The 56,533-nt window shown below is 73.1% G+C and carries 51 protein-coding genes (1 of these 51 only partly in view); 32 read left to right on the forward strand and 19 right to left on the reverse strand.

Annotation, left to right across the window (positions count from 1 at the left end; all coding sequences use genetic code 11):
* Positions 1-227: 227 nt before the first annotated feature.
* The 4 genes from QFZ82_RS35565 to QFZ82_RS35580 all read left to right on the forward strand — a co-directional run bounded on the left by QFZ82_RS35565 (position 228) and on the right by QFZ82_RS35580 (position 4,884).
* Positions 228-662 (forward strand): hypothetical protein, encoded by a 435-nt coding sequence (locus tag QFZ82_RS35565; protein ID WP_307717046.1) that lies wholly within the window; start codon positions 228-230, stop codon positions 660-662.
* A gap of 260 nt (positions 663-922) precedes the next feature.
* A complete protein-coding gene (locus QFZ82_RS35570; RefSeq protein WP_373429367.1) occupies positions 923-3,025 on the forward strand; it encodes a SpoIIE family protein phosphatase in 2,103 nt (700 codons plus the stop codon).
* A gap of 166 nt (positions 3,026-3,191) precedes the next feature.
* A complete protein-coding gene (locus QFZ82_RS35575) occupies positions 3,192-3,662 on the forward strand; it encodes a cation:proton antiporter regulatory subunit (protein ID WP_177147929.1) in 471 nt (156 codons plus the stop codon).
* A gap of 4 nt (positions 3,663-3,666) precedes the next feature.
* The gene (locus QFZ82_RS35580; protein ID WP_307717047.1) at positions 3,667-4,884 is read left to right on the forward strand and encodes a cation:proton antiporter; all 1,218 of its coding nucleotides are present in this window, start codon (positions 3,667-3,669) and stop codon (positions 4,882-4,884) included.
* Between the two features lie 84 nt (positions 4,885-4,968).
* Here QFZ82_RS35580 and QFZ82_RS35585 read toward each other — a convergent pair whose 3' ends face one another.
* Together QFZ82_RS35585 and QFZ82_RS35590 are read right to left on the reverse strand one after the other, a co-directional pair.
* On the reverse strand, positions 4,969-5,700 hold the full coding sequence (locus QFZ82_RS35585) for a 2OG-Fe(II) oxygenase (RefSeq protein WP_307717048.1): 732 nt from the start codon (positions 5,698-5,700) through the stop codon (positions 4,969-4,971).
* A 97-nt stretch (positions 5,701-5,797) separates the two neighbouring features.
* Complete coding sequence (locus QFZ82_RS35590; RefSeq protein ID WP_307717049.1) at positions 5,798-6,703, reverse strand: LysR family transcriptional regulator; 906 nt, start codon at positions 6,701-6,703, stop codon at positions 5,798-5,800.
* A gap of 325 nt (positions 6,704-7,028) precedes the next feature.
* Between QFZ82_RS35590 and QFZ82_RS35595 the strand changes: the two genes are divergently transcribed.
* Entirely contained in the window at positions 7,029-7,535 is a 507-nt protein-coding gene (locus tag QFZ82_RS35595; RefSeq protein ID WP_307717050.1) for a type 1 glutamine amidotransferase domain-containing protein, read from the forward strand.
* A 6-nt stretch (positions 7,536-7,541) separates the two neighbouring features.
* Here QFZ82_RS35595 and QFZ82_RS35600 read toward each other — a convergent pair whose 3' ends face one another.
* A complete protein-coding gene (locus QFZ82_RS35600; RefSeq protein WP_307717051.1) occupies positions 7,542-7,931 on the reverse strand; it encodes a VOC family protein in 390 nt (129 codons plus the stop codon).
* Here QFZ82_RS35600 and QFZ82_RS35605 point away from each other — a divergent pair.
* The 3 genes from QFZ82_RS35605 to QFZ82_RS35615 all read left to right on the forward strand — a co-directional run bounded on the left by QFZ82_RS35605 (position 7,930) and on the right by QFZ82_RS35615 (position 10,215).
* Positions 7,930-8,091, forward strand: a complete 162-nt coding sequence (locus QFZ82_RS35605; RefSeq protein WP_307717052.1) for a hypothetical protein — start codon at positions 7,930-7,932, stop codon at positions 8,089-8,091. The two genes, QFZ82_RS35600 and QFZ82_RS35605, sit on opposite strands and share 2 nt — an antisense overlap.
* A gap of 537 nt (positions 8,092-8,628) precedes the next feature.
* On the forward strand, positions 8,629-9,474 hold the full coding sequence (locus QFZ82_RS35610; protein ID WP_307717053.1) for a VOC family protein: 846 nt from the start codon (positions 8,629-8,631) through the stop codon (positions 9,472-9,474).
* A 60-nt stretch (positions 9,475-9,534) separates the two neighbouring features.
* A complete protein-coding gene (locus QFZ82_RS35615; RefSeq protein ID WP_307717054.1) occupies positions 9,535-10,215 on the forward strand; it encodes an HAD family hydrolase in 681 nt (226 codons plus the stop codon).
* A gap of 77 nt (positions 10,216-10,292) precedes the next feature.
* On the opposite strand, the gene QFZ82_RS35620 is transcribed toward QFZ82_RS35615, so the two are convergent.
* Entirely contained in the window at positions 10,293-11,330 is a 1,038-nt protein-coding gene (locus QFZ82_RS35620; protein ID WP_307717055.1) for an NAD-dependent epimerase/dehydratase family protein, read from the reverse strand.
* Between the two features lie 176 nt (positions 11,331-11,506).
* On the opposite strand from QFZ82_RS35620, the gene QFZ82_RS35625 reads away from it, so the two are divergent.
* The 5 genes from QFZ82_RS35625 (at position 11,507) to QFZ82_RS35645 (ending at position 15,123) form a co-directional block, all read left to right on the forward strand.
* Positions 11,507-12,193, forward strand: a complete 687-nt coding sequence (locus tag QFZ82_RS35625; protein WP_307717056.1) for a HemK2/MTQ2 family protein methyltransferase — start codon at positions 11,507-11,509, stop codon at positions 12,191-12,193.
* On the forward strand, positions 12,177-12,377 hold the full coding sequence (locus QFZ82_RS35630) for a CDGSH iron-sulfur domain-containing protein (protein WP_307717057.1): 201 nt from the start codon (positions 12,177-12,179) through the stop codon (positions 12,375-12,377). The genes QFZ82_RS35625 and QFZ82_RS35630 overlap by 17 nt, the downstream gene beginning before the upstream one ends.
* Positions 12,378-12,382: 5 nt before the next feature.
* A complete protein-coding gene (locus tag QFZ82_RS35635) occupies positions 12,383-13,402 on the forward strand; it encodes an iron-containing redox enzyme family protein (protein ID WP_307717058.1) in 1,020 nt (339 codons plus the stop codon).
* Positions 13,403-13,561: 159 nt separating this feature from the next.
* Positions 13,562-13,813: a DUF5133 domain-containing protein gene (locus QFZ82_RS35640; protein WP_307717059.1), complete on the forward strand. Its 252-nt coding sequence runs from the start codon at positions 13,562-13,564 to the stop codon at positions 13,811-13,813.
* A 71-nt stretch (positions 13,814-13,884) separates the two neighbouring features.
* Positions 13,885-15,123, forward strand: coding sequence for an aromatic acid exporter family protein (locus tag QFZ82_RS35645; protein WP_307717060.1), 1,239 nt, complete (start codon positions 13,885-13,887; stop codon positions 15,121-15,123).
* Between the two features lie 232 nt (positions 15,124-15,355).
* Here the strand turns inward: QFZ82_RS35645 and QFZ82_RS35650 are convergent, their stop codons facing one another.
* From QFZ82_RS35650 to QFZ82_RS35670, 5 genes are all read right to left on the reverse strand, one after another.
* The gene (locus QFZ82_RS35650; RefSeq protein ID WP_307717061.1) at positions 15,356-16,621 is read right to left on the reverse strand and encodes a cytochrome P450; all 1,266 of its coding nucleotides are present in this window, start codon (positions 16,619-16,621) and stop codon (positions 15,356-15,358) included.
* Positions 16,622-16,676: 55 nt separating this feature from the next.
* Positions 16,677-17,465, reverse strand: coding sequence for an RNA polymerase sigma factor SigF (locus tag QFZ82_RS35655; protein WP_307717062.1), 789 nt, complete (start codon positions 17,463-17,465; stop codon positions 16,677-16,679).
* 196 nt (positions 17,466-17,661) lie between these two features.
* Positions 17,662-18,402: a metallophosphoesterase gene (locus QFZ82_RS35660; protein WP_307717063.1), complete on the reverse strand. Its 741-nt coding sequence runs from the start codon at positions 18,400-18,402 to the stop codon at positions 17,662-17,664.
* A complete protein-coding gene (locus QFZ82_RS35665) occupies positions 18,399-18,653 on the reverse strand; it encodes a BON domain-containing protein (RefSeq protein ID WP_307717064.1) in 255 nt (84 codons plus the stop codon). The genes QFZ82_RS35660 and QFZ82_RS35665 overlap by 4 nt, the downstream gene beginning before the upstream one ends.
* A complete protein-coding gene (locus QFZ82_RS35670) occupies positions 18,650-19,348 on the reverse strand; it encodes a nucleotidyltransferase family protein (RefSeq protein ID WP_373429368.1) in 699 nt (232 codons plus the stop codon). Before QFZ82_RS35670 ends, QFZ82_RS35665 begins: the two co-directional genes overlap by 4 nt.
* A gap of 259 nt (positions 19,349-19,607) precedes the next feature.
* Between QFZ82_RS35670 and QFZ82_RS35675 the strand changes: the two genes are divergently transcribed.
* Positions 19,608-20,006, forward strand: coding sequence for an STAS domain-containing protein (locus QFZ82_RS35675; protein ID WP_373429369.1), 399 nt, complete (start codon positions 19,608-19,610; stop codon positions 20,004-20,006).
* A gap of 11 nt (positions 20,007-20,017) precedes the next feature.
* Positions 20,018-20,509, forward strand: coding sequence for an ATP-binding protein (locus tag QFZ82_RS35680; protein ID WP_307717066.1), 492 nt, complete (start codon positions 20,018-20,020; stop codon positions 20,507-20,509).
* Between the two features lie 24 nt (positions 20,510-20,533).
* Here the strand turns inward: QFZ82_RS35680 and QFZ82_RS35685 are convergent, their stop codons facing one another.
* Positions 20,534-21,409 carry a SigB/SigF/SigG family RNA polymerase sigma factor gene (locus QFZ82_RS35685; protein WP_307717067.1) on the reverse strand — a complete coding sequence of 292 codons (876 nt, stop codon included), beginning with the start codon at positions 21,407-21,409 and terminating at the stop codon, positions 20,534-20,536.
* 128 nt (positions 21,410-21,537) lie between these two features.
* Here QFZ82_RS35685 and QFZ82_RS35690 point away from each other — a divergent pair, with 128 nt between their 5' ends.
* On the forward strand, positions 21,538-21,963 hold the full coding sequence (locus QFZ82_RS35690) for an ATP-binding protein (RefSeq protein WP_307717068.1): 426 nt from the start codon (positions 21,538-21,540) through the stop codon (positions 21,961-21,963).
* Positions 21,964-22,106: 143 nt separating this feature from the next.
* Positions 22,107-25,058, forward strand: coding sequence for a HAMP domain-containing protein (locus QFZ82_RS35695; protein ID WP_307717069.1), 2,952 nt, complete (start codon positions 22,107-22,109; stop codon positions 25,056-25,058).
* A gap of 141 nt (positions 25,059-25,199) precedes the next feature.
* On the opposite strand, the gene QFZ82_RS35700 is transcribed toward QFZ82_RS35695, so the two are convergent.
* A complete protein-coding gene (locus QFZ82_RS35700) occupies positions 25,200-27,479 on the reverse strand; it encodes a PP2C family protein-serine/threonine phosphatase (RefSeq protein WP_307717070.1) in 2,280 nt (759 codons plus the stop codon).
* A gap of 289 nt (positions 27,480-27,768) precedes the next feature.
* On the opposite strand from QFZ82_RS35700, the gene QFZ82_RS35705 reads away from it, so the two are divergent.
* Positions 27,769-28,092 carry a plasmid stabilization protein gene (locus QFZ82_RS35705; RefSeq protein WP_177147957.1) on the forward strand — a complete coding sequence of 108 codons (324 nt, stop codon included), beginning with the start codon at positions 27,769-27,771 and terminating at the stop codon, positions 28,090-28,092.
* 103 nt (positions 28,093-28,195) lie between these two features.
* Here the strand turns inward: QFZ82_RS35705 and QFZ82_RS35710 are convergent, their stop codons facing one another.
* Positions 28,196-28,900: an endonuclease gene (locus QFZ82_RS35710; protein ID WP_307717071.1), complete on the reverse strand. Its 705-nt coding sequence runs from the start codon at positions 28,898-28,900 to the stop codon at positions 28,196-28,198.
* A 266-nt stretch (positions 28,901-29,166) separates the two neighbouring features.
* Between QFZ82_RS35710 and QFZ82_RS35715 the strand changes: the two genes are divergently transcribed.
* Positions 29,167-29,409, forward strand: a complete 243-nt coding sequence (locus QFZ82_RS35715) for a DUF6158 family protein (protein ID WP_307717072.1) — start codon at positions 29,167-29,169, stop codon at positions 29,407-29,409.
* 70 nt (positions 29,410-29,479) lie between these two features.
* Here QFZ82_RS35715 and QFZ82_RS35720 read toward each other — a convergent pair whose 3' ends face one another.
* The 4 genes from QFZ82_RS35720 to QFZ82_RS35735 form a co-directional block, all read right to left on the reverse strand.
* A complete protein-coding gene (locus QFZ82_RS35720) occupies positions 29,480-30,037 on the reverse strand; it encodes a type 1 glutamine amidotransferase domain-containing protein (RefSeq protein ID WP_307717073.1) in 558 nt (185 codons plus the stop codon).
* 196 nt (positions 30,038-30,233) lie between these two features.
* Entirely contained in the window at positions 30,234-31,223 is a 990-nt protein-coding gene (meaB, locus tag QFZ82_RS35725; RefSeq protein ID WP_307717074.1) for a methylmalonyl Co-A mutase-associated GTPase MeaB, read from the reverse strand.
* 4 nt (positions 31,224-31,227) lie between these two features.
* Positions 31,228-33,432: a methylmalonyl-CoA mutase gene (gene scpA / locus QFZ82_RS35730; RefSeq protein ID WP_307717075.1), complete on the reverse strand. Its 2,205-nt coding sequence runs from the start codon at positions 33,430-33,432 to the stop codon at positions 31,228-31,230.
* Positions 33,432-35,315, reverse strand: coding sequence for a methylmalonyl-CoA mutase family protein (locus QFZ82_RS35735; RefSeq protein WP_307717076.1), 1,884 nt, complete (start codon positions 35,313-35,315; stop codon positions 33,432-33,434). The genes scpA and QFZ82_RS35735 overlap by 1 nt, the downstream gene beginning before the upstream one ends.
* Positions 35,316-35,512: 197 nt before the next feature.
* Here QFZ82_RS35735 and QFZ82_RS35740 point away from each other — a divergent pair, with 197 nt between their 5' ends.
* The 6 genes from QFZ82_RS35740 (at position 35,513) to QFZ82_RS35765 (ending at position 43,917) form a co-directional block, all read left to right on the forward strand.
* Positions 35,513-35,740, forward strand: a complete 228-nt coding sequence (locus QFZ82_RS35740) for a hypothetical protein (RefSeq protein ID WP_307717077.1) — start codon at positions 35,513-35,515, stop codon at positions 35,738-35,740.
* Positions 35,741-35,866: 126 nt separating this feature from the next.
* Positions 35,867-37,726 carry a transketolase gene (locus QFZ82_RS35745; RefSeq protein WP_307717078.1) on the forward strand — a complete coding sequence of 620 codons (1,860 nt, stop codon included), beginning with the start codon at positions 35,867-35,869 and terminating at the stop codon, positions 37,724-37,726.
* Positions 37,723-38,628, forward strand: a complete 906-nt coding sequence (ligD, locus tag QFZ82_RS35750) for a non-homologous end-joining DNA ligase (RefSeq protein WP_307717079.1) — start codon at positions 37,723-37,725, stop codon at positions 38,626-38,628. Before QFZ82_RS35745 ends, ligD begins: the two co-directional genes overlap by 4 nt.
* Before the next feature lie 88 nt (positions 38,629-38,716).
* Positions 38,717-39,211: a DUF6328 family protein gene (locus QFZ82_RS35755; RefSeq protein ID WP_307717080.1), complete on the forward strand. Its 495-nt coding sequence runs from the start codon at positions 38,717-38,719 to the stop codon at positions 39,209-39,211.
* 116 nt (positions 39,212-39,327) lie between these two features.
* Positions 39,328-39,939, forward strand: a complete 612-nt coding sequence (locus tag QFZ82_RS35760) for an LAETG motif-containing sortase-dependent surface protein (RefSeq protein ID WP_373429370.1) — start codon at positions 39,328-39,330, stop codon at positions 39,937-39,939.
* Between the two features lie 513 nt (positions 39,940-40,452).
* On the forward strand, positions 40,453-43,917 hold the full coding sequence (locus QFZ82_RS35765) for a phosphodiester glycosidase family protein (protein ID WP_307717081.1): 3,465 nt from the start codon (positions 40,453-40,455) through the stop codon (positions 43,915-43,917).
* A gap of 207 nt (positions 43,918-44,124) precedes the next feature.
* On the opposite strand, the gene QFZ82_RS35770 is transcribed toward QFZ82_RS35765, so the two are convergent.
* Positions 44,125-45,177 carry an enoyl-CoA hydratase/isomerase family protein gene (locus tag QFZ82_RS35770; protein ID WP_307717082.1) on the reverse strand — a complete coding sequence of 351 codons (1,053 nt, stop codon included), beginning with the start codon at positions 45,175-45,177 and terminating at the stop codon, positions 44,125-44,127.
* Between the two features lie 178 nt (positions 45,178-45,355).
* Here QFZ82_RS35770 and QFZ82_RS35775 point away from each other — a divergent pair, with 178 nt between their 5' ends.
* Entirely contained in the window at positions 45,356-46,549 is a 1,194-nt protein-coding gene (locus QFZ82_RS35775) for a serine hydrolase domain-containing protein (protein WP_307717083.1), read from the forward strand.
* Positions 46,550-46,639: 90 nt separating this feature from the next.
* Positions 46,640-47,818, forward strand: coding sequence for an acyl-CoA dehydrogenase family protein (locus tag QFZ82_RS35780; protein ID WP_307717084.1), 1,179 nt, complete (start codon positions 46,640-46,642; stop codon positions 47,816-47,818).
* 54 nt (positions 47,819-47,872) lie between these two features.
* Here QFZ82_RS35780 and QFZ82_RS35785 read toward each other — a convergent pair whose 3' ends face one another.
* Positions 47,873-48,283 carry a nuclear transport factor 2 family protein gene (locus QFZ82_RS35785; RefSeq protein WP_307717085.1) on the reverse strand — a complete coding sequence of 137 codons (411 nt, stop codon included), beginning with the start codon at positions 48,281-48,283 and terminating at the stop codon, positions 47,873-47,875.
* A gap of 124 nt (positions 48,284-48,407) precedes the next feature.
* Between QFZ82_RS35785 and QFZ82_RS35790 the strand changes: the two genes are divergently transcribed.
* The 3 genes from QFZ82_RS35790 (at position 48,408) to QFZ82_RS35805 (ending at position 53,039) form a co-directional block, all read left to right on the forward strand.
* Entirely contained in the window at positions 48,408-48,980 is a 573-nt protein-coding gene (locus QFZ82_RS35790) for a PadR family transcriptional regulator (RefSeq protein WP_307717086.1), read from the forward strand.
* Between the two features lie 189 nt (positions 48,981-49,169).
* Positions 49,170-51,434 (forward strand): serine/threonine-protein kinase, encoded by a 2,265-nt coding sequence (locus tag QFZ82_RS35800; protein WP_307717087.1) that lies wholly within the window; start codon positions 49,170-49,172, stop codon positions 51,432-51,434.
* A gap of 72 nt (positions 51,435-51,506) precedes the next feature.
* Complete coding sequence (locus tag QFZ82_RS35805) at positions 51,507-53,039, forward strand: NAD(P)/FAD-dependent oxidoreductase (protein WP_307717088.1); 1,533 nt, start codon at positions 51,507-51,509, stop codon at positions 53,037-53,039.
* A gap of 117 nt (positions 53,040-53,156) precedes the next feature.
* Here the strand turns inward: QFZ82_RS35805 and QFZ82_RS35810 are convergent, their stop codons facing one another.
* On the reverse strand, positions 53,157-54,977 hold the full coding sequence (locus QFZ82_RS35810; protein ID WP_307717089.1) for a serine hydrolase: 1,821 nt from the start codon (positions 54,975-54,977) through the stop codon (positions 53,157-53,159).
* 149 nt (positions 54,978-55,126) lie between these two features.
* Here QFZ82_RS35810 and QFZ82_RS35815 point away from each other — a divergent pair, with 149 nt between their 5' ends.
* Both QFZ82_RS35815 and QFZ82_RS35820 read left to right on the forward strand, forming a co-directional pair.
* Positions 55,127-56,236 (forward strand): nitronate monooxygenase family protein, encoded by a 1,110-nt coding sequence (locus tag QFZ82_RS35815; RefSeq protein ID WP_307717090.1) that lies wholly within the window; start codon positions 55,127-55,129, stop codon positions 56,234-56,236.
* On the forward strand, positions 56,233-56,533 hold the 5' end (the start) of the coding sequence (locus QFZ82_RS35820; RefSeq protein WP_307717091.1) for an acyl-CoA synthetase. Its footprint extends 1,322 nt past the window's final position; 301 of the gene's 1,623 nt are visible here — the first part of the coding sequence; the start codon lies at positions 56,233-56,235; its stop codon lies off the right edge, out of view. The genes QFZ82_RS35815 and QFZ82_RS35820 overlap by 4 nt, the downstream gene beginning before the upstream one ends.

Below are 56,533 nucleotides of genomic sequence, written 5' to 3' on the forward strand. Positions count from 1 at the left end.
CCGGGTCCGTCCCTCATAGGGCCTCCTTGGAGCCGGTGGCCGCACCGGTCGAAGCCCGCCCCGCCCCCGGCACGCCCGGTGCGGTGGGGGAGCCGCGTGAGGCCCGGCCGTCGCGGGCCCGCCGCCGTCACCCGTCCGGATTCCTCCGCATGGCGCAGGGGACGGCGCCGCCGGACGCTCGAAACCCCGCACGCGTCCGCGTACGGGACCCAGCGCGAGGAGTGATCATGAGCCAGCAAACGCGCCCGGTCGGCGCCACACCGCCCGTACCGGACCCAGCCGACGGCTGGGTGACCGGCGGAGTCGTCTTCGCCGGCGTCCTGATGCTGTGCGGCGGCGTCCTGGCCGTGTTCCAGGGCCTCGCGGGGGTCATCGAGGACGACTGGTACCTCACGGTCGGTGACTACGCGTACCGGATCAGTCTCACCGGCTGGGGCTGGATCCATCTCGTCGTCGGGCTCCTCGTCGCGGTCACCGGCGCCGGGGTGCTGAAGGGCGCCGAGTGGGCCCGGCTCACCGGCATCGTGCTCGCCTCGTTGAGCCTGGTCACGCAGTTCCTCTTCCTGCCGTACGCCCCGATCTGGTCGGTGATCATGATCGCGCTGGACGTGTTCGTGATCTGGGCGCTCGCCGCGTACCGGAGCAGCGGCCGGGTGCTGTGACGGGCGATCTCCGCAGGTCCGGCAACTCGCGGTCGTCCGGGACGAGTTCGCCGTTCCGTCCCGCCCACCCGGCCCGGGGGCGGGACGGGTGGGCGGCGCACGCGCCGGGCGCGGACCGGGCGCGGTCCGCCGCGACAGATCGGTCCGAAGGGCTGCGGTGCACGCCGGTGGGGAGGGAATATGGGAGGTATCCCGTCATCCGGTGTGAGGTCGTGAGCGAACGGCCGTGCCTGTGCATCGTGACAGGGGAAGGAGCGATTGTGGGCAGCGCTGACGTGTTCCGTGCCGGCCTCGCAGCAGACCGCCGTACGGACGCCGCGCTGTCGCCGCCGGGCGGGCTCATGGACGTGCTCGCGGTCGCCGCCGTCGTCCTCGACTCACAGGGCCGCATCGTGCTGTGGAGCCCGCAGGCGGAGCAGCTCCTCGGCTACACCCCGCAGGAGGCACTGGGGCAGTATGCCGCGCAGCTGCTGGTCGCCGACGAGCACTTCGACCTGGTGCTGAGCCTGTTCCAGCAGGTCATGGAGAGCGGCCAGGGCTGGGAGGGCGTCTTCCGGGTACGGCACAAGGACGGCTCCACACGGCTGCTGGAATGGCGCAACATGCGCTTGCAGGACGACCTCGGCGGCTACTACGCGCTGGGGCTCGCCACCGACCAGCCGACGCTGCGCCGCGTCGAGCGCGACCTGGCGCTGTCTGTGCGCCTGGTGGACCAGTCCCCGATCGGGCTCGCCGTGCTCGGCAGCGACCTGCGGTACGTGGCGGTGAACCCCGCCCTGGAACGGATCGGGGGGCGGCCCGCCGACGACCTCATCGGCCGCAGCATCCCGGAGACGCTGCCGTTCGGCGACGCGGAGAGCCTGGAGGCCGCCATGCGCGAGGTCCTCGCCTCCGGTGCGCCGCTGCTGGACCGGCATGTGCTCGGCCGGGTCCCCTCGGACCCCGTCGGTGAGCGTGCCTGGTCGGTGTCCCTGTACCGGCTGGAGGACCCCGGCGGGCGCGTGCTCGGGATCGCTCTCTCCGTCGTCGACGTCACCGACCGGCACCGCGCGGCCACGGAGGCGGAGCGGGCGCGTCGGCGCCTGGCCCTCGTCGCCGATGCCTCCGTACGCATCGGGACGACCCTCGACCTGGAGCAGACGGCCCGCGAGCTGGCGGACGTGGCGGTGCCCGAGCTGGCGGACGTGGCCGCCGTCGACGTCCTCGACAGCGTCCTCGTCGGCCCCGACGGCCGCCCGGACCGGAGACACGACGACGCCCCGATGCTGATCCGCGCCCTCGCGGTCGCCGCCGCCTACCCCACCGTCGCCGTCGAGGCCGCCGACCGCCCCGGTGAACTCGCCCGGTACGACGCCGGGCGTCTCGTCACCCAGTGCGTCAACACCGCACGCCCCGTCACCATCCCCAGACTCGGGGAGCAGGACCTGCGCGACATAGCCCGCGACAGCAGGGCCGCCGGAATCCTCGCCGAGGCCGGCGTGCACTCCTACATGGCCGTGCCGCTGATCGCCCGCGGCGAGGTCCTCGGGGCGCTCGACCTCAAACGCGCCCGCAATCCCGACCCGTTCACCGAGGACGACGTCCTGCTGGCGACCGAGTTCGCCGCGCGCGCCGCCGTCTGCATCGACAACGCGCGGTGGTACCGCCAGCAGCGCCAGACCGCGCTCACGCTCCAGCGCAGCATGCTGCCCGAGACGCCCGAGCATCTCGTCGGCCTCGAAGTGGCCTCCCGCTATCAGCCGGCGCGCGCGAACAGCGAGGTCGGCGGCGACTGGTTCGACATCATCCCCATGGACAGGGAACGCACCGCCCTGGTCGTCGGCGACGTGATGGGCAGCGGGATCAACGCCGCCACCGCCATGGGCCGGCTGCGCACCGCCACCCAGACGCTCGCCCGGCTCGCCCTGGACCCCGCCGTCGTGCTGCGCCACCTCGACGAGATCACCGCCGGACTCGACCCGTACATCGCCACCTGCATGTACGCCGTGTACGACCCGCACCGCGCACAGTGCTGCATCGCCAACGCGGGCCACCTGCCCCCGGTCCTGGTGCGCAGCGGGTGCGCGCCCCGGCTGCTCGACCTGCCCACCGGCACCCCCCTCGGCGTCGGCGGCGTCGGCGGCGTCGCACTGCGCAGCATCACCGTCGGCATCGACCCGGGTGACGTGCTCGTCCTGTACACGGACGGCCTGGTCGAGACGCGCGACCAGGACATCGACGTCCGGCTGAACATGCTGCTCGACCTGCTCCAGACCGCCGACGCCACGCTGGGGGAGACCTGTGACCGGCTGCTGCACGCGCTGCGCCGGCCCGACGCCCCGGACGACGTCGCGCTGCTCCTCGCCCGCGTGACCGGCTCGTAGCGGCGGCTCGCCACGCGTGCCGCGGCGGCGCTGTGCGCATCCGCCGGACGGGCCCGGGGGCGCGGATGACACGATGGCGGAGCGGTGCCGCGCTGATCACCGCAGGTCCCCCGTAGGCAAGCACGACGCGAACGAACAAGGAGGACGGGCCGTGCCCGCTCCCCGGATGAGCACGACACCTCTGCCAGGCATCGGAGTCCAGTACGACCTCACCACCCGCGAACACCGGCACCTGTCGGTCATCGCCCACCGCGACGGCACTCGCTCGGTGAACGTCTACCGGCCCGACGATCCCGACGCCTGCGCGCAGTCCGTGCACCTGACGAGCGCCGAGGCCGCCTCGCTCATCGACGCCCTGATGCCCGACCACCACAGCTCCAACGTCCTGCACACCACCGACCTCGGCCTGATCGCCGAACGCGTCGAGGTGTCCGCGCACTCCGTGTGGAACGGCCGTGTGATGGGCGAGATGCGGCTGCGCACCGAGACCGGTGCCTCGGTGGTGGCCGTACTGCGCCGGGCCGAGGCCATCCCCTCGCCGGGGCCGGACTTCCGGCTGGCCGGCGGGGACACGCTGATCGTCATCGGCACCCGCGAGGGCGTCGAAGCGGCCGCGGCGATCCTCGGACGGGAGTGACCGGGTGCACTCCGCGGTATTCCTCATCGAGTTCGGCGCGATCATCCTCGGGCTGGGACTGCTGGGCAGATTCGCGGGGCGGCTGCGGTTCTCGCCGATCCCGCTGTACCTGCTCGCCGGTCTCGCCTTCGGCACGGGCGGTCTGCTGCCCCTCGGCGCGAGCGAGGAGTTCGTGGCGATCGGCGCCGAGATCGGCGTCATCCTGCTCCTGCTGATGCTCGGCCTCGAGTACACGGCGAGCGACCTCGTCTCCAACCTCAGGACGCAGTACCCGGCCGGCCTCGTCGACTTCACCCTCAACGCACTGCCGGGCGCGGCGGCTGCGCTGCTGATGGGCTGGGGCCCGGTGGCGGCCGTCGTCCTCGGCGGTGTCACGTGGATCTCGTCGTCAGGCGTCATCGCCAAGGTGCTCGGCGACCTGGGCCGGCTCGGCAACCGGGAGACCCCGGTCATTCTCAGCATCCTGGTCCTCGAAGACCTGGCGATGGCCGTCTACCTGCCGATCATCACCGCCCTGCTCGCCGGCGTCGGTCTCGCCGCGGGCAGTGTGACGCTGGCGATCGCGCTGGGCGTCGCGGGCGCGGTGCTGTTCGTCGCCGTCCGCTACGGGCGGGTCATCTCACGCTTCGTCAGCAGCGACGACCCGGAGAAGCTGCTGCTGGTCGTGCTCGGCCTCACCCTGCTGGTGGCGGGCATCGCGCAGCAGCTCCAGGTCTCGGCAGCGGTCGGCGCGTTCCTCGTCGGGATCGCGCTGTCAGGCGAGGTGGCCGAGGGCGCGCACACGCTGCTGAGCCCGCTGCGCGACCTGTTCGCCGCGGTGTTCTTCGTCTTCTTCGGACTGCACACCGACCCGTCCAGCATTCCGCCGGTGCTGCTGCCCGCTCTGGCGCTGGCCGTCACGACGGCCCTCACCAAGGTCGCCACCGGCTACTGGGCGGCGAAGCGCGCGGGTGTCGGCCCCAAGGGCCGCTGGCGCGCGGGCGGCACGCTGGTGGCGCGCGGCGAGTTCTCCATCGTCATCGCGGGCCTCGCGGTCTCGGCGGGGATCGAGCCGTCGATGGGTCCGCTGGCGACGGCGTACGTCCTGATCCTGGTGGTCGTCGGCCCGCTGACGGCGCGGTACACCGAGCCGGTCGGCCTCTGGCTGACGTCCCGGCGCCGTCGGCCCGTCACCGAGCCGGTTCCGGAGCCGGAGCCGGCCCGGGTTGAGGCCCGCGACTGACGCCTCGCGCCCGCCCCGGCGGACCCGGCCGCGGCCGGGTCCGCCGCCCGCGGCCGACGCCGGAGGCCCCGGGCGCGTCCCGCGTCACGCCGCGTCGTGGAAGACCAGGCCCAGCGAGCGGCGCAGGCCCGAGCGGACGGTGCTCACGCCGTGCCGGACCGCCCCGGCCGACCAGCCGCGGCGGGTGGCGACCGGGCGGTCCCGTGTGGTGAAGACCAGGCCGTGGCCCTGTTCCAGTACGCGGACCGTGCCGCGGGACTGCGCCCGGGGCCGCTGCTCGACGAGAAGGAACTCACCGCCCGTGTAGTCGTGGCCGTAGGCGTCCAGGCCGATGACCACCTGCAACGGGAAGACCATGTCCCCGAACACGTCCCGGTGCAGGGCGTTCCAGTCGCCCCGCTCGTAGCGCAACAGGATCTGCGCCGACCGGTCCTGGCCCGCCGCGTGGCACATGGCGAGCCACTCGTCCAGCGAGTCGGGCCACGGCGCCGGGCGGCCCAGACGCCGGGCCCAGTCACGGGCGACGCCCAGCAGGTGGGGGTAGAGCGCGGCACGCAGTTCGGCGACCGGCTCCGGCAGCTCGTGCGTGAAGTACCGGTAGCTTCCCGAGCCGAAGCGGTGCCTGGCCATGTCGATCGTGCTCCGGAACAGCTCCTCGCGGTCGTACAGGCCGGCGATCGCCGCGCACTGCGCGGAGGTGAGCAGCGGCGGGGTGAGCGCACAGCCGTGTTCGTCCAGTTCCCGCCCGAGGCCGGGCCAGTCGGCGCCGTCCACGCGCCGGCGCGGTGTCGTCCGGGCGGCGGTGGTCGTGCTCATCGTCGTTCTCCGGGGTCGTATCGGGTCCTCGTGTCCGTTGTCCAGAGTGCGACCGGGAGCCCCGCGCGTCCGGCGGGAATCGGACGTCGCTGTCGCGTCAGAGCGCGCCCCACAGGTGGGCCCTGGTGCGCAGGTGGTCGTGCACGAGAGCGAGCGGGGGGTGGACCAGGGCACCCGCGCGGACGGCGAGATAGAGCGTGTTGAGCGGTGGTGCGGCCGGTTCGTGAAGGAGCTCCACCGACCCGGCGGCGAGGGCCGGTTCGGCCAGGTAGCGGGGGAGCGTGCTGACGCCCGCCCCCGCGACGACGGCGGCGAGCACGGCCCGCAGATCGGGAACGGTCACGGCGATGCCGTTCGGCGGACGCCGGCCGAATTCGCTCAGCCAGTAGCGCCTGACGATCGGCAGGTCGTCCGCGTACGCGACGAGCGGCAGGTGGGCGAGGGCGCCCGGCGGATCGGCCGCCAGCCGCACGGGGTCGACGGTGCGGGCCAGCGTCGGCGGGCCCACCAGGACGAACTCCTCGTCGACGAGCGGTGTGGCGGCGATCTCCTGCTGCGTCGGCCGCACGGCGGACACCACCAGGTCGACGCGTCCCGCCGACAGGGCCGCCAGCAGGTCCGCGGCGAGTCCCAGCGTCACCTGCAGGCGCAGTCCGCGCGTGGTGAGCGGGGCCAGCGTGGGCAGCACCCGCAAGGCCATCAGCTCGGCGGCGCCCGCGATGCGTACGGTGCCGACATGGGCGGCGCCGTCGCCCGAGGTGTCCAGCGCGGCGCGGAGCTCGTCCAGATGCGTGCCGATCCGCGCGGCGAGGTCGGCCGCGCGGGCCGTGGGCGTCGCCCCCTTGCGGGAGCGTACGAACAGCGGCTCGCCCAGCTCCTGTTCCAGCCGTGCCAGCTGGCCGCTGACCGCGGGCTGGGTCAGGCCCAGCCGCTCGGCGGCCGCGGAGAGGGAGCCGCAGCGGTAGATCTCGAGGAAGGTTGACAGCAGATCCAGCGCGGGCACGCAACCCTCTTTCCATAAGGGAACTTATGACGTCCATGATGCCCGCGGATGGCGTCGGGTGAAAGCTGCTGTTGTCCGCCTCGAGGCCTCAACAACCGCCATCCATCATCGAAGGACCCATTCCTCATGTCGAAGATCCTTATGGTCGTCTCCGGTGCCGACAGCCTGGAACTGGCCGACGGCTCCAGCCATCCGACCGGCTTCTGGGCCGAGGAGGTCGCGACGTCGCACGAGGTGCTGCGCGCCGCGGGCCACGACGTGACCATCGCGACGCCGGGCGGCGTGCGGCCGACCGCCGACCCGATCAGCCTGGACGCGCGCGGCGGTGTCGAGGAGGAGGACGCCCGCCGCTTCACCGCAGTACCTGGCGGCCATCGACGGCGACCTCGCCGCGCCGCTCGACCTCGCCAAGGTGTCCTCGGACGACTACGACGGCGTCTACATCCCCGGCGGCCACGCGCCGATGACGGACCTCGCCGACAACGCCGACCTCGGCCGGCTGCTGAACGACGCCGACCGCGGCGGCAGCGTCGTCGCGGCCCTGTGCCACGGGCTCGCGGCTCTGCTGAGCGCGCGCCGGGAGGACGGCTCGTTCACCTTCGCCGGGCGGGAGGTGACCTCGTTCAGCGACGAGGAGGAGCGCCAGGGCGGGCTCGGCGACCGGTCGCCGTACTTCGTCGAGTCGCGGCTGCGCGAGCTCGGTGCGAAGGTCACCACCGGCCCGGCGTGGTCGAGCACCGTGGTCGAGGACGGCAACCTGATCACCGGCCAGAACCCGCAGTCCAGCGCGGACACGGCACGGCGCGTCGTGGGCGCGCTCGCCGCGCGCTGACACGGCTCAACCGGTGCCGGGAGCGGGCTCCAGCGTGAAGGAGTGTCCGGCCGGGTCGGCGTAGACGCGCGCACGACCCGGGCCGGGCCCGGCGCCGTTGTCCACGGGCACCGCCCCGAGGCTCACCGCCTCGCGCTCCGCCGCGTCCAGGTCGCCCTCGTCGACCCGGATGTACAGATGGGACTGCTGGGAGTCCTCGGGGCGCGGCCAGCTCGGCGGCGCGTACCCGTGGTCGCGCCGCACGGCGAGCACCACGCCGTCCCGCCCGGCCACCTCCACGAGATCCGGATCGTGACCGATTCGGACCTCGGCGTGGAGCAACGCCGCGTAGAAATCGGCGAGTTGCCGAGGTTCGGCCGAGTCGAGGACGAGGACTGCTGTCTTCGTAACCGTCATGCGGTCCGCCTACCCCGGCCGTCCCGCCGCACACGACGGGGTGGCCGGGCGGCGCGGGCGGCAGCCGGTGCTGCGCGTCGCTGCCCTCCGCGCGGACGCGGACGTCTGCGGCCCGGCCGTCGCCCGGCGTGCGCTGTGCGGCGGCGTCGCCGGAGCGTGACCCACGGGCAGGGCAGGCGCGGCGGCGTGTCTGCCTGCCGAGCGGATGTGACGCGGTCGCCGCGCGCTCCTGCGGGTGGCGTGCGGCGCCGTTCGCTCGTACGAGGACTCGACCCGGGGATGGGGCGCAGGGGGCCTGGCCGCGCGGCCTCACGGGACCGTGTGCCCGGCCGTTGCCTGGCCGGGAGGAGTGGGACCACCTGGCCCGCCCGGTGTCTGCCGTCGGCGTCGGGCCGCGCCCGCCCCCGCCCGCTCGCCCCACGGCATCGGCGACGCCGCGGCGGCGCGGCGCGGCCTGCGATAGGGAGCCGGTCGCGGCGGGGGTTACCGATTCGCCGAACGGGCACCAGCAGGGCGAAGCCGGTGCTGTGGCGCCGGGAGGCGTGGTCGGCCGGTGGCGACACGGTCACGTCTGGTGATCGCCGGGCTCGCCTCTTGACGCCGCACGGGGGAATATGGGTTCCGGGACGCGGTCCGGTCAGGCGCCGCAGGTCCCGGTGACAGGTCCCCGCCGAGCCCACGACAGCCGGACATGGTGATGAACGACAAGACGACCCCGGCCCGGTCCGCGACCGCCGCGCAGAGCGCGGCGGTGTTCGGCGCGCCCTGCTGGGTCAGCCTCATGGCCCGTGACCTCAAGGCCGCCCAGGACTTCTACGGGGCGGTGCTCGGATGGGAGTTCCGCAAGGGCAGGCTCGGTGAGGACTTCAGCGTCGCCCTCTCCGACGGCGCGCCCGTAGCCGGTATCGGCGCCCTCGCCCCCCGCCTGACGGTCGCCGTCGCCTGGACCCCGTACTTCGCGGTCCGGGACGCCGACGAGGCCGCCGGCCGGATCAGGGAACGCAGCGGCACGGTCGCTGTCGGCCCCCTCTCGCTGGCCACCGGCCGCGGCCTGCTCGCCGCGGACCGCGACGGCGCGGTGTTCGGCATCTGGGAGGGCGAGCTGGTCAGGGACTGGCCCGCCTGGCAGGACAACGCGCCCGCCTGGATCAGGCTGCTGGCCAGGGACGCCTTCGAATCCGCGATCTTCTACGGCGAGATCCTCGACTGGGCCTCCGACCGCGCCGGCTGCTGCGAGGTCAGCTACGCGGAGGACGCGGTCCTCCTCCACCGCTCCGGACGCGTCCTCGCCCGCCTCACCTCCGGCGCCGACGGCACCGCGATCAACCCCCTCCTGCACCCGCGCTGGCACGTCCACTTCGCGGTGAAGGACGTCGAGGAGACCGCCCACACGGCCCGCAGGCACGGGGCGACGCTGCTCGGCGAGCGCTCCACGGCGCGGGGGATGGAGGCGAGCCTGCGCGACCCGGACGGGGCGATCTTCACGGTCAGCTCGCTGGACGACGCGGTCCCCGGTCCCGACCCCTCCCTCGTCGGCCCGTAGAGCCGCGGAGCCTTGCAGCCCCGCTACCTCAGGAGCCCCGGCAGACGCAGGAAGGCCGCCATGGAACGAGCCGCCGTCTTCGACGTGGACGGGACCCTCGTCGACACCAACCACCTGCATGTCGTCTCCTGGTGGGAGGCCTTCCGGCAGTCCGGCCACCGCGTCGCCATGCACGACATCCACCGCGCCGTCGGCCTGCCCGGCGGCGACCTCGTCGCCCACCTGCTCGGCGACGACCGCGACCGCGACCAGGACGACACCGTCAAGGCCGCCCACAAGGCCCTGTACGCGGCGTACTCGGACCGGCTGCCGCCCCTGGAGCAGGCCGGGCAGCTGCTGCGCACCCTCTCCCGTTCCGGCTGGACCGTCGTGCTCGCGACCTCGGCGTCGGGCGCCGAGCTCGCGGCCCTGCGGCGGGCCATCGACGCGGACGACGCCATCAGCGCCATGGCGAGCGCCGACGACGTCGCCGAGGGCAAGCCCGCGCCCGAGCCGGTCCGGCATGCGCTGGAACTCGCCGGGGTGCCCGCCGAGCGGGCCGTCTTCGTCGGCGACACCGTGTGGGACATGCGGGCCGCCCGGCGCGCGGGCGTGCTCTGCGTCGGCCTCCTGTGCGGCGGCATTCCCCGTTCGGACCTCGTCGAGGCGGGCGCGCACGCGGTCCACGACGACCCGGCGGATCTGCTCCGCGCCCTGCGCACCGGGCCGTTCGCCGAGATCGTGCGCCGCTCCACGGGCTGATCTACCTGCGCGACACCACGCGCTGATTCGCGGAGATCGTGCGCCGCTCCACGACCTGAGCGGCACGGCCGCCCGCGTCAGTGCGCCCGGTGACCCGCCAGTGGCGCGGTGGCTTCCCCGCTGCCTTCCCGTACGCCCCTCAGGAACTCCCGCAGCGCGTCCACCGACGTGCGCTCCGGTCGCCACTCGAGCTCCTCCCGGGCACGCGTGGAGTCCATCACGGGCAGCCGCAGCACGGCGTCGAAGAGCTGCGGCGATGCCGGCACGAGGCGCATGGCCCAGGCCGCCGCCAGTGCGGCGTGCACGGGCCCCTTCGGCACCCGCACCACCCGGGCGTCCAGCAGCTCGCCGAGTACGCTCGCGTCCACCACGGGATCGGCGGTCAGGTTGAACGCTCCGCGCGCGTCGAGGAGGACGGCCATGAGGTAGGCGCGTGCGGCGTCGTCGGTGTGCAGGACCTGGAACCGGAGCCCTTCGATGTCCGGCACGACGGGGAGCAGCGACGGCCTGATCAGCGGTCCGGGCAGGAAACGCCCGGCGAAGATACGGCGCTGCTCGCTCGCGGAGCTCTCCTTGAACAGGAAGCCGGGGCGCATCCGCACCACCCGCACCTGCGGATGCCGCTCCTCGAAGGCGTCGAGCACCCGCTCCAGATAGGCCTTCTCACGGCAGTACGCGGCACCGGGCACGCCATGCGTGGGCCACGACTCGTCGACGCCGGGCAGGGACTTGGGCCCGGGCGCGTACGCGCCGACCGACGAGGCGTGCACCAGCACCGGTACGCGGGCCGCGACGACGGCGTCGAAGACCCGCAGCGAACCGAGGACGTTGCTCTGCCACGTGGTGCCGGGATCGTGCGTGGGCTGGAACCGCCAGGCCAGGTGCACCACCGCGTCGGCGTCCTCGAAAAGCCGGGTGAGGTCCGCCGTCGCGTTGTCGGCCGACAGGTCGGCCGTCGCCCACTCGGTCCGGGACAGCCGCAGCTCCGGCATGCGGCGCGCCAGTCCGAGGACCGACGCGATACGCGAATCCTCCGAGAGCGCCCGCACCACACTGGTGCCGACGTTCCCCGTCGCTCCTGTGACCACCACTCGCAGCCCTGTCGTCTCACTCATCGGGTCTCCGTCGTGCTGTCGTTCCCGCATTCGGATGTCGGTGGCTTCCGGGTCCCCGCGGCGCACCGACCGAAACAGCCGGGACACGAGTTGCCCGGGATGAAAACCGCCGACGCGGGCACCCGGGGATCACGGCCGGGCGACGACCGCCCGCACGAGACCCCGAGGTGGCGACGATGGTGACCGCTGCGACGCCGGAGAGGACGCGTTCGTCCCGACTGCTGCGCACCCCGGGTGTGTACGTGCCGCAGGCCGACACGTTCCTGTTGGCAGACGCACTGGCGCGCGAGCCGCTGAGGCCCGGGGCCGACGTACTCGACGTCGGAACGGGCAGCGGAGTCCTGGCGCTCGCGGCCGCCCGGCGCGGCGCCCGGGTGACCGCCGTCGACACCTCCTGGCGTGCCGTGCTCACCACCCGCGCCAACGCGGCTCTCGCCGGTCAGCGCGTCGAGGTGCTGCACGGCGACCTTCTCGCCCCGGCGGCCGGCCGTCGTTTCGACCTGATCGTCGGCAACCCGCCGTACGTGCCCGCACCCAGGACACGGCCGCCGCGACGCGGGCCGGCCGTCGCCTGGGACGCGGGCCCCGACGGACGCGCGGTCCTGGACCGGATCTGCGACGGCGCCGCAGAGCTGCTGCGCCCCCGTGGGGTGCTGCTGCTGGTGCACTCCGCGCTGTGCGGCGTGGCGCCCACCCTCGAGCGGTTGCGGCGCACTGGGCTCGACCCGGTCGTCACCTACCGCGAGCAGGTGCCCTTCGGGCCGGTCCTGAGGTCCCGTGCCGCATGGCTGCGCCGGCAGGGGCTGATCGCCCCTGGTGAGGACAAGGAAGAGCTGGTGATCGTCCGTGCCGACCGGATCTGAACGGCCCTGCCGCATCACGCCGACCCGAGACGGTCCGCTGCTCGTCGAGGGCCCGGTCGACGTCGTCCTCGAGGACGGCGCCGTCGCCACCTCGGACCGTTTCACGGTGGCGCTGTGCACATGCCGCCGCAGCCGGGCCTACCCCTGGTGCGACACGAGCCATCGGCGAAAGGCCAAGGAGTGAGCGCGGTGCTACACGCCCCCACACCCCTCGGGCGGGGCACGACGGAGCGGGAACTGCCGCAGGCCCGCGGAGACCTGTCGGCCGCCGTCCTGGACGCCCTGCGGACCTCGCCCGCCCTGGCGCGGTTCCCCGGCGCCCACGAGGTGGAACAAGCCGATCCGCTCGGCGACGACCTGCAACTGGCGCTCTACGCCTGCTACGAACTGCACTACCTGGGCTTCACCGGCGTCGACCCGGCCTGGGAATGGGATCCGGAGCTGCTGCGGCTGCGCGCGGCCATGGAGGAGAACTTCCAGTGCGCCCTCCGCGCCGGGACCACCGGCCACCCGGACCTCGACGACGCGCTCGACGCCCTGCTCGTCGAACCGGTCCGCGGCGCCGGCGTCAGCCGGTACCTGCACGACGAGGGCTCGCTCTGGCAGCTGCGCGAGTACGCGGCCCAGCGCTCCCTGTACCACCTGAAGGAGGCCGACCCGCACGCCTGGGTCATCCCGCGCCTGCGCGGCCGGGCGAAAGCGGCGTTCGTCGCCGTGGAGTTCGACGAGTTCGGCGGCGGCCGGCCCGAACGCGTCCACGCCCGGCTCTTCGCCGACCTCATGGCCGATCTCGGCCTCGACACCGCCTACGGCCGCTACGTGGACGCCGCGTCCGCACAGATGCTGGCGACGGTCAACCTGATGTCCCTGCTGGGACTGCACCGCGCCCACCGCGGCGCTCTGGTGGGGCACTTCGCCGCCGTCGAGGTCACCTCGTCGCCCGCGTCACGGAGGCTGGCCGCGGCGATGCGCCGGACCGGGGCGGGCAGTGCCGCCGAGCGTTTCTACGACGAGCACGTCATCGCCGACGCCGTCCACGAACAGGTCGTGCGTCGGGACGTCATCGGCGGACTCCTGGAGGACGAGCCCTCGCTCGCGCCGGAGGTGGCGTTCGGGATCGCCGCGACGGAGTTCGTCGAGGACCGGTTCGCCGAGCAACTGCTGGGCGCCTGGCGGCAAGGGGCCACGAGCCTGCGGACGCAGGTGTGAGATGACAGGGTGCCGCCGCGTGGTTCGGCCGTACGGATACGAACCGCTACGCAACGTGATGGTCCGCCTGGCGGAAAAAGGCGCCTCGGATCACAATGAGGCACCGGACGGACGTCGTTCCGCCGCGTGGCTGGGGGCCGCAGAAACCGGGAGACCACGATGCTGATGCCCGACACGAGCGTCATCACCAGGCTGATTGCCCGCTACCGGGCCCAGGAACACCACCTCCTCGCCGCTCCGCACGACGAGCACGCCCGAAGACGCTTCGAGGACACCGCGTACACGCTGTGCGTCCTGATGTGCGAGCGCACGGCCCGCGAGGCGGTGCTGGCGGCCGAACGCTACGTGCACCGTCACATGCGCTCCGGCGCGCAGCCCATGGGCGAGCGCGCGGCGTCCGGCGGCTGCTGACCGGACGGGAACGTCCGCAGCGGCCGGCCGGACCGGCGAGGGAAAGCCGACCCGGACCAGAAAGGAGCAAGGTGCTCGAAGTCCGCAGAGCGCTTCCCGAGCCCGTCGTCGGCTTCGTACGCCGGCGCAAGGAACCCGTCGTCACGCAGACTCTGCGCTCCACGGCGGCGGCGACCATCTCCTACGTCGTCGCCCTGTACTGGGTCGACAGCACCGCTCCGCCGCTGACGGCCCCCCTCACCGCGCTCCTGGTCGTGCAGGTGACCCTCTACTCCACGCTCACCACCGGCGTACGGCGGGTCAACTCGGTCGTCGTCGGCGTGCTCATCGCCATCGGGTTCAGTGTGCTCGTCGGGCTGAGCTGGTGGAGCCTCGGCCTGATCATCCTGGCCTCCCTGGTGGTCGGACACCTCGTGCGCGTCGACGAGTTCGTCCCCGAGGTCGCCATCAGCGCCATGCTCGTGCTCGGTGTGACCCAGGTCGCCGACACCGCCTGGGACCGGGTGCTGGAGACACTGATCGGGGCAGTGGTGGGTCTGCTGTTCAACGTCGTGTTCGTACCGCCTGTGTGGGTCGAAACGGCCGGTGACTCCATCGAGGACCTGGCGCGGCGCATGCGGCGGCTCCTGCTCCTGATCGGCGAGGAACTGACCAGCCCCACGCACGTCGAACGGGCCGCCGCCCGCCTCCACGAGGCCCGCCGGCTCGACAACGACGTCGCCGACGTCGACGCCGCCCTGCGGCAGGCGGAGGACAGTCTGCGGCTCAACCCCCGCGTCAAGGAAGGGCTGCTGCACCGCATCGTGCTGCGCACCGGACTGGACACGCTGGAGATCTGCGCCGTCGTCCTGCGCGTCCTCGCGCGCACCATCACCGACCTCGCCAAGGAACGCAGAGGCGAGGCCCTGTTCACGCACGAGGTGGGCGTCGCCCTTCAGGAACTCCTCGGCCATGTCGCCGACACGCTCGTGAGCTTCGCCGTCCTCGTCACCACCACGACCAGCGGCAGCGCGGACGCCGCCGAGGCCCGGCTCACCGGAGAACTCGCCGCCGCCCGCACCAGCCGCGACAATGTCGCGGACCTGCTGCTCCAGGGCATGCAGGAGGTGCCCCGCCACTGGCAGTTGTACGGCGCCCTGCTCACCGAGATCGACCGCATCCTCGACGAACTCGACCTCGACCACCGCTCCCGGCGCCTGATGGAGGAACTCGACCGTCACACCAGGGAGCAGCGGGCGCGCCGCCCGAAGCTCTCCGCGCTGCTGGACCGGGCGCGCAACCGCAGGAAGCGCCGGTCCGCCGCCCACTGACCGGATGCCCGGCAGGAGGCACGTATCAGTCCCGAACCGGACGTCGTGACGGGACCCGTCACCACCGAGGTCCCGGCTGCTCACCGCCGCCACCATGACTCTGTGGCGGTGCGTCGTGCTCTTCTTCGCCCCGACCGGGGCCAGTTCGGCGCATCTCACGGCGAGCGGTGTGGTCGGGACACCGTCCCTGCCTCCCCGCATCCGGTGCGGCAGCCCGGTGGGACGAGGGAATTCATCCCTCCGGAGCGGACCGCACGTTGATCACGAAACCGTCGGCGGGGCGGGTGGGGACCCGGCTCAACGGGATGGACAGATCCTGCGGCGGCACCTCGTACTCGAGCCGCGCCAGCCGTACGGCCAGCGTCGCCAGGAGCGCGATCGTGACGTCCTCGCCCGGACAGCGGTGGCCGGTCGCCGCATCGCCGCCGCCCTGCGGGATGAGCGCGTACGGGTCGGCGGGAGGGCCGGCGGCGAAGCGGGCCGGGTCGAAGGCGTACGGATGGGGCCACAGCGCCGGGTCGTGCTGGTGCCCGTACACGTCGAGGACGATCAGCGTGCCCGCGGCGATCTCCGCGTCCTCGTAACGCACGTCCGCCGCCGCCAGCCCGGCCAGGAAGGGCACGAACGGGTAGAACCGGCGCACCTCGTGGGCGAACGCCTCGGCGTACGCGGGATCGCCCGTGCGCAGTGCGTCGCGGTGCTGGGGCCAGCGGTGCAGCGCATGCGCGGCGAACGTCAGGTACCAGGCGACGGCGGCGGTCGGGCGCACGATGTTCAGCACCTCCACCGCCGCCGTGTGCGTGTCCAGCGGCCGTCCGCCCGCCTCCTGGTGCAGAGCGACGGCCCGCAGGGCCGAGCCGCGGGGCGCGCCGTCCTCGTCCGGGACCGCGTCGCCGCGCACCGCCTCGATGAGTTCCGCGATCCGTGCCTCCTGCCGGGCGCGGGCCTGGCGCGCCCGCCAGTGCCGGGGGCCCGCCGTGGCGAAGCCGTCGGCCATGGCCACCAGGTCGTCCGCCACGGCCGGGACCTCGTCGTCGCCGATCGGCATGCCCGCCCACGAGCAGACCGCGCGGGTGATGACCCGCGCGGTCTCGCTGAACAGCTCCGTCCGCGTCGAGGCGGCCCACGACCGGGACGCGAGGTCCCACTCCGTGCCGGCGCTCTCCGCGAGAGAACCGACGGCCGCTTCGTCCTTGAGCAGGGACACCAACAGCGCCTTGCGCACCCGGTGGCTCTCGCCGTCCAGGGTGTGCACGGCCCCGCGCCCGAACAGCGTGTCCACCACGGGGCCGGGCAGCGCGGCGCGGCGGACGACGTGCCGTTCGTCGTAGAAGAAGCGGGCCGCGTCCACGCCGTGCAGCACGATGGCACGGCGGCCGAGGAAGCGGGTGGGGACGGGCGCTCCGCCCTCCCGGCGCAGCAGGTCCGGGATCCAGGCGTAGCCCTGGGTCAAAGCGGAGAGGGTGGCGTCGGGGCGCAGTGTCTCGCGGAGATCCATGCGCTCAGGGTTCCCCGCCGCACGGGCGGAATGCTCACTTATCCGGCATTACCGCTCATGCGGCGTCCCGCATGACCTCGCTGCGCAGCTGGTCGCAGCAGCGGCTGATGAGCCGGGACACGTGCATCTGGGAGATGCCGAGCGTCTGGGCGATGCTGCTCTGTGTCATGTCGCGGAAGAAGCGCATGTAGAGGATGTTCTGCTCCCGCTCGGGCAGCTTGCGCAGGCCGGGTTTGACCGCCTCCCGGTCGACGAGGACGTCGATCGCGGGATCGGCGGAGCCGAGCGTGTCGCCGAGGGAGTAGCCGTCGTCCGCGCCCGGCAGCTCGGCGTCCAGGGACAGGGTCGTGAAGCTCTCCAGGGCCTCGAGCCCGAGGAGCGCGTCCTCCTCGCACACGCCGGCGCGTTCGGCGATCTCGGCGACCGTGGGGGAGCGGCCGGAGATGGTCTGGCTCAGGTCCTGGCGCGCGAAGCGGACGCGGTTGCGCAGGTCCTGCACCCGGCGGGGTACGTGCAGGGCCCACATGTGATCGCGGAAGTGGCGCTTGACCTCGCCGACGACGGTGGGGACGGCGAAGCTCTCGAAGGCGCCGCGCGAGGGGTCGTAGCGGTCCACGGCCTTCACGAGGCCGAGTGCGGCGACCTGTTGCAGGTCCTCGAGGGATTCGCCACGGTTGCGAAACCGGCCCGCGATCCGTTCCGCCATGGGCAGCCAGGCCGCCACGATCTCCTGCCGCAGTTCCTGCCGCTCAGGACCGTCGTCCAGCTCGGCCATCCTCCGGAAGGCGTCTGCGGTGTCGGGGGCATCGGAGTGCGAGTGCTTGCCTTGTGCCAGCGTGCGCATGATGTCGGGTCTTCCTGCAGGGTGTGGTGCCTTGAAGGATTCGACTCACCCGCAGAAGCGGTCCCTGGGCCGGTCTCCCGCACCCGGAGCCTCGGCTCCCGCGGGGTGTGCTCCGTCCGAAGCACAACACGCGGCTGCCCGGGACTTCACAGCCAAAACGTGGCACAGAGGGCGCTTTTCCGCCGGAGAACGGCCCTCACAGGGCGGCGGGCGCCCGCACCGGCAGGTGGTACACGGCGAAGGCGTGCCCGATGACCGGCTGGGCGACGTTGCGCACCTTCACACCGCCCGCGGTCAGGCCGTGCTCGGTGCCCAGATGCGCGTGCCCGTGCACCGCGAGGTCGGCACGGCCCTCGTCCACCGCCTCGGCCAGCAGATAACTGCCCAGGAACGGGTAGATCTCCGGCGGCTCACCGGCCAGCGTGTCCGGTACGGGGGAGTAGTGCGTCAGCGCGATCCGCGCGGCGCAGCCTCGCTCCTCGAGCTCCAGCAGCGAACGGCACAGGTCCGCCGCGCACCGCCGGGTGTAGCGGACGAACGCCTTCATCTCCGGCTCGCCGAACTCGCCCGCGCTGCGTCCCGCGAACCCCCCGCAGAAGCCCTTCGTACCGGCGATCCCGAGCCGGGTGCCGTCGATGTCCAGTACGGTGCCCGAACCCTCGAGGACCGTGACCCCGGCCCGCTGGAGGACCGTGGTGACCTTGTCCTCCTGGTCGCTGTGGTAGTCGTGGTTGCCCAGCACGGCGACGACGGGCACGGGCAGCCCCTCCACCTCCGCGGCCACCACCTGAGCCTCCTCCACCGTGCCGTGGCGCGTCAGGTCACCGGCCAGCAGCAGGACGTCGGCGCTCTCGCCGAGGGTGTCGAAGGCCGGACGCAGCGCACCGTGGCTGTCCGGGCCCAGATGGATGTCTCCGACGGCGGCTACGCGAATCACTCCAGCTCCTCAGGGCGTTCGGGGGCCGTCGCGCCGGCGATCACCAGATCGGCCCGCATCGGCAGCCCGCCGAGTTCGGCTTCGGCGATGCGCAGGATCTCTGCCCTGCACGCCGCGCTGGACACGGTGCCGTTCAGGTGCACGTATCCACCGCGCATGTCGATCTGGACGCCCAGTTCGGCGACGTCCTCCTCCGCGAGCCGCTCGCGCAAGCGCGCGATGCGGTACTCGGACGCCTCGAAGCGGGTCATGGCACACCTCCCGGACCGCCGGTCCGCGGCGAGATCACGTCGAGCCGTTCCAGCAGATACAAGAACGCGTCCGGCATGGGGGACGCCGTGTGTTCGCGGCGCAGCGCGTCCCAGTCGACCCGCTCGCGCAGCGCCCGCGCGACGGGCAGGAGCGCGCCGAAGTCGCAGTGGTGCTCGGACAGTGCCGCGAGTCTGCTGCTCATCAGGTCCGTCGGCGCCAGCACCGGCATGTGCACGGAGTCCACCGACAGGATCTCCGCCCGGTCCAGCATCTCCTTGGTGACCGGACGGTGCGCCAGCTCGAAGATCAGGTCGATCTCCTCGCCGCCCGCCCTCGCTTTCATGAGCCAGTCCTCCGGCGGGGACACGACCTCGACCCCTCCCTGCGTGAGGGCCCGCACGACGCCCTCCGCGTCCTTGCGCCGCAGGCAGAAGTCGGAGTCGTGCTGCAGCCGCAGCGGCACCCCGTAGGCGTACACCGCGACGCTCCCGACGAGGGCGAACGGGTAGCCCGACGCCTTGAGCAGCGCCGCCACCTCTTTGGTGGCCTGGAGGATGGCCTGGGTGTGGTCCTCGGGCAGCGGCTCGGCCTCGGTCCGGGTCGCCGGGGCCGCCGCGGTGCCGCCCGCGCCCATGACCCGGCCGGAGACAGGCCGCACATGTGCGGTGCGGGGAGTTTCCTTGATGGGGTTCATCGCCGGTGCTCCGTCCAACGTCGGGAACGTCATGTACCCCTTCGGCGGCTGTCGATCCATGGTTGCACCTGTCCGGGTGGAATTCGCGGGGGACCGGTGTGCCGGGGCGGCGGGCGGGTACCCGCAGGCTCCTCCGGTACGGCCGTCCCACCGGACCGCGGCGCGCGGCGCGCCGAGGGGGCAGTGGCACGGCGGCCCGGCCGGGCAACAACCGAGGAGCCGGAAAGCGCCGGCGCGAGTGTCGAGGAGGCGGGAGCCCATGGGTCCGGAAGCCACCAGAGGGGCCGGAGATCAGGCGGCCACCGGAGGCGATCGGTTCTCTGTGACCACCGAGCGGCGGGCGGACGCCGTCGTCCTCGTGCTCAGCGGTGAACTCGACCACGACACGGCCGAGCCGCTGCGCGAGGCCCTGGCCCTGCATGTGCGCCAGGGAGCCCGGCGCATCCTCGTCGACTGCGGCCCGCTCTCCTTCTGCGACTCCACCGGCCTGAACGTCCTGCTGCACGCGAGGCTGGCCGCGCTGGAGGCGGGAGGCCGGATCGAACTCGCCGGACTGCGCCCGCCGGTGGCACGGATGTTCGAGATCACCGGAGCGTACTCGGTCTTCCAGGTGTACGCCGGCGTCGAGGAAGCGCTGGCGGACGAGCGGCCGGCGTAGCGGGGGGTCCGATGAACAATACGACCCTTGGCGGCGCGGGACAGACCCGCAGGCTGGCGCTGTACGGCACGAAGGGCGTGGTGACCCGGTGCCGCGACTTCACGCAGGACGCGCTGTACGACTGGGGGTGGACGCAGGCCAGGGACCTGATCGGACTCGACGACGAGAACGGCGAGGTCGTCGAGGACGTGCTGCTGCTCGTCTCGGAGATCGTGACCAACGCCTGCCTGCACGCGGGAGGGCCGCATGAGCTCGTGCTCCACCAGTACGGGCCGCGGCTGCGGATCGAGGTCGCGGACGCCAGCCCCGAACCGCCGCGCCGCCGCGTGCCGAAAGACCTCGCGCAGCCCGGCGGCCACGGCCTGATCATCCTGGAACGCCTCGCCCGTACCTGGGGCTCCGAGCGCCGAGGCACGGGCAAGGTGGTCTGGGTCGAGGTCGCGGTCCCCCCGCCCGCACACCGCGGGGGAGCGGTCGGCGGGGCGGGACCGGGGAGGACGTGATCCCCTTGCCGTGATCCCTCGAGGTCAGGCCATGATGCCTTCGCGCAGCGTCCCGAGGATCCGCGCGAGCAGCCGGGAGACGTGCATCTGCGAGATGCCCAGCCGTTCGCCTATCTCCGCCTGGGTGAGCTCCTCGCGGAAGCGCAGCGACAGGATCAGCCGGTCGCGCTCGTCGAGCGTCGCGATGAGCGGCTTGAGCGCTTCCAGACAGTCCACGATGTCGAACGCGGGGTCCTCCACGCCCAGTCGGCGCGAGACACCGGTGGAGGCGTCCTCCTCGTTGACCGCCGTGTCCAGCGACTGGGCGGTGTAGCCGTTGGACGCGCGCTCGCCCTCCAGCACCTCCTCCTCGCTGACGTGCAGGTGCTCGGCCAGCTCGGCGGTCGTGGGCCTGCGGCCCAGCTGCTGCTCCAACACGTCGAGCGCCTTCGCGAGCTCGATGCGCAGCTCCTGCAGCCGCCTCGGGACGCGGACCGACCAGCTGGAATCGCGGAAGTACCGCTTGATCTCCCCGACCACGGTCGGCAGCGCGAAGGAGGCGAACTCCACCTCGCGCTGCACGTCGAAGCGGTTGATCGCCTTGATGAGGCCGATCGTGCCGACCTGGATGATGTCCTCCATCGGCTCGGCCCGGTTGCCGAAACGGGCCGCCGCGAACTTGACGAGGCTCAGGTTGAGCTCGACCAGCGTGTTGCGGACGTACGCGTACTCCGCGGTGCCCTCGTCGAGCTCGGCCAGGCGCCGCAGAAGCGCCGCCGAGAGCGGGCGGGCGTCCGCGGGGCTGACGGTCCGGGGATCACGGATCTGCGGCAGCCCGGCCATCGCGGCGCGGGCGGCGCCGCCGGGATACGGCGGCGCGGCCGCGAGGGGAGACGGCTGAGTGTCTGGGCTGCTGGCCATCGGGTTTCCTTCGACGGGGCAGAGGCCGGCGCTGTCGGCTGCAGCGGGACCGTCGGGCGAATCCCTGTTGTGGGGGGCTTTCCCACTTTTGCATGCTTTGATGCCGATTTGATGGGCACTGGCACGTTATGGGAAGCCCACCGGAACTGAGCCCGGTCTCGACCGGCCGCCGGTTCGCCCTCGACGGCGGACCGGGGGTCGTGGCGCGCTGCCGGGACCTGACGCGTGAGGCCCTGCACGACTGGTTCCCGCAGACCGGACCCGGCGTGGCCGTGGCCGTGGGCGACGTGCTGCTGCTCGTGTCCGAGATCGTGACCAACGCGTACCGGCACGGTGGCTTCCCGTACGAGCTGGAGCTCGACCGGGGACCCGGCCGTATCTGGGTCCAGGTCAGCGACACCAGCGCGGTCCGCCCCCGACCCCACGGCCCGCACCGTGCCGCCCGTTCCTCCGGTCACGGTCTCTACCTGCTGGAGCGGCTCTCCGCCGACTGGGGCTGGGCCCGGCACGGCACCGGCAAGACGGTGTGGTTCGCCGTCGACATCCCCGGGTGAGCCGCGCCCGGTGGTCCCCGAACCCTGAGCGGTCCGCTGGGGTGTCCCGCACATGCCCGCGTGACACAGTGGAGGAAGCCGTAGACGACGCCGCCCGCGCTTGAGTCGCGCGGCGCCGCGCCCCCCACAGCACGAGGTCTGCGATGGATGCGTCCGCCCCCGCGCCGGGCCCGGAACCGGGCCGGCCGCCCGCCGATCTGAGCGAGGAGGAGCTGAGGAAACTACTCGCCGGTCTCGTCGCCGTACGCGACGGGGACCTGTCCGTCCGGCTGCCGAGCGATTCCTCGGGCCTGCTCGGTGAGATCGCGGGGATCTACAACGAGATGGTCGACCAGTTGTCCCTGGTCACCTCGGAGGTCACCCGCGTCGCCCGCGAGGTCGGCGGCCAGGGGCTGCTGGGCGGCCAGGCACGGGAGCCGCGGGACAGCGGAGTGTGGACCGAGCTGACGTCCGGCGTGAACACCATGGCCGACAACCTCACCTCCCAGGTGCGCAATATCGCCCAGGTCGCCACCGCCGTCGCCCGTGGCGACCTCACCCGCAAGATCGACGTCGACGCCCGCGGCGAGATCCTCGAACTCAAGGAGACCATCAACACGATGGTCGACCGGCTCTCCTCGTTCGCCGAGGAGGTCTCCCGGGTGGCCCGTGAGGTCGGCACCGACGGAAACCTCGGCGGACAGGCCACCGTCCGCGGCGTCTCCGGCACGTGGAAGGACCTCACCGACAACGTCAACTCCATGGCGAACAACCTCACCAACCAGGTACGCAACATCGCCCAGGTCACCACGGCCGTCGCCCGCGGCGACCTCACCCGCAAGATCGACGTCGACGCGCGCGGCGAGATCCTGGAGCTGAAGACCACCATCAACACGATGGTCGATCAGCTGTCCGCGTTCGCGGCGGAGGTCACCCGCGTGGCCCGCGAGGTCGGCAGCGAAGGCCGGCTCGGCGGCCAGGCGGAGGTGGAGGGCGTCTCCGGCACCTGGAAACGGCTCACCCAGAACGTCAACGAACTCGCCGGCAACCTGACCCGTCAGGTACGCGCCATCGCCGAGGTCACCAGTGCCGTCGCCGAGGGCGACCTCACCCGCTCCATCACCGTCGAGGCCCCGGGCGAGGTCGGCGACCTCAAGGACAACATCAACGCGATGGTGGAGTCCCTGCGCGCCACCATCCGCGCCAACGAGGAACAGGACTGGCTCAAGAGCAACCTCGCCAGGATGTCCGGCCTGATGCAGGGCACCCGCAACCTCGACGTCGTCGCCGAACGCATCATGGAGGAGGTCCCGCCGCTGGTCCGCGCCCAGTACGGCGGATTCTTCCTGGCAAAGGAGGGGCGCGACGGGCCCGAGCTCGTGATGATCGCTTCCTACGGCTCTCCCGAGGGCCCCGGGGAGCAGCCGCGCCGCTTCCGGTTCGGCCAGTCCCTCGTCGGCCAGGCCGCGCGCAGCCGCCGCCCCGTCGAGGTGCACGACCTGCCGCCCGGCTACGCCACCGTCACGACCGGCACCGGCAGCGCCGACCCGAGCCATCTGCTCGTGCTGCCCGTCGTCCTCGAGGAGCAGGTGCTCGCGGTCATCGAACTCGCCGCCGTCCGCCCGCTCACCGTCGTCCACCGCCACTTCCTCGACCAGTTCATCGAGACCGTCGGCGTCAACGTCAGCACCCTCCTCGCCAACAGCCGCACCGACGAACTCCTGGAGCAGTCGCAGCGGCTCACCGCCGAACTCAGCACTCGCTCCAAGGAGCTGACGGCACGCCAGAAAGAGCTCCAGCGTTCCAACGCCGAGCTCAAGGAGAAGGCGGCTCTGCTGGCCGACCGCAATCGCGACATCGAGCGCAAGAACCTGGAGATCGAGCAGGCCCGCCAGGAACTGGAGGCGCGAGCCCAGCAGTTGTCGCGGACGTCGATGTACAAGTCCGAGTTCCTGGCCAACATGAGCCACGAACTGCGCACCCCGCTCAACAGCCTGCTCATCCTGGCCCAGCTCCTCGCGCAGAACGTCGAAGGCAACCTGACCGAGAAGCAGGTCGACTACGCGCAGGTCATCCACTCGGCCGGCTCCGACCTGCTCCAGCTCATCAACGACATCCTGGACCTGTCGAAGGTCGAGGCGGGCAAGATGCCCGTCCACCCGGCCCCGTTCGCCCTCTCCGACCTCATGGAGTACGTCGAGGCCACGTTCCGGCCCGTCGCCGACGAGCACGACCTCGCCTTCGAGGTGATCGCGGAGCCCGGCACCCCCGACCGCCTGACGACCGACGAGTCGCGGCTGCGCCAGGTACTGCGCAACCTGCTGTCCAACGCCCTGAAGTTCACCGAGCGGGGCCGGGTCGAACTGCGCGTCGCGAGCGTCCCCGAGGACGAGGTGCCCGCCCCGCTGCGCGGCACCGGAGCCGTCGTCGCCTTCCACGTCCGCGACACCGGCATCGGCATCCCCGCCGACCGCCTGGAGAGCATGTTCGGCGCCTTCCAGCAGGGCGACGGCACCACCTCACGCCACTACGGCGGCACCGGCCTCGGCCTGTCCATCAGCCGGGAGGTCGCCAGTCTGCTGGGCGGTGTGATCGACGTGGACAGCAGCCCCGGACGCGGCAGCTGCTTCACCCTCTTCCTGCCCGTCCACGGTCGCGGCGGCGTCTTTGGCGCGTCGGAGACCGGCATCGCTCCGGAGGAGACGGACGTGCCCGCCCCGGACACGTCCGCCACCGGCCACACCGTCCTCGTCGTGGACGACGACAGACGCAATGTGTTCGCCCTCACCGAGATCCTCGAGAGCGAGGGCATCAGAGTGCTGACGGCCGACAACGGCAGGGACGGCATCGAACTGCTGCGGACCCACGACGAGATCGGACTCGTCATGATGGACGTGATGATGGCCGGCATGGACGGATACGCGACCATGGCCGCCATGCGGGACCTCCCGCGCGCCGGGCACGTGCCGGTCATCGTCGTCACCGCCAAGGCCATGCCGAACGACCGGGCCGACGCCCTCGCCGCGGGCGCCGACGACTACGTGGCCAAGCCCGTGGACGCCCTCCGGCTGCTGGCGAAGATCCGGGCCCTGCTGAGGGAGACGCACAGCCCGTGACCGCGGGGCGACGCGACGGACCCAGCCTGTGCGGGGCGTCCACGCGTACGCACAGGAGCCGCGGAGAGGAGCCGGAGGCGGTGACCGAGCGGCGCCGCGGTCCGCCCGGCGTCAGGAGGGACGGCGTCAGGAGGGACGGCGTCAGGAGGGACGGATGGCGATCAGGCTGGTGTCGTCGTCCGTGTCGCCGGTGGCCTCGCGGAGGAGCCGGTCCACCTGTTCCTCGACGGAGCACGGACCGAGCTCCTCCGCGGTCAGGCACAGGGCGTCCAGCCCACTGTCCAGGCCGTCGTGGCGCCGCTCGATGAGACCGTCCGTGAACAGCAACAACGTGTCACCGGGGACCAGTCGGGTCGTCTTCTCGCTGTACGAGGTCGTCGGCAGGGCGCCCAGCAGGATGTCGTGCGGCGGCTCCAGCAGCCGGGCCCTGCCCTCGCGGACCAGCAGGAGGGGCAGATGGCCCGCGCTCGCCCAGTGCAGGACGCGGTCCGACGGGTCGTACAGCGCGCACACGGCCGTGGCCGTGGGGTGCCCCGGCGCGTGCAGCGTCACCTCGTTGAGCCAGTCCATGAGCCGGCCGGGGGGATGACCCGTGAAGGCAAGCCCTCGCAGGGCGTTGCGCAGGGCCACCATTCCCGTGGCCGAGTCGATCCCGTGTCCCGCGACGTCCCCGACCGCCACCAGCACCTGTCCGTCCGGCAGCGGCAGGATGTCGTACCAGTCACCGCCGACCCGGTACTCGGCCGCCGCCGGCCGGTAGCGGGCCGCCGCGCTCAGCCCCGGCAGCAGGGCCGGCGGCGGGATCTCCGGCACGATGGCCTGCTGCAGCTGGAGAACCAGCCGGTGCCGCAGAACGGCCTGCGCGCGCACCGCGTTGAGCTGGTCGAACGTCGCGGTGAGCGCGACCTCCGTGTGGTACTCGGCGGAGATGTCCTGGTAGACGCCGGTGATCCCGGTGAGCGTGGACTCGCGCAGCAGCGGCTCGGCGGCGATCCGCACATGACGGGGACCGCCGTCCTGCCGCACCACCCGGACCACGGCCGACGCGCCCTTGCGGCGCTCCATCACATCGGTGAGCAGCTCCGCGAGATCGTCCGTGTCCTCGGGATGCACGCGCGAACGCAGTTCGGGAAGGGGGACGGGGAGCGCGTCCCGGGGCATGCCGAAGATCGCGTACGTCTGCTCGGTCCACGTCGTCCGGCCCGTCGTCAGGTCGTCCTCGAACAGCGCGAGGCCTTGCAGACGCCCCACCGCGCGGCCGACCGCCGTGCGGCGGTCGCTCGCCGTGTGCCACAGGACGACGGCACGGTCCCCGCCCGCCGGGAGGACGCGCACGTCCAGGAGCGGAGCCGGGGACTCGTCGCCGTGGTGCTCGGCGGGCAGCCGTGCCGCCCGCTGGAGGAAGCCCGCGTACTGTGCGCGCCGGGCCATCGCCGACAGGTCCCTGTGCACCAGGGGGAACGCCACCTCGATCGGGCGGCCCGCCACCCGGTGGGCCCCGCCGAGGGCCTCGGCCGCCTGCGCGTTCACGTGCTCGACTGTCAGGGCATAGTCGCCCGGGTCCCGGTGCAGCGTCATCGCGGGGCCGACCAGACTGTCCAGCAGGTCGTCGAGCGCGGGCAGTTCGGCGAGCGGCTCGGCCGCCACCCCCAGCAGCCGGCCCGCGACCTCGACGAGCGCCGGCAGCGCGACACGCACTTGTTCGTCCAGCTCGGTGCTGTCCGGCCAGACGGCCAGGGCAAGGCCCGCCGGGGAGCCGCGCACGCGCAGCGGGACGACCGCCCGCGCGGCCCGCGCCACGGGGCCGGGCAGCACGTCCCCGTCCGCAGGGCCGGACGGCAGCCATACCGGCTCGCCCTCGGTGAGCGCCCTGCGCAGGGGCAACGGCGCGGCGGGCGGGATCCACCGCCACTGAGACGCCTCCAGGGCGCCGACCCCCGCATGCCCCATGAGCTCCAGGCAGCCGGACTCCGTCTGCCGCCACAGCCACAGCGCCTCCACCCCGAGCGGACGCAGGCCGCCCTCCAGCAGCGTGGCGGCACCCCTGGAGACGGACTCCTCGGCCTCCGCCGCGGCCGTGACCTGACGCAGCCGGCGGGCGTCGGTCCACAGGGTGCTTCCCTGATCGCGGTCCGGGGCAGGGGGCGCGGAGACGGCGAGGGAACCGGCCACGCCGTTGACGATGTCGGCGGCGATGTCCTCCGGGCTCGATGCGGCGGCCCGCGCCAGCCGCGCCAGATGTTCGGCCGCCTCGGACGGCGAGGTCTGCAGCTGTGCGGCGAGGATGCCGGTGGCCACGTCGGTCAGATGCCGTCGGGTGATGTCGTCCCGCAGCGCGGCGTTCTCCGCGGTGAGCCGCTGGAGGACCGCCGGCGTGTGGTTCTGCCCGCCGCCGCCTTCGAAGGGCCCGTGCGCAGGCATGTGTCTCGACCACTCCCTCTCGGGCAGCGCGGGCGACCGGGAACGATCGCAGCCCCGCTGTGGAGTTTACGCGCGGCGGGGAGCGGCGGCACATGTGCGCACCGGCGGGTGTCCGGCATGGCCCTGATCCGCCGGACACGCCCGCAAGGACCGCCGGCGCCGGATTGCCGCCGGCCGGCGCGGGTACCCGCAGTACCCGATCGCCGCAGCGCTCGGCTGCGCGATTGCGGCACCGTCCGGTGCGGCGCACGGTGGACGGGTCGGATCCGTCCCGGTCGAAGGAGTAGACATGCCCCGCGGTTCCAGCCCCAAGAGGGAACGGCAGTACGAGCACATCAAGGAGAGCGCCGAGCAGCGCGGCGAGAGCGACAAGCGCGCCAAGGAGATCGCGGCGCGGACGGTCAACAAGGAGCGGGCCCGCTCGGGCGAGTCCCGCACGGCGAGCAAGACGTCCAAGCAGGACATGTCCTCTTCGAGCCGCGGCGGGAAGCGTTCGGGGAAGGGCTCCGAGGGCCCCACGTACGACCAGCTGTACGCGGAGGCGCAGCGCCGCAACGTGCACGGCCGCTCCTCCATGAACAAGGCCGAACTGAAGCGGTCCCTCGGCAAGTGACGGCCTTTCGGGCGGTCCCTGCCAGTGGTCCGGCCGGCCGGACGCCTCCTCGTCACCCGGTCGGCCGAACCATGTGCCGGAGCCGTCGGTGACCGCGCGCCGTTCAGCTCTTCGCCGCCGCCTCGCCGGCCTCCGCCCCCACCGCATCGGCGACCTCCGTGTCCACCGCCGCCCGGACGAGCGCCGCCGCGAGATGCGCCGGATCGTTGTTCCGCACGGACTTCAGGCCGCGGGCGGACTTCAGAAGGGTCTGCGCGTCGGCGGGCAGGCCCAGTCGGCGGGCACCGTCCAGGGCCTTGTCGTCCAGCAGCGGCCCCGCCTCCGGCCACACGCCCTGCACCTCGCGCAGGAAGATCTCCACCCCGGCCGGTCCGAGACCGGGCACCTCGCGCAACAGCTTCCGCAGCTCCCCGGCGTCCCTGCCGGCCGCCTCGCGCAGGCGGCGCAGGTCTCCGCCGTACTTGTCGAGCACCAGCTCGGCCGCCTTGCCCAGCTGAGTCGCCGTGCTCTCGTCGTAACGCCGGTAGCCGCCCCTGCCGAGCGCGTCGACCCTGTCCTGCCAGGACGCGTCGGCCATGGCGCGTGCGCTGCGCATGCCCGCACCGTTGAGCTCCCGCGCGGAGGCGACCGCGGCCGAGCTGCGGATGCGGGCGCTCAGCAGACAGGTGAGCACGAGCAGCCGGTACAGCGGCTGCGGGGTGTCCCGCAGCCGGATGCCCGCCTCCTCGGCGTAGGTGCTGCCGTGCTCGTCGAGCAGCGCCCGCAGGACCTCGCGCTGCTTCGCGGGGGACGCGGTCCGCGCGGTCATGCCCGCTCACCGTTCCCGTGCGGCCGGTGCAGCGGCGCGTCGCTCCGGCCGCGGGCGGACTCGTCCGTCCAGGCCGTGTCGACCTGCACGCTTCCCCGCGGCCCGGGAGGCTCGGGGAGAGGGGTGGGGATCGCCGGCTCCATGGTCTTCCTCCCTCGGATGCCGGATATCGCGTCAGGAGCGGGTACCCGCTGGGTGGGCGGCGACACGCCGTCCCGCGCCGAGGCGGCGCGGGACACAGCGACGAACGGAAGGGACGGTTGGCCGTGAACGAGACCGAGCGCCAGGGCATCGACCCGGCACGCCTGGACGAGCAGGACCTGCTGCGCGAGCTGGAGAGCATCCACCGCAGCCGTCACGACACGCTGCTGTACGGGTCGGCGGCCGCGTTCACGGCGCACGACGTGCGCATGAAGGAGCTGGAGGCCGAGTACCTGCGCCGCCACCCCGAGCGCCCGGTCGCCTCGGGCCGCACGCGCGAGGGCGCCCGCTCCCGCGGCCACAGCTGACCGGGGGCAGGGGCCTCGCGGCACCGGGGCCCGGCCCCGGTGCCGCCTCGATCAGCGGCCCGCGGTGACGTCAGCGGCCCGCGGCGACGCCGGAGCTGCGCGCGAACTCGGCCGTGAACGCCGCGCAGAACGCCTTGAGATCGGCCGGCTTGCGGCTCGTGATCAGCGTGCTCGGCGCCGCCTGGCAGACCTGCACCTGCTCGTCCACCCAGTCGCCTCCCGCGTTGCGGATGTCGGTGCGCAGGCTGGGCCAGGACGTCAGGGTGCGCCCGCGGACGACGTCGGCCTCCACCAGCGTCCACGGGGCGTGGCAGATCGCGGCGACCGGCTTGCCCGCATCGAAGAAGGACCGTACGAAGGCGACGGCCTTGCCGTCCATGCGCAGCGCGTCCGGGTTGGCCAGACCGCCGGGCAGCACCAGCGCGTCGTAGTCGTCCGCGGACGCGTCGGACACCGCCTGGTCCACCGGGAAGGTGTCCGCCTTGTCGAGGTGGTGGAAGGCCTGCACCGTGCCGGGGCGCGTCGCGATCAGCCTCGGCTCGTGGCCCGCGTCCTTCACCGCCTCCCACGGGTCGGTGAGCTCGACCTGCTCCACGCCCTCGTGCGCCGTCAGAAATGCGATCAGCATGATGAACGCTCCTCCTCTGTCCCGTCGGCTGCCTGGCCGGGGCGAGTACCCGGAAGCCCGGGCGGCGACACCGCCGCCGGTTCCCTGGTTTGAAGCGGGCACGGACGGGCACTCGGATGTCCGGTCGAGCGGCCGATGGGATGAGGCCGGGTGCGGACGGCGGTCCCGCACCCGGCTCCCACGGCTCTCGGTTCCTCTACCGCGGCCGCGCGAACGCCTCGAGCAGGCGCTCCGCCGCCAGCGTCGCGGTCAGCGTGCCCTCCCGGACCCGGCGTTCGACGTCCGGCGCGAGTTCCCGCACGGCCGGGTGCCGGTGCAGCCGCTCCACCAGCGCGTCGCGGACCATCGCCCAGGTCCAGTCGATCTGCTGGTCACGCCGTTTGGCCGCCAGCCGCCCCGTCGACTCCAGCACCGTCCGGTGCTGCTCCAGCCGCTCCCACACCGTGTCGAGCCCGGTGCCCTCGCGGGCGCTGCACGACAGCACCGGAGGTGTCCACGCGGCGTCGGCCGGATGCATCAGCCGCAAGGCGCCGGCCAGTTCCCGGGCGGCGGACCGGGCGTCGCGCTCGTGCGGGCCGTCCGCCTTGTTCACGGCGATCACGTCGGCGAGCTCCAGCACGCCCTTCTTGATGCCCTGGAGCTGGTCGCCGGTGCGGGCGAGGCTCAGCAGCAGGAACGAGTCGACCATGTCCGCCACCGCGGTCTCGGACTGGCCGACGCCGACCGTCTCGACCAGTACGACGTCGTACCCGGCGGCCTCCATCACGATGATCGTCTCGCGGGTCGCCTTCGCCACACCGCCGAGCGTGCCCGCGCTGGGGGAGGGCCGCACGAAAGCGGCCGGATCCGTCGCGAGCCGCTCCATCCGGGTCTTGTCGCCCAGGATGGAGCCGCCGGTCCGCGTGGACGACGGGTCGACCGCGAGGACCGCGACCCGGTGGCCCAGGCCCGTGAGCATCGACCCGAGCGCATCGATGAACGTGGACTTGCCGACGCCGGGCACACCGCTGATGCCCACCCGCCGGGCCGCGCCCGCGTACGGCAGCAGCTCGGTGAGCAACTGCTGCGCGAGCACCTTGTGGTCGGCGCGCGTGGACTCGACGAGCGTGACGGCGCGGGCGACGTAGGCCCGCGACCCGTCCCGCACGCCCTTGACGTAGGCGTCGATGTCGATCTTCGGCGGCATGGGCCTACAACTCGTGGCCGAGGGAGCCGGCGAGCGTGTGCACGAGGTCCCTCGCCGCGTCCGGGATCACCGTCCCCGGCGGGAAGACCGCCGCAGCGCCCGCGTCGTGCAGCGCCTGGACGTCCTGGGGCGGGATCACACCACCGACGACGATCATGATGTCCTCGCGGCCCTCGGCCGCCAGCTCCTCGCGGAGCGCGGGCACCAGCGTCAGATGCCCCGCGGCCAGCGACGAGACGCCCACGATGTGCACGTCCGCCTCGACCGCCTGCCGGGCCACCTCGGCCGGCGTCTGGAACAGCGGGCCGACGTCCACGTCGAAACCGAGGTCGGCGAAGGCCGTCGCGATTACCTTCTGGCCGCGGTCGTGGCCGTCCTGCCCCATCTTGGCGACCAGGATGCGCGGCCTGCGGCCCTCGGCCTCCTCGAACGCGTCCACCAGGGCACGGGTGCGGTCCACCGCGGGTGACATGCCTGCCTCGTTCCGGTAGACGCCCGAGATCGTACGGATCTGGCCCGAGTGCCGGCCGTAGACCTTCTCCAGGGCGTCGGAGATCTCCCCGACGCTCGCCCTGGCGCGGGCCGCGTCCACCGCCAGCGCCAGCAGGTTGCCTTCCAGGCCGCCGCCCTGCGCGGGCCCGGCCTCCGCGGCCGCCGTCAGCGCGCGCAGCGCGTCCTGGCAGGCCGCCTCGTCACGCTCGGCGCGCAGTCGGCGCAGCTTCTCCACCTGCTGCGCCCGCACCTGGGAGTTCTCGACCTTGAGGACGTCGATCTGCTCGTCGGACTCCACCCGGTACTTGTTGACGCCGATCACCGGCTGGCGGCCGGAGTCGATCCGGGCCTGGGTGCGCGCCGCCGCCTCCTCCACCCGCAGCTTGGGAATGCCCGCGTCGATGGCCTTCGCCATGCCGCCCGCCGCCTCGACCTCCTCGATGTGCTGCCAGGCCCGGCGCGCGAGATCGTGGGTGAGCTTCTCCACGTATGCGCTGCCGCCCCACGGGTCGATGACCCGGCAGGTGCCCGACTCCTGCTGGAGCAGGAGCTGGGTGTTGCGGGCTATGCGGGCGGAGAAGTCGGTCGGCAGGGCCAGTGCCTCGTCCAGGGCGTTGGTGTGGAGCGACTGCGTGTGCCCCTGCGTGGCGGCCATCGCCTCGACGCAGGTGCGCGTGACGTTGTTGAACACGTCCTGAGCGGTGAGCGACCAGCCCGACGTCTGCGAATGCGTGCGCAGCGAGAGCGACTTGGGGCTCTTCGGGTCGAACTTCTTCACCAGCTTCGCCCACAGCAGGCGCGCCGCGCGCAGCTTGGCGACCTCCATGAAGAAGTTCATGCCGATCGCCCAGAAGAACGAGAGCCGCGGCGCGAACGAGTCCACGTCCAGTCCCGCCGCGATGCCGGCCCGCAGATACTCCAGGCCGTCGGCCAGTGTGTACGCGAGCTCCAGGTCGGCCGTCGCCCCGGCCTCCTGGATGTGGTAGCCGGAGATGGAGATCGAGTTGTAGCGGGGCATCTTCTGCGAGGTGTACGCGAAGATGTCCGAGATGATCCGCATCGAGGGAGCCGGCGGGTAGATGTAGGTGTTGCGGACCATGAACTCCTTGAGGATGTCGTTCTGGATGGTCCCGGCCAGCTTCTCGGGCGGCACACCCTGCTCCTCGGCGGCCACGATGTACAGCGCCAGCACGGGCAGCACCGCGCCGTTCATCGTCATCGACACGCTCATCCGGTCCAGCGGGATGCCGTCGAACAGCTGCCGCATGTCGAGGATCGAGTCGATCGCCACACCCGCCATGCCGACGTCGCCGGTCACCCGCGGGTGGTCGCTGTCGTAGCCGCGGTGCGTCGGCAGGTCGAAGGCCACCGACAGGCCCTTCTGCCCGGCGGCCAGATTGCGCCGGTAGAAGGCGTTCGACTCCTCGGCCGTGGAGAAACCGGCGTACTGACGGATCGTCCAGGGCTGGTTGACGTACATCGTCGGGTACGGACCGCGCAGGAACGGAGCGATGCCCGGATACGTGCCGAGGAAGTCGACACCCTCCAGATCGGCGTCCGTGTACAGCGGCTTGACCGCAATGCCCTCCGGCGTCTCCCACACCAGCTCGTCCGCGTCCTTGCCGGTGGCCGCCTCGACGGCCGCACGCCACCGGTCCGCACCGGCCGTGCCCGCGGCGGACCCCAGCTCGATCCCCGCGAAATCCGGGATTCCCATCACGCCACTCCGATCCGGTCGAGCACCGAGGTCAGGACGGCGACCGCGTCACCGCCCGCGACGACGAACTCGTCGACCCCGGCCTTCTCGTACATCTCACGCTGCTCACCGGGGCGGCCGGCGAGGAACACCCGCCGCGCGCCCGCCGACTTGAGGGCCTCTGCCACCGGCCCCGCCTGCTCCGCGTACACGGCGTCGCCGGAGCACAGGCACGCCACCTGCGCGCCGCTCGCGGCGAACGCCTCGGCGGCGGACGCCGCGTCGACGCTCACCGGGTCGTGGACCGGCTCGATGCCGCCCGCCTGGAACAGGTTGGCGGCGAACGTCGCCCGCGCGGTGTGCGCGGAAGCCGGCCCGAGGGCCGCGAGGAACACCTTCGGCCGCGCGCCCGTGGCCGCCAGGTGCGCGTCCGAACGGGCCCGCAGCGCCTCGAACGCCTCGTCGCGGCGCACCACCGGCAGGCCGCCCGACGGCCGCGCCGGAGCGGCGTCGCGCTCCACCGGCGCCTCGGCCAGCAGCGGGAACTCGCTGACCCCGGTGACCGGTTCGCGGCGCGTGGCGAGCCGGCGGCTGCGGCTCTCCCACGCGGCGCCGATCCGCTCGCCGACCAGGCCGCCGCGGAGTGCGGCCGCCTGGCCGCCGGCGCGCTCGATCTCCTGGAACCACGCCCACGCGGCCTGTGCCAGTTCGTCCGTGAGCCGCTCCACGTACCAGGAGCCGCCCGCCGGGTCGATCACTCGGCCCATGTGCGACTCCTCCAGCAGGATCGTGGAGGTGTTGCGCGCGATCCGGCGTGCGAACGCGTCCGGCAGGCCCAGCGCGTGGTCGAAGGGGAGCACGGTCACCGAGTCGGCACCGCCCGCACCGGCGGCCAGCGAGGCCACGGTCGTGCGCAGCATGTTCACCCACGGATCGCGGCGCGTCATCATCACCGACGACGTCACCGCGTGCTGGCGCTGCGCCCCGGCGCCGTCGGTGGCACCACAGACCTCGGCGACACGGGACCACAGCCTGCGCGCGGCCCGCAGCTTCGCGATCGTCAGGAACTGGTCGGCGGTGGCCGCGTACCGGAACTCCAGCTGCCCGCAGGCGGCGTCCACGCCCAGCCCCGCGCCCGTCAGCTCACGCAGCCACGCGACACCGGTCGCCAGGGAGCAGCCGAGCTCCTGCGCGGTCGTCGCGCCGGCCTCGTGGTACGGAAGGGCGTCCACGGTCACGGCACGCAGGCCCGGGTACGACGCGTCGCACCGGACGGCGAGAGCGGCGGCCGCGGCCATCCGGCCGTCGAGACCGTCGTACCGGCCGGTGCGGGCGGCGAGACCGAGCGGATCGGCGCCGAGGTTGCCGAGCGCCGCCGCGGGGGCCACGCCGCGCTCCTCGTACAGCCGCAGCAACGCCTCGGCCGCGGCCTCGAAGTGCTCGCCCGCCTCGAGGACGACCGGAGCGAGATCGAGGAGCACGCCGTCCAGCGCCGCGCCCAGCGCGTCGACGGGCAGCCCGGACGCGCCGACGGTCAGCCACAGCGAGGTGACGCCGTTCTCCAGGTCGGTGAGCACCGCCTCGTTGGCCGCCGCCGGGTCGGGCCGGTCGTGGCGCTGGCGCACGTCCCAGCCGGACACCACGCCGCCCTCGGGCCTGCCGCCCCGGGTGAAGGGGGCGAAGCCGGGAAGCCCGGAGCCGTCGGCACCGCCGCCCGCCGTGTACAGGGGACGGGTGGTGATCCCGTCCTCGAGGGCCGTGGACAGCGCTTCCTCGGCCGCCGTGCCCTGGGCGTCCTTGCCTGCCTTGCGCAGCACGCCTTCGACCAGGTGCTGCCACTGCTCATGGGTCGCATCCGGGAACTCGGCGGCCAGTGAGAACCCGTCATCGGGGAGGACCGTCATGCTCGGATGTTAGGACAGCGGCGCAAAGGTGCAGCAGGGGAGAAGGCTGTGACCTTGCCCTCTCCGGTCCGCTCTTGATCCTTTGCACAGCGTGAACTATCCGGGGCATGTCCGTACCGCGGTCGGGTACCTGCATCGGACCAGAGAATCAGCGCGAAACAGAACAGAAGACGCGCGGAACGGAAGAGGTGAGTCACATGGGTCTGGGCGGGTGCATCATTCTGATCGCCGCCGGAGCAATCCTCACGTTCGCCACCGACTGGGAGGTCAAGGGCGCGAATCTCGACGTCATCGGCGTGATCCTCATGGCCGTCGGCTTCATCGGCGTGGCCACCTTCACGAGCATCGCCAGGCGCCGCCGCGTTGTCGTACCCCCCTCGACACCGGTCGTCGAGGACAGGCCGAACCACCGCACCTACGAGTGACCTGCCCTTTTCGCCCCGGCAGGGGAAGGGTGCCCCAGCCGGTACCGGTTTGGCCGCCGGGCCAGCGGGCACCCGCACAGCGCTCGCCACGTCCGCGTCCGCGGCCCCCTCCCAAGGAGCGAAGAGATGCGTGTCTCATCAGCCCAAGCCGAACAACTGGCCGAGCTCGGACAGCAGTTGCGCGTCGACGCGGTACGCGCGGCCGACGCCGCGGGCTCCGGACACCCCACATCCTCCATGTCCGCGGCCGACATCGGCGCCGTACTCCTCGCGAGCCATCTGCGCTACGACTTCACCCGGCCCGAGCACCCCGGCAACGACCGGCTCGTGCTCTCCAAGGGCCATGCGTCGCCCCTGCTGTACGCCCTCTTCCGGGCCGCCGGGGCGATCGACGAGGACGAGCTGCTGACCTTCCGCAAACGGGACAGCCGTCTCGAAGGCCATCCGACACCACGCCTGCCCTGGGTCGACGTGGCCACCGGGTCCCTGGGGCAGGGACTGCCGGTCGGCGTCGGCATGGCGCTCGCCGGGAAGAGGCTCGACCAGATCCCCTACCGGGTCTGGGTCCTCTCCGGCGACAGCGAGATGGCGGAGGGTTCCGTGTGGGAGGCCGTCGCGCACGCTGCGTACGAGGAGCTCGACAACCTGACCCTGATCGTCGACGTCAACCGGCTCGGGCAGCGGGGCCCGACCCGGTTCGGCTGGGACCTCGACGCCTACGCCCGCCGGCTGGAGGCGTTCGGCTGGCACACGCTGCGCATCGACGGGCACGACGTCGCGGCGATCGACGCCGCGCTCACCGACGCGGCCGCCACGACCGGCCGCCCCACCGCCGTGCTCGCCCGGACCCACAAGGGACACGGGGTGGCCGCCGTGCAGGACCAGGAGGGCAAGCACGGCAAGCCGCTCCCGGACGCGGAAGAGGCCATCAGGGAACTCGGCGGTGTCCGCGACGCCCGGGTCGAGGTGGCGCGCCCGCCCGAGGTGCGTGTGCTCCACCGGCGCGGCGGCGGACTGACCCTGCCGGTGTACGAGATCGGTGACCAGGTCGCCACCCGCACCGCCTACGGGCAGGCGCTCGCCGCCCTCGGCTCCGCGCGCACGGACGTCGTCGCCCTCGACGCCGAGGTCGGCGACTCCACCCGCACCGATCTGTTCGCCGAGGAGCACCCGGGTCGCTACTTCCAGTGCTACATCGCCGAACAGCAGCTGGTCGCGGCCGCCGTCGGCATGGCCGCCCGCGGCTACGTCCCCTTCGCCTGCACCTTCGCCGCCTTCCTCACCCGCGCGCACGACTTCGTCCGCATGGCCGCCGTCAGCCGCGCCTCGATCAATCTCGTCGGCTCGCACGCCGGTGTCGCCATCGGCGAGGACGGTCCCTCGCAGATGGGTCTGGAGGACCTGGCCATGTTCCGCGCGGTGCCGGGCAGCACCGTGCTGTACCCCTGCGACGGCCCGCAGACCGCCCGGCTCGTCGCCGCCATGGCCGACCTGCCGAACATCAGCTACCTGCGCACCAGTCGCTCCGACATGCCGGTGCTCTACGGCGGGGACGAGGAGTTCCCCGTCGGCGGCTCCAAGACGCTGCGTTCCTCCGGCCGCGACCGCGCCTGTGTCATCGCCGCCGGCGTGACCGTGCACGAGGCGCTGGCCGCCGCCCACGCGCTCGAGCGGGAGGGGATCGCGGTCCGTGTCGTGGACGCGTACAGCGTCAAGCCCGTCGACACCGCGACCCTGCAGACGGCAGCCGACGACACCGGCTGCCTGATCACCGTCGAGGACCACCACCTCGAGGGCGGTCTCGGCGACGCGGTGGCCGAGGCGTTCGCCGACGGGCGCCCCTCGCCCCGGCTCGTACGCCTCGGGGTACGCGGCGTACCCGCGTCCGCCACGTCCCGCGAGCAGTTGCACGCGGCGGGCATCGACGCCGAGTCGATCGCCGCCGCCGTGCGGCTGCTCGTCGCGGAGGCGATGGTGAGTCCATGAGCACGCACCGGGTGGCGGCGGGCGGCCGCAGCGTCGAGATCAAACGCCCCGACAAGCTGCTGTTCCCCGACGACGGGATCGCCAAGGCCGATCTCGCCGCCTACTACCGCGCCGTCGCGCCGTACATGCTTCCCCACCTGCGCGGCAGGCCGCTGATGCTGGAGCGGCACCCGGACGGTGTCGGCGGCCCCCGGTTCATGCAGAAGCACACCCCGGAGCACTACCCCGACTGGGTGGGCCGGGCGGAGGTCGAGAAGGAGGGCGGCACCGTCGTGCACACCGTGTGCGGCACCACCGCCACACTCATGTACCTCGTCGACCAGGCGTGCGTCACCTTCCACCGCTGGCAGTCCCCGGTGAAGAGGCCGGGCCACCCCGACCGGCTCGTCTTCGACCTCGATCCGCCCGGCGACGACTTCGAGGCGGTGCGCAGGGCCGCCCGCGGGCTCGGCGAACTGCTCGGCGAACTGCGGCTGCCCGCCCAGCTGATGACCACCGGATCCCGCGGACTGCATGTCGTCGTTCCGCTGTCCGGCACCTCCGGCTTCGACGAGACCCGGGCCTTCGCGCAGGAGGTGGCCGAGACGCTCGCCGCCCGCGACCCCCGGCACCTCACCACCGCGGTGCGCAAACAGGCGCGGGGGGACCGTCTCTACCTGGACGTGCAGCGCAACGGATACGCGCAGACCGCCGTGGCCCCGTACTCGGTGCGGGCGAAACCCGGTGCCCCGGTGGCCGTGCCCATCGGCTGGGACCAGCTGGACGACCCCGGACTCACCGCACGGCGCTGGATGATCGCCGACGCGCCGGACCAGGCACGCGCCGAGCCGTGGAAGGCGACCGCCGACGGCAGCAGGTCACTCGGCCCGGCCGGCCGCCGACTGGCGTCGTTGCGCCGCTGATCCGTTTCGTGGGCGGTTTGCCGGTCACCTCGTCCCGGCAGGTGCTGTGCAGGCGCGAGCGCACCGCCCGACCCGAAGGGAGCCCGTGATGGAAAAGATCAGCGGAGGCGGCCGGCGGGGCCGTGACGAGACGGAGGAGGAGCGGGCGGACCGCCGGTTCGGCGAACTGCTCCAGGAGTTGCGCGTCGCGCAGACCGGCGTACAGATCCTCTTCGGTTTCCTGCTCACGGTCGCCTTTCAGCCACGCTTCACGGAGCTCACCGGCACCGACCGCATCATCTACACCGTGACCGTCCTGCTGGGCGCCGCGACCACCGGGGTCCTCGTCGGGCCGGTCTCCTTCCACCGCCTGCTGACCGGCAAGCGTCTCAAGCCGCAGACGGTGGCCTGGGCGTCCCGGCTGACCATGCTGGGCCTGGTGCTGCTGCTGTGCACGATGGCGTCGGCGCTTCTGCTCATCCTGCGCGTCGTGGTCGACGACGCGCACGCCGCCTGGCTCGTCGTCGGCATGGTGGTCTGGTTCGTCGTGTGCTGGTTCGTCCTGCCCGTCTGGACGCGCATGAAGGAACGGCCCAAGGGCTGACACGAATTCAGCCGTCTTCCTTCACAGGGTTTTCGGGCGCGTGCGATGCGCCGGTGCCCCGGCTGTACTCTGCGCGCACACGCCGGCAGTGGAGGCGTGTCACCCATGGAGGAACAGTGACAGAAATCAGCAGAACGCGGTGGCGTTCCGGGGCTCTCATAGCCGCCGCCGCGGTCGGCGCGCTCGGGGTCGGGCTCGCTGCCGCCCCCGCGGTCGCCCACACCCCCACGTGGTCGGTGACCTGCGACGAGGTCAGCCTCGAACTGACCAACTACGGCCACAAGGCCCGGAACACGGTGACCGTCACCCTCGACGGCAAGGACCTGCTGCCGACCGAGACGTTCACGAACGACTTCAGCAGGATGCTGAAGCTCCCCGAGCACGACAAGGAGGTCTCCGTCCGCCTCGTCATCACGGCGAGCGACGGCGACCAGTACGGGCGCGACGAGACGAAGACGGCGCCCGTGTGCGAGGACGAGCCCCCCGCTCCCACCCCCACCCCCACCTCGACGCCTCCTTCGCCGACGCCGAGCGACACGCCCAGTGAGACGCCGAGCACCTCGGCGCCCGCCACGCCGGCGCCCGCGCCGAGCACCTCCTCGCCCGGCCTGGCCGAGACCGGTTCGTCGAGCTCGACGCCGCTGATCGCGGCGGCGGCCGCCGTGGTCATCGCGGCCGGCGGTGGCATCATGTGGGCGGCGCGCAGGCGCCGCGGCGTCCAGGACTGACGCACCGCGACCCGCAGGGGCTGCCGGGCCGGCAACGGCCCGGCAGCCCCTGCTCTTTTCCCGGACGGACGACTGCCTGCGCCAGGGGCGCGTCGCTCGCGTAACCCCTTCAGCCGTCGACGCCCACGGGACCTCCGGCACGAACACGCCTGTGAGCAGGCCGACTTGACGGACCACCGGTCCGCGCCGATTCCCTCGCCGTCGTCCACCGGCCCGCCACGGGACTGTTCCGGACGTGGCGACAGCCGACCTCCCGACCGGCGCAACGCCTCGCGCACGTCGCGTGGTGACGGCCGGTCGGCGTACCCCGTGGGGGCGAAGACGCCCCGGTGAAGGCCCGCTCCGCCGCCTCGTCGACGAGCACGACAGCCACCGTTCTCCCGCGCGTTGCCCGCACCCTCTGGTGCGCGCGCCCGCGCGCCGCGATGCTGTGCGCCGACAGCGCTTACTACGAGCTCAACCAGCCTGACTCCGGGAGAAGTTGTGGGCCTTGGCAGAGCAAGACACACCGTCGTGCTCCTCGCGACGCTGTCCGCACTGGCGGCCGGGGCGAGCGTCCCCGCCGCCGCCGACCCGACACCCCACCCGCCGCCCCGCGAGACCGCCGAGATACTGCGGCCCATCGCCCCGCCGCCCGCCAGCAACCCCGGCGGAACGCATGCCGCGGTGGCCGACGAGGACGGCATCGAGACCGCCCGCAGCCGGCGCCCCGTCGCGCCCGGCGTCGAACTCACCTCCTACGACCGGCTCAAGGCCGCCAAGTGGCTGCGCGTCGACGAACTCTCGGTCGACCTCGGCGGCGCCGACGTCCGGGCGGACTACCTCTCATCCGGCAAGGTCGCGGACCGCAACAGCGTCTCCCACCTGGCCGCGCGGCACGACCCCGGCCCGGGCAGGCGCACCGTCGCCGCCATCAACGCCGACTTCTTCGACATCAACCAGACCGGCGCGCCCCAGGGCGCCGGCATCCGCGACGGGCAGCTCACCCACTCACCCGCACCGGGCGCGCACCGGGCCGTCGGCATCGGCCCCGGGGGCGCGGGACGGGTCCTCCAGCTGTACTTCGACGGCACTCTGACCGTCCCCGGCGGCGCCCACCCCCTCGGCGCCTACAACGCCGCCAACGTCCCGGCAGGCGGCATCGGCGCGTACACCGCCGCCTGGGGCGAGGCGGACCGTGCCCTCACCGTCGACGCCGCGACCCCCGTCGCCGAGGCCGTCGTCCGCGAGGGCAAGGTCGTCGCCGTGCACGACCGGCCCGGCAGCGGGCCCGTCCCCGACGACACCACCGTCCTCGTCGGCCGCGAGGCAGGGGCCGCCGTACTCGCGGCGCTGAGGCCCGGCGACCCGGTGTCGGTGGAGTACCGGCCACGCACCGACAGCGGACCCGTACCGCGCACGGCCGTCGGAGGCCGCGAACTCCTCGTCGCCGACGGCGTACCCCAGAACCACGACGGCGCGGGCAACAACGCCACCGCGCCCCGTACCGCCGTCGGGTTCTCGCGGGACGGCCGGTCGATGCACGTCATCACCGTCGACGGGCGGCAGGCCGACAGCGGCGGCGTCACCCTCACCGAACTCGGCCTGATGATGAAGAAGGCCGGCGCGCACAACGCCCTCAACCTCGACGGCGGCGGCTCCTCCACCCTCGTCGCCCGCGAACCCGGCAGCGACGCCCTCCAGGTGGAGAACAGCCCCTCCGACGGCAGCGAACGCGACGTCCCCAACGGCCTCGCCCTCACCGCCCCCGACGGCAGCGGAAAGCTGCGCGGTTACTGGGTGGAGACCGCGATGCCCGCGGCCGGCGCTCCCACCGCCGACCCCGTCAAGGGCGGTCACCCCGAGCGGGTGTTCCCCGGCCTGACCCGCCGCCTCGCCGCCGCCGGGTACGACGAGACGTACGGACCCGCCGCCGGCACGCCCCACTGGCTCTCGGTCGACGCGTCCGTCGGGCGCGTCGACGACCAGGGCGTCTTCCACGCCCGTGACAGCGGCGAGACCGAGATCCGCGCCGCACGCGCGGGCGTCCACGGCAGCATCCGCCTGACCGTCCTCGACGACCTGGCGCGCATCGAACCGACCGTCCGGCGTGTGGGACTCGCCGACGCCTCCGCCACCGGCACGTTCGGCATCGTCGGGTACGACGCCCAGGGCAACAGCGCCCCCGTCGAACCGGACGACGTCCGACTCGACTACGACCGCGAACGGTTCACCGTCCGCGCCGAGCGCAGTGGCTCCTTCACCGTCGGTTCCCGCACGGGCGGCGACGCCGCGGGGCGGATCACCGCGACCGCGGGCGGCGTCACCACCGTGCTCGCGGTGAGCGTCGGCCTCGCCCAGCAGGCCGTCAGCTCCTTCGACGACGCCGCGCAATGGAAGTTCAGCCACGCCCGCGCGGGCGGCTCCCTCGCCCCCACGCCCGACGGACGCAGCGGAACCGGACTGGAGATCAGCTACGACTTCACCCGGTCGACCGCGACGCGCGCCGCCTACGCCGCCCCGCCGCAGCCGATCGCCGTCCCCGGGCGGCCGCAGGCCTTCACGCTCTGGATCAAGGGCGACGGCAACGGCGCATGGCCCACCCTGCACCTGAAGGACGCCGCCGGATCCGACCAGCTGCTGCGCGGCCCCTATGTCACCTGGACCGGCTGGCGGCAGGTCACCTTCGCCGTGCCGCCCGGCGCCGCCACGCCGCTGTCCGTGTACCGCTTCTATCTCGCAGAGACCGCCGCGAACCGGCAGTACACCGGCCGGATCGTGATCGACGGCCTCGACGCCCAGGTGCCGCCCGGCGTGGACCTGCCCGATCCGCCGCGCGTCGCCGATCCTCTCGTCGACTCGGCCGCCGTGACCGGGGCACGGGACTGGCGCTTCGCCGTCATGTCGGACGCGCAGTTCGTCGCCCGGGACCCCGACAGCCCCATCGTCGGCCAGGCACGCAGGACGCTCAGGGAGATCAGGGCCGCCCGTCCCGACTTCCTCGTCGTCAACGGCGACCTCGTGGACGAGGGCTCCCCGGCCGACCTGGCCTTCGCGCGCCGCGTGCTGACCGAGGAACTCGGGGACGCCCTGCCCTGGTACTACGTACCGGGCAACCATGAGGTGATGGGCGGGAGGATCGACAACTTCGTGGCCGAATTCGGTCCCGCGCACCGGGCGTTCGACCACCGCGGCACGCGCTTCGTCACGCTCGACACCTCCAGCCTGAGCCTGCGCGGCGGCGGCCTCGCCCAGATCAAGGCACTGCGCGCCCAGCTCGACGCCGCGGCCGCCGACCCCGGCATCGGATCGGTCATGGTCATCGAGCACGTGCCGCCGCGGGACCCGACCGTCCAGAAGGGCAGCGAGCTCGGCGATCGCAAGGAGGCCGCGCTGGTCGAGGACTGGCTCGCCCGGTTCCGGCGTACGACCGGCAAGGGGGCCGGACTGATCGGCAGCCACGTCGGGGTCTTCCACGCCGCGCACGTGGACGGCGTTCCCTACCTGGTCAACGGCAACTCCGGAAAGGCCCCGGCCGGCCCGGCGGACGAGGGCGGCTTCACCGGCTGGTCCCTCTTCGGTGTCGACGAGGTCTCCCGCGCCGACCAGGCTGCGGGCCGCCGCGCCCCGTGGGGCCCGCGCCCCGACTGGGTCTCGGTCCAGACCCGGGCCCACGTGGACGCGGTGAACCTCGACGCGCCCGCCGTGCTGCGGCCCGGGGAGAGCGGCGACGCGCGGGCGACGGTGCACCAGGGCGCGCGGCGCGTACCGGCGGCGTGGCCGATGAGTGTGGACTGGTCCGGCTCGCCGAACCTGCACATCGGCCGCGCGCAGGACGCCCGCCCCCGGCACGCGGCGTCGTTCGACCCGTCGACAGGCCGGCTCACGGCGCTGCGCCAGGGCAGCGTCACGCTGGCGGTGACGGTGAACGGCGCGACACACGCGGTCCCGGTCACGGTGACGACCGCGGCGGAATCCGGCCACCGCGACGCGGCGTAACGCCCGGCCGCCTGGGGCCTCTGGGCCCCAGGCCCCCGCGGCGCGGAGCCGCTGTGCAGGGGAGTGGGGGCGTCAGCCCCCGTGCCGCTCCCTCCGGCAGGGGGCCTGGGGGCGGAGCCCCCAGTTACGGGAAGGGGCGGGGTGGGGAAAGCCCCCCGCCCCGCCCCGTCGTGCGGGACGCCCCCGCCGCGACCCCGCCCGGCCGCCTCAGCGCGCGAGCCCGAGGCTCCCGACCTCCGGTGCAGCGAAATGGCGTTCCACCTCCGCCCGCGTCACCCCGCTCAGCTCCGGCGGGGACCAGCGCGGGCGGCGGTCCTTGTCGACGACCTGTGCCCGGATGCCCTCCACCAGGTCGGGCGAGGACAGGGCCGCGCACGAGACACGGAACTCCTGCTCCAGCACCGGCTCCAGCTCGCCCAGCACCCGCGCCCGGCGGATCGACTCCAGCGTCACCTTCAGGGACCGCGGCGAGCGGCCGAGGATCGTCTCGGCGGTCTCCTTCGCCTCGCTCTCCCCGGACGCGAGGAGGCGATCGACGATGTCCTCCACCGTGTCCGCCGCGTAGCAGTGGTCGATCCACTCGCGCGCCCCGGCGAGCCGGCCGGCCGGGGCGGGCTCCGCGTACCGCCGCACCGCCGCGGTCACGTCCTCGGATGCGACCGCCGCCGCGAGGTCCGCCAGCCGGGCGGACGGGACGAAGTGGTCGGCGAGACCGAGCAGGAGCGCGTCGCCCGCGCCGACCGCCTCTCCGGTGAGAGCCAGGTGCGTGCCCAGTTCGCCCGGCGCCCGCGCCAGCAGGTGGGTGCCGCCCACGTCGGGGACGAAGCCGATGCCCGTCTCCGGCATCGCGATCCTGGAGCGCTCGGTGACGATGCGGACGCTGCCGTGGGCCGACACCCCGACCCCGCCGCCCATCACGATGCCGTCCATGAGCGCCACGTACGGCTTGGGGAAGCGGGCGATACGGGCGTTGAGCCGGTACTCGTCGCGCCAGAAGCCGGCCGACGCCCGGCCGCCCGCTCGCGCGTCGTCGTGGATGGCGCGGATGTCGCCGCCCGCGCACAGTCCCCGTTCGCCGGCCCCGGAGACCACCACGGTCGCGACGGCGTCGTCGCTCTCCCAGCCGGCGAGCGCGGCGTCGATCGTGCGGACCATGGGGTGGGTCAGGGCGTTGATCGCGCGCGGGCGGTTCAGCGTGATGTACGCGGCGCGGCCCTCGGTGCGCAGCAGTACGGGGGCGTCGTGCTCGTCGGGGGCCATCCGGTCGTCCTTCCAGGGCGGAACGTGTGCGGCGCTGCGGGTCCTCCCGCCCATCCTCGCTCACCCGCCGGCCCGCTCCGCACGCCCCCTTCCTCTTCAGTCCGACCGGTCGGTACGTTGCCTCTGGGCCGGGCACGGCAGCCCTCCCGTGACAGGAACCAGGCGACGGAGGTTTCCCATGGCGGTTCGCGGCAACGACGGCGCACTCCGGGACGGCGCATCCCGGATCGACGGCCACTGCGACGAGCGCTTCGCGGCTGTGCGCGCCGCCTTCGAGGACAACTTCCGTGAGCGCGGCGAGCTGGGCGCCGCCGTGACCGTGCTGGCCGGCGGTGAGACGGTCGTCGACCTGTGGGGCGGCTGGGCGGATCCCGCCCGCACCAGACCCTGGGAGCGCGACACGCTGGTCAACGTGTGGTCGACCACCAAGGGCCCGACGGCCCTGTGCGCGCATCTGCTCGCCGACCGGGGAGAGCTCGACCTGGACGCGCCGGTGGCCTCGTACTGGCCGGAGTTCGTCGCGGCGGGCAAGGAGAAGGTGCTCGTGCGCCACCTGCTGTCCCATCGGGCCGGGCTCGCGGGCTTTCGCGCGCCGCACTCGCTCGACGAGTTGTGCGACTGGGAGCTGACCTGTGCCCGGCTGGCCGCGACCGAGCCCTGGTGGGAGCCCGGCACCCGTTCCGGCTACCACGCGCTGACGTACGGCCATCTGGTCGGCGAGGTCGTCCGGCGGATCACGGGGCAGCTGCCGGGTGACTTCCTCCGGCAGGAGGTCACCGGGCCGCTCGGTATCGACTTCGCTCTCGGGGTGCCCCGGGAGGAGACCGGCCGCGTCGCGGAACTGGAGCATCCGCGGGTCCCGCCCACGGCGGAACAGGCCGCGGTCTTCCAGCAGTTGTCGCCGCTCGCGCACGCCGCCCTGCTCAACCCCGTGGTCGGCGCGGACGGGGCCAACTCGCCGCAGTGGCGCGCCGCCCAGGTGCCGGCGGCCAACGGACACGCCACCGCACGCGCCGTCGCCGCGCTGTACGGGATCTTCGCCGGGCGCGGAGTGCTCGGCGACCGCCGGGTGCTGAGCGCGGAGGCCGCGGAACGGGTCCGCGAGGGGCAGGGAAGCTGCCGCGACCTGGTGCTCGGACCAGGCTTCGCGCACGACACGGAGGTCGGCCTCGGCCTGTGGCTGAGCGGCGCCAACGGCTCGTACGGGCCCAACCCCCGCGCGTTCGGCCACGACGGCTTCGGCGGCTCGTGCGGCCTCGCCGACCCCGAGGCCGGACTCAGCCTCGGGTACGTCATGAACCGCATGGGCCCGCGCATCGCCGACGACCCGCGCAAGATGGCGCTCGTCGACGCGGTGTACCGCTCGCTGTAGGCCGCGCACGGCCCTTCCGGATTCCTGCAACACGTTCTACTGTGTGCGCGCCGCCGCGCAAGGGACGACCGCGAGACGCCTGGAGGGGCCGTGCACCTTCGCTACACGCCGCAACAACAGCAGTTGCGCGCCGAACTGCGCACCTACTTCGCCGAACTGGTCCCCGACCACGCATACAGCCGCTACGTCGAACCGGCCGCCCGCAAACGCTTCTACCGCGAGACGATCCGCCGCCTCGGCGCGGACGGCTGGCTCGGGGTGGGCTGGCCGAAGGAGTACGGCGGCCGCGGCCTGAGCCCGATGGAACAGTTCATCTTCTTCGACGAGGCGGCCCAGGCGGGCGTGCCGCTGCCGCTGATGGCACTGAACACCGTCGGCCCGACGATCATGCAGTTCGGCAGCGACGAACAGAAGGCCCGCTTCCTGCCGGGAATCCTCTCCGGCGAGATCGACTTCGCCATCGGCTACAGCGAACCCGAGGCGGGCACCGACCTCGCCTCGCTCAGGACCCGCGCGGTGCGCGAGGGCGAGGAGTACGTCATCAACGGGCAGAAGATCTGGACCACCAACGGCGACACCGCCGACTGGGTGTGGCTCGCCGTGCGCACGGACCCCGAGGCTCCGCCCCACAAGGGCATCACCATGCTCCTCGTACCGACCTCCGACCCCGGCTACTCCTGCACCCTGATCAACACCCTCGCCTCCCACGACACCACCGCCGGCTACTACGAGAACGTCCGCGTCCCCGTCTCCCACCGCGTCGGCGAGGAGAACAAGGGCTGGCGGCTGATCACCAATCAGCTCAACCACGAACGCGTCACTCTCGCCGCTCACGGCACCATGGCCATCCGCGCCCTGCAGGACGTCCAGCGCTGGGCCGCCGACACCAAGCTCGCCGACGGCCGCCGGGTCATCGACCTCGGCTGGGTCCGGGGCCGGCTCGCCCGTACGCACACCCGCCTCGACGCCATGAAACTGCTCAACTGGCAGATGGTGAACGCCGTCCAGGACGGCACCCTCACCCCGCAGGACGCCTCCGCCGTCAAGGTCTACGGCTCCGAGGCCCGGCGCGACGCCTACGCCTGGCTCATGGAGGTCGTGGGAGCCGCGGGCCCCCTCAAGGAGGGCTCCGCCGGAGCCGTCCTGCACGGCGAACTCGAGCGCGGCTACCGCTCCGCGGTCATCTTCACCTTCGGCGGCGGCAACAACGAGATCCAGCGCGAGATCATCTCCTGGATCGGACTGGGGATGCCGCGGGTACGCCGCTGACAGGTATGACAGGCCATCGTTGTCGGCGCCGCCGGCGATCGCTTCGTAGTCGGCTCAGGCCTGTTGCGCCTTCGCCGTACCGGTGGCTTCGCCGGCGATCCGGTCGAACTGCTCTCCCATGGCCGCTGCCAGCGCCTGCGCGGCGGAGAGCGGGCGGACCATCACCATGAAGTCGTCGATGAGTCCCTGCTCGTCGAGGTGCAGGAAGTCGCAGCCGGTGATCTCCCGGTCGCCGACCTTGGCCTGGAAGACCAGGGCGTGGTCGCGTCCGTCCTCACCGGTGGTCTCCCGCACGTAGTGGAAGTCGGTGAACACGCGGGACACCCCGCGCAGGACGGCCGCCGTGATCGCCTTTCCCGCGTAGGGCTTGAAGGCCACAGGGCTGGTGAAGACGACGTCCTCGGCGAGGAGCGCCTCGATCGCGGCGTGGTCGTTCGCCTCGACGGCTCGGCGGAATGACTTCATGGTCGCCTCCACGAATAGTCAACAAAGTGAGTAGGTGCGAGGAGGCTAGTGGTCGCACGCGTGGCGCGTCCAGGCCTGAGTACTCACTTTTTTGATCAGTCACGCATGCTGCTAGCGTCGGGCCATGGCACTGCGCAACGCCGTTCTCGCGGCCCTGCTGGAGGGCGAGGCGTCCGGCTACGACCTGGCCAAGGGCTTCGACGCGACCGTGGCCAACTTCTGGGCCGCCACCCCGCAGCAGCTCTACCGTGAGCTGGAACGCATGGAGACCGAGGGGCTGATCGCCGCCCGCGTGGTGTTTCAGGAGCGACGCCCCAACAAGCGGGTCTACTCGCTCACCGAGGCGGGCCGGGCGGCCCTGAGACGGTTCACCTCCCAGGTCCCGAAGCCCAGCGTGATCCGTGACGAACTCCTCGTACAGGTCCAGGCCGTCGACGGCGGCGACCTCGAAGCCGTACACGCAGCCGTCGGCGACCTGCTCGACCGGTCGCGAACCAAGCTCGCCCGCTACGAGCGCCTCCGTGACCGGCTGCTCGGCGGCGCGGACGAGGCCGATCACCTCACGCATGCCGAGCGCGTGGGGCCCTACCTCACCCTGCTGCGCGGCATGGCCTTCGAGCGCGAGAACATCCGCTGGGCCGAGGACGTGCTCGATGTGCTCGCGAAGCGATCGGGCGGTCCCGCGTCACTCCCGTGAGGCGCAACGACGGCTCGAGTCTCACCCGGGGGAGAGGGCCCGGACCTACGCCTCGGCCGCGTGGTCTGTGAAAGCGACGGCACGACTCGGGCCCGCCACGCGCCCCACCCCGTACGAACTCCGCAGACAGGCCGCCATACTGGACGGGCCGGGGAGGGCGCAGGACAGCGACGGGGGCGACAGCACGAGATGGCGGAGACCAGGCTGATCCACGGCCGGTACCGACTGCTCGATCTCATCGGGCGCGGCGGCATGGGCGAGGTGTGGCGGGCCCGTGACGAGTCGCTCGGCAGGCGGGTGGCGGTCAAGTGCCTGAAACCGATGGGCACCCACCACGACCAGTCCTTCTCCGACGTCCTGCGGGAGCGGTTCCGCCGCGAGGCCCGGGTCGCGGCCGCGCTCCAGCACCGCGGCGTGACCGTCGTCCACGACTTCGGCGAACACGACGGCGTCCTCTACCTCGTGATGGAGCTCCTGGAGGGCCGCAACCTCAGCCAGCTGATGGAGGACAACAAGCAGCAGCCGCTGCCCGTCGGCGACGTCATCGACATCGCCGACCAGATCGCCGACGCCCTCGCCTACACCCACGACCAGGGCATCGTGCACCGCGACCTCAAGCCCGCCAACATCATGCGGCTGAGCGGCGGAGCGGTGAAGATCTGCGACTTCGGCATCGCGCGCCTGGGCGAGGACATCGGTTTCACCGCCAAGCTGACCGGCACCGGCATCGCCATGGGCACGCCGCACTACATGTCGCCGGAGCAGATCGGCGGCAGCGCCGTGGACCACCGCAGCGACCTGTACTCGCTCGGCTGTGTCCTGTACGAACTGGCCACCGGCGCGCCGCCGTTCGACCTCGAGGACACCTGGTCGATCCTCGTCGGCCACCGGGACACCGCGCCGAGACCGCTGCGCGAGGTACGGGAGGAGGTCCCCGGCTTCCTGGAGCGGATCGTGCTCGACCTGCTCGCCAAGACGCCCGAGGAAAGACCCCGGGACGCGGGCGACCTGCGCCGCCGCATCGGCGCCGCCCGCCGCCCGGGTGACGGCGGCCCCCCGGCCGTCCCGGTCCCGCGCATGCCGGAGGCGTCCGCAGGCGGCGAGCCCCCGCTGCCCGACTGGACACGCGGTATGACGACCGGTCACAAGGCCGTGGGCACGACGGCCGTGCGGCCGCCCCTGCCCGACCACACCGCCGCGCTGACCGGGGCCTGGACCAACCCGCCCGCGATCCCCCGTGTGCCCGCGCAGGCCGGCCCTCCCTCCGTCACCTTCCACGGCGGCGGGGAGCGCCCCACTCCGCAGCCCGAACTCCTCGCCGTCCTCGCCAGCCGCCACAGCGCCGGCCTGAGCCTCGGCCGGCTCGGCCGCTGGGACGAGGCCGGCGAGGTGCACCGCGCGGTCGCCGAGGAACGGGCCGCGCTGCTCGGCCCGGACCATCCCGACGCCCTCGCCAGCCGGTACGAGATCGCCTTCACCCTCAGCAGGACCGGCCGGGTGGCCGAGGCGCTGACCGAGTTCGCGCACGTCGCCGAGGGCCGGGAGCGTGCACTCGGCCCGGACCACCCCGACACGCTCGCCGCTCGCCAGGAGACCGCGTACGTGCTGGGCCGGCTGGGCCGGTACGCGGAGGCGCGCGACGTGTACGAGGGGGTCCTCGCCTCCCGCGAGCGGACCATGGGCCCCGACCACCCGGACACCCTGCGCTGCCGGCACAACCTGGCGTTCAATCTGAGCCGCCTCGGCCTGATCGAGGAGGCCCACCGCATGGCCGACGACGTGGCGACGGCGCGCGCCCGCGTCCTCGGGGCCGGACACCCCGACACGCTCGTCACCCGCTACGAGGTCGCCCACGCCCTCGGCAGGCTCGGCCGCTGGGCCGAGGCGCTCGCCACCTACCGGGAAGTCGCCGCCGCCCGCGCGCAGGCGCTCGGCCCCGACCACCCGGACACGCTCGCCGCGCGCTACGAGGCCGGTATCAGCCTCGGCCGCCTCGGCCGCAGCGCCGAAGCCCTGGACCTGTTCCGGGCGCTCGTCGACGACCGCACCCGGGCTCAGGGCCCCACCGACCCCGAGACGCTGCGCGCCCGGCACACCCTCGGGGTCAACCTGGGCCGCCTCGCCCGCTGGCCGGAGGCGCTGGGGGAGGCGCGCGAGGTGTGCGCGCTGCGCGAGCGGGTCCTCGGCGCGGACCACCCCGACACGCTCGTCAGCCGCCGCGAGGTGGCCGTCGCCCTCGGCTGGCTGGGCCGCTGGCACGACGCGTACGCCGTCTACCGGCACGTCGCCGAAGCGCGCGAGCGGGTCCTCGGCCCCGGCCATCCGGACGCCCTGGCCAGCCGCAACGACGAGGCGCACTGCCTCGAACAGCTCGGCCGCCACGCGGAGGCCGTGGAGGTGTACCGGCGGGTCGCGGCGCTCCGGCAGCAGCGGAGCGGCGCACCCGGAGGCTGACCTGGGCGTCGTCACCGGATCATGCCGGCCGGAGGGGGCGCGCCGCGGGCCGGGAGGGGCTAGGGTCCGGCCATGCCCGCACACGCCTCGTACGATGCCGTCATCGTCGGCGGCGGCCACAACGGCCTGGTCGCCGCCGCCTACCTCGCTCGCGCCGGACGCTCGGTCCTGCTGCTGGAACGCAGCGCGACCACCGGAGGAGCGGCCGTCTCGACCCGTCCCTTCCCAGGCGTCGACGCGCGCCTGTCCCGGTTCTCGTACCTCGTCTCGCTGCTTCCCGACAAGATCGTGCGCGATCTCGAACTGGACTTCGCCGTCCGCAAGCGAACCGTCTCCTCGTACACCCCGCGCGGCAGCGGCGGACTGCTGGTCGGCGGGCCCGGAACGGCGCAGTCGTTCGCCAGGACCACCGGCGGGGAGCGGGAGTACGCGGCCTGGCAGGAGTTCTACGGCCTCACGCGCGAGGTCGCCGGGCGCGTGTTCCCGACGCTCACCGAGCCGCTGCCCTCACGGGAGGAACTGCGCGAGCGCGTCGGCGACGAGACCGCGTGGCGGATGCTGTTCGAGGAGCCGATCGGCGTCGCGATCGAGAAGCGGTTCGCCGACGACCTCGTCCGGGGCGTGGTGCTCACGGACGCGCTGATCGGCACGTTCGCCGACGCCCACGACCCGTCCCTGCCGCAGAACCGCTGCTTCCTGTACCACGTGATCGGCGGCGGCACGGGCGACTGGGACGTGCCCGTCGGTGGCATGGGGGCGCTGACCGACGCGCTGGCCGCCGCGGCCCGCGCGGCCGGCGCGGAGATCGCCGTCGCGCACGAGGTCACCGGTGTCGAGACGGACGGCGCGCGAGCGGAGGTCACCTTCCGCACCCCCGACGCGGAAGGGACGGTCGCCGCCCGGCAGGTGCTGGTGAACGCCTCCCCGCAGGCGCTCGCCGCCCTGCTCGGCGAGGAACCGCCGGCAGCCGCCGAGGGCGCCCAGCTGAAGGTGAACATGCTGCTGCGCCGGCTGCCGCGGCTGCGTGACCGCGGCGTGGACCCGAAGGACGCTTTCGCCGGGACCTTCCATGTCTCCGAGGGCTACGAGCAGTTGGCGACGGCCTACCGGGAAGCGGCGGGGGGCCGGCTGCCCAGTGCCCCTCCCTCCGAGATCTACTGCCATTCGCTGACCGACCCGTCGATCCTCGGACCGGAGCTGGTGGCACAGGGCCATCAGACGCTGACCCTGTTCGGACTGCACACCCCGGCGCGGCTGTTCGCCGCCGACAACGACGCCGTGCGCGCCGAACTGCTGGCCGCCACGCTCGCCGAGCTGGACTCGTACCTGGAGGAGCCGATCGCGGACTGCCTCGCCCTCGACGAGAACGGCGAGCCGTGCATCGAGGCCAAGACCCCGCTCGACCTGGAGCACGAACTGCGGCTGCCCGGCGGGCACATCTTCCACCGGGACCTGTCGTTCCCCTACGCGACGGACGAGACAGGACGCTGGGGTGTGGAGACGGCGCACCCCAACGTCCTGCTGTGCGGCGCGGGCGCGGTACGCGGCGGCGGGGTCAGCGGCGTGCCCGGCCACAACGCCGCGATGGCGGCGCTGGGCCGGTGAGCGCCTGACGCTGGGTCCCGGGACGGTTCGCGGCCTGTTGCCGGTCCGGACGGCGCGCGGCCGATGTCTCGGTCCCGGGACCGCGCCGCCCGTGGGAGACCGCGCGCGGCCCGTCGCTCAGTCGCGGGACGGCGCCCAGCCGACCGCCTCGATCCGCGCGGCGTCCGAGGGGCGCGCCTCGTCGAAGAGCGTGCGGCCGTGCTGGTCGTCCACGCGCATCGCGTCCACGTACACCCCGCGCCCGACGTAGAGCCGGTCCGTGGTGTACCGCCAGCGCAGGCGTACCTCCGCGCCGCGCCACGCCGACAGGTCCGCCGACAACCGGTGCCAGACGCGCCCCGACCAGCCGGTCGCCGTGCCCGCGGGATGCTGCTGCTCCCCTTCGTCGGGGTGCGTGGTCGTGAACGGCACCGGCCGCCAGCTCGTCCCGCCGTCCGCCGACGCCTCCAGGAACACCCGGTCCGCGCCGGGCTCGGTGTCCCACCACAGGAAGCAGCCGAGCCGTCCTGCCGCGGGCCCGAGCGGTGGCAGGGTGAGAGTGGCGGTCGTGGCGCCCGCCATGCCGCCGAACCAGGCGGTGCGCCCGTGCGCCGGACGTACGGCGACGGCGCGCGCGAGGTTGTTGGCGGCCGCCACGCGGGGCGCACTGCCCGAACGCCAACTGCGAACGGGGTGGACGGAGTTCCCGAGGACGACCAGGAACGAGTCGGTGGTCGGGTCGAGAACCAGGCTGGTGCCGGTGAATCCGGTGTGACCGGCGGTCCGGGGCGTGGCCATGGCGCCCATGTACCAGTGCTGGTGCAGCTCGAAGCCGAGGCCGTGCTCGTCGCCGGGGAACGCCGTGTTGAAGTCGGTGAACATCAGCTCGACGGATTCCGGCGCGAGGATGCGGGAGCGGCCGTAGAGGCCGCCGTTGAGCAGGGTGCGGGCGAGGATCGCGAGATCCCACGCGCGGGAGAAGACACCGGCGTGGCCCGCGACGCCGCCGAAGCTGTACGCGTTCTCGTCGTGGGCCTCCCCCCACACCAGTCCCCGCTCCAGCCCCGACCAGGGCAGCCGGGCGTCCTCGGTCGCGGCGATCTGCGGCTTCCACTCGGCGGGCGGGTTGAAGCGGGTGCGGTCCATGCCGAGCGGAGCGGTGATCTCGTCGTGGAGCAGGGTGTCCAGAGTGCGACCGGTGATCTTCTCCAGGACGAGCTGGAGCGCGATCAGGTTCAGGTCGGAGTAGAGGTATCGGGTGCCGGGGGCGTTCGCCGGGGCCTCGTTCCACAGCAGGCGCAGCCGGCCCTCCTGCGTGGGCTCCTTGAAGAGCGGGATCCAGGCCCGCAGGCCGGAGGTGTGGGTGAGCACCTGCCGCACGGTGATGTCCTGCTTGCCCGCGCCGCCGAACTCGGGCACGTACGAGGCGACCGCCGTCTCCAGTGCCAGGGCGCCGCGCTCGATCTGCTGCACGGCGAGGATCGAGGTGAACAGCTTGGAGACGGACGCCAGGTCGAAGACGGTGTCCTCGGCCATCGGGATCTGCTGGTCCGCGGGCAGCTCCACGGCCGTGTCGGTCACCTCGTCGTACGAGGAGTAGCGCAGCGCCTTCCCGATGGCCCGGTGCAGGGCGACCGTGCCGCCCCGCCCGGCGAGCAGCACCGCCCCGGCGTACCAGGGATGCTTGGGGGACGGGCGCAGGAACGACTCGGCGTCGGTGACGAGACGGTCGAGATGCGGGGCGAGCAGCCCGGCGCGCTCCGGGGTGCCGCGCCGCAACGTCGGCCGGTGGGCGGGCCCTCCGCCGCCACCGGAAGCGGGACCCAGGGGCGCACCCGTGGCCGGCGCCGCGAAGGGGACGGACGCGAGGGTGAGCGCTCCGCCCAGCGCCAGCAGGCCGCTGCCCAGTCTCCTCCGGCTGATCGCCCTGCTCCCTCTGTCCGCTGCGTCCTCGGTCATACGGAATCCTTCCTGAAAGTATCTTTCGGATCTTCCGCGCCACGTGAAACTTTCTTGCCGGACCGGTGGAGTGTCAACCACCCCAAAGAATCTGACGATCCATCAGAAAATGTCTTCCCTCGTCCGGCGGCCTGCGGCATCCTGCGCCCATGGAGACGGAGCTGAGCAGACAACTGGGCATCGAGCACGCCATCTTCGGCTTCACGCCGTTTCCCGCGGTGGCTGCCGCCATCTCCCGAGCGGGAGGCTTCGGCGTCCTCGGCGCCGTCCGTTACACGGCGCCCGACGACCTCGCACGCGACCTCGACTGGCTCCACGACCACACCGACGGCAAGCCGTACGGCCTCGACGTCGTCATGCCCGCCAGGAAGGTCGAGGGCGTGAGCGAGTCCGATGCGGAGGCGATGATCCCCGAAGGGCACCGGCAGTTCGTCCGCGACACCCTCGCCGAGCACGGCGTCCCCGAACTCGCCGAGGGCGAGAGGTCCGGCTGGCGCATCACCGGCTGGATGGAGGATGTGGCCCGCCGCCAGCTCGACGTCGCCTTCGACCGCCCCGTCCGCCTGCTCGCCAACGCCCTCGGCTCCCCGCCGGCCGACGTCGTCGAGCGCGCCCACGACCACGGCGCCCTCGTCGCCGCGCTCGCGGGCAGTGCCCGGCACGCCCGCCACCACGCCGAGGCGGGGATCGACGTCGTCGTCGCCCAGGGGTACGAGGCAGGCGGACACACCGGCGAAATCGCCTCCATGGTGCTCACTCCCGAAGTCGCGGACGCCGTCGCTCCGTTGCCCGTGCTCGCCGCGGGCGGCATCGGCAGCGGCGAGCAGATCGCCGCCGGTCTCGCGCTCGGCGCGCAGGGCGTGTGGCTCGGCTCGCTGTGGCTCACCACCACCGAAGCCCGGCTCGGTTCCCGGGCGCTGACGGCCAAACTGCTGGCCGCGGGCTCCGGCGACACCGTCCGCTCACGCGCCCTGACCGGCAAGCCCGCCCGCCAGTTGCGCACCGCGTGGACCGACGCCTGGGACGACCCGGCCGGTCCCGGCCCGCTGCCCATGCCCTTGCAGGGCCTCCTCGTCGCCGACGCCGTCTCCCGCATCCAGCGGTACGAGGTCGAGCCGCTGCTCGGCACGCCGGTCGGCCAGATCGTCGGCCGTATGAACGCCGAACGCCCCGTCCAGGAGGTCTTCGACGACCTCACCCGCGGCTTCGAGCGTGCCGTCGACCGCATCAACCGCATCGCAGGAAGGAGCCGGTCATGACCCACCCCGCAGGCGGACCGGGCGGGACGCAGGAGCCGGGCGTCCCGGGCGCGCCCCACCATCCGGGCGCGCTCAGGACCCGGGGCGGCTTCTGGGCACAGGCCGCCGCCGACCCCGGCCGCACCGTCCTGACCTGCCCCGACGGCGAGCAGTGGGAGGCGGGACGGCTGCACGCCGCCGCCAACCGGCTCGTCCACGGGCTGCGGGCGGCCGGGCTGCGGCGCGGCGACGCCTTCGCCGTGGTCCTGCCCAACGGCGCCGAACTGGTCACCGCGGCCCTCGCCGCGGCCCAGGCCG

Origin of the sequence: Streptomyces sp. V4I23 (assembly GCF_030817975.1) — a bacterium.
Lineage (GTDB): Bacteria > Actinomycetota > Actinomycetes > Streptomycetales > Streptomycetaceae > Streptomyces.

Coding starts and splice junctions, on each gene's coding strand:
- QFZ82_RS35755 (WP_307717080.1), top strand. CDS start 38,717: ATGGAAAAGATCAGCGGAGGCGGCCGGCGGGGCCGTGACGAGACGGAG.
- QFZ82_RS35775 (WP_307717083.1), top strand. CDS start 45,356: ATGGCGGTTCGCGGCAACGACGGCGCACTCCGGGACGGCGCATCCCGG.
- QFZ82_RS35740 (WP_307717077.1), top strand. CDS start 35,513: ATGGGTCTGGGCGGGTGCATCATTCTGATCGCCGCCGGAGCAATCCTC.
- QFZ82_RS35720 (WP_307717073.1), bottom strand. CDS start 30,037: ATGCTGATCGCATTTCTGACGGCGCACGAGGGCGTGGAGCAGGTCGAG.
- QFZ82_RS35575 (WP_177147929.1), top strand. CDS start 3,192: ATGAGCACGACACCTCTGCCAGGCATCGGAGTCCAGTACGACCTCACC.
- QFZ82_RS35785 (WP_307717085.1), bottom strand. CDS start 48,283: ATGAAGTCATTCCGCCGAGCCGTCGAGGCGAACGACCACGCCGCGATC.
- QFZ82_RS35615 (WP_307717054.1), top strand. CDS start 9,535: ATGGAACGAGCCGCCGTCTTCGACGTGGACGGGACCCTCGTCGACACC.
- QFZ82_RS35620 (WP_307717055.1), bottom strand. CDS start 11,330: ATGAGTGAGACGACAGGGCTGCGAGTGGTGGTCACAGGAGCGACGGGG.
- QFZ82_RS35600 (WP_307717051.1), bottom strand. CDS start 7,931: ATGACGGTTACGAAGACAGCAGTCCTCGTCCTCGACTCGGCCGAACCT.
- QFZ82_RS35705 (WP_177147957.1), top strand. CDS start 27,769: ATGCCCCGCGGTTCCAGCCCCAAGAGGGAACGGCAGTACGAGCACATC.
- QFZ82_RS35675 (WP_373429369.1), top strand. CDS start 19,608: ATGGGTCCGGAAGCCACCAGAGGGGCCGGAGATCAGGCGGCCACCGGA.
- ligD (WP_307717079.1), top strand. CDS start 37,723: ATGAGCACGCACCGGGTGGCGGCGGGCGGCCGCAGCGTCGAGATCAAA.
- QFZ82_RS35625 (WP_307717056.1), top strand. CDS start 11,507: ATGGTGACCGCTGCGACGCCGGAGAGGACGCGTTCGTCCCGACTGCTG.
- QFZ82_RS35745 (WP_307717078.1), top strand. CDS start 35,867: ATGCGTGTCTCATCAGCCCAAGCCGAACAACTGGCCGAGCTCGGACAG.
- QFZ82_RS35770 (WP_307717082.1), bottom strand. CDS start 45,177: ATGGCCCCCGACGAGCACGACGCCCCCGTACTGCTGCGCACCGAGGGC.
- QFZ82_RS35640 (WP_307717059.1), top strand. CDS start 13,562: ATGCTGATGCCCGACACGAGCGTCATCACCAGGCTGATTGCCCGCTAC.
- QFZ82_RS35700 (WP_307717070.1), bottom strand. CDS start 27,479: ATGCCTGCGCACGGGCCCTTCGAAGGCGGCGGCGGGCAGAACCACACG.
- QFZ82_RS35735 (WP_307717076.1), bottom strand. CDS start 35,315: ATGACGGTCCTCCCCGATGACGGGTTCTCACTGGCCGCCGAGTTCCCG.
- QFZ82_RS35670 (WP_373429368.1), bottom strand. CDS start 19,348: ATGAACCCCATCAAGGAAACTCCCCGCACCGCACATGTGCGGCCTGTC.
- QFZ82_RS35710 (WP_307717071.1), bottom strand. CDS start 28,900: ATGACCGCGCGGACCGCGTCCCCCGCGAAGCAGCGCGAGGTCCTGCGG.
- QFZ82_RS35815 (WP_307717090.1), top strand. CDS start 55,127: ATGGAGACGGAGCTGAGCAGACAACTGGGCATCGAGCACGCCATCTTC.
- QFZ82_RS35790 (WP_307717086.1), top strand. CDS start 48,408: ATGGCACTGCGCAACGCCGTTCTCGCGGCCCTGCTGGAGGGCGAGGCG.
- QFZ82_RS35605 (WP_307717052.1), top strand. CDS start 7,930: ATGCGGTCCGCCTACCCCGGCCGTCCCGCCGCACACGACGGGGTGGCC.
- QFZ82_RS35690 (WP_307717068.1), top strand. CDS start 21,538: ATGGGAAGCCCACCGGAACTGAGCCCGGTCTCGACCGGCCGCCGGTTC.
- QFZ82_RS35800 (WP_307717087.1), top strand. CDS start 49,170: ATGGCGGAGACCAGGCTGATCCACGGCCGGTACCGACTGCTCGATCTC.
- QFZ82_RS35695 (WP_307717069.1), top strand. CDS start 22,107: ATGGATGCGTCCGCCCCCGCGCCGGGCCCGGAACCGGGCCGGCCGCCC.
- QFZ82_RS35805 (WP_307717088.1), top strand. CDS start 51,507: ATGCCCGCACACGCCTCGTACGATGCCGTCATCGTCGGCGGCGGCCAC.
- meaB (WP_307717074.1), bottom strand. CDS start 31,223: ATGCCGCCGAAGATCGACATCGACGCCTACGTCAAGGGCGTGCGGGAC.
- QFZ82_RS35650 (WP_307717061.1), bottom strand. CDS start 16,621: ATGGATCTCCGCGAGACACTGCGCCCCGACGCCACCCTCTCCGCTTTG.
- QFZ82_RS35665 (WP_307717064.1), bottom strand. CDS start 18,653: ATGACCCGCTTCGAGGCGTCCGAGTACCGCATCGCGCGCTTGCGCGAG.
- QFZ82_RS35565 (WP_307717046.1), top strand. CDS start 228: ATGAGCCAGCAAACGCGCCCGGTCGGCGCCACACCGCCCGTACCGGAC.
- scpA (WP_307717075.1), bottom strand. CDS start 33,432: ATGGGAATCCCGGATTTCGCGGGGATCGAGCTGGGGTCCGCCGCGGGC.
- QFZ82_RS35585 (WP_307717048.1), bottom strand. CDS start 5,700: ATGAGCACGACCACCGCCGCCCGGACGACACCGCGCCGGCGCGTGGAC.
- QFZ82_RS35685 (WP_307717067.1), bottom strand. CDS start 21,409: ATGGCCAGCAGCCCAGACACTCAGCCGTCTCCCCTCGCGGCCGCGCCG.
- QFZ82_RS35655 (WP_307717062.1), bottom strand. CDS start 17,465: ATGCGCACGCTGGCACAAGGCAAGCACTCGCACTCCGATGCCCCCGAC.
- QFZ82_RS35810 (WP_307717089.1), bottom strand. CDS start 54,977: ATGACCGAGGACGCAGCGGACAGAGGGAGCAGGGCGATCAGCCGGAGG.
- QFZ82_RS35680 (WP_307717066.1), top strand. CDS start 20,018: ATGAACAATACGACCCTTGGCGGCGCGGGACAGACCCGCAGGCTGGCG.
- QFZ82_RS35610 (WP_307717053.1), top strand. CDS start 8,629: ATGAACGACAAGACGACCCCGGCCCGGTCCGCGACCGCCGCGCAGAGC.